The sequence below is a fragment of the Vibrio sp. J2-4 genome (genome assembly GCF_021728155.1).
In the GTDB taxonomy this organism is placed as follows: domain Bacteria; phylum Pseudomonadota; class Gammaproteobacteria; order Enterobacterales; family Vibrionaceae; genus Vibrio; species Vibrio diabolicus.
Window position 1 is genome coordinate 346028 of the sequence record NZ_JAKKCN010000001.1, and the last position, 57671, is coordinate 403698.

Consider the following 57671-nt stretch of genomic DNA (forward strand, 5'->3'; position numbering starts at 1 on the left):
TGCATCACCGATGATGGTTGAACGCAGGTGACCTACGTGCATTTCTTTTGCTACGTTTGGTGCAGAGTAGTCGGCAACGATGGTTTGCGCTTCTTCTTTAGCTACGCCAAGACGTTCGTCTACTAGCGCCGCGTCGGCTTGTTTCGCAAGGAACTCTTCGCTTAGGAAAATGTTGATGAAACCAGGTCCAGCGATTTCTGTTTTGCTCGCAATACCATCTAGGTCTAGAACATCCAGTACTTTCTGTGCAAATTCTCGTGGGTTAGTACCCAGTTTTTTAGCAACGCCCATTACGCCGTTTGCTTGGTAATCACCAAATTGTGGCTTTGCTGATTGGCGAACGGCTGCAGGACTGCCTGCAGGTGCGCCAGCGGCTTCTAGAGCCTGAGATACTTTGTCATTAATAAGTGCTTGGATATTCACACGCGTTTCCTTCAATTCAAGGACAAAGAACTCGGCAATATGTACGCCGAGCTCTGTTAGAGTTCACAAAAATGGGGCTAATCATAACAACTTTATTGCTTTTCATACAGAGATGAATAGGCGAAATTTTTACTTTTTCGATTGAATGGAAATGTGGCTTAGTTTGCGTTTACTATTGCGCTCAAAGTAATGAGATAAATCGCCCCATAAGAGAGCCACAATGACGACTCAACTAGTTGAAAAGCGCCTAACGCCTGAATTGATGATCCAAGATCTGGACGCATTTATGGCGAAGATTGAAGAACTTGCAACCCTGTTAAAACTGGATCTGAGCTTTGCTCAAGCTGACCATATTGCGCTGCGTATTAATGATACTGAAACAGCGAAAGCCGCGCATGAAGCATGGAATCAATACGGTAAGGTGATTTCACAAGCGAAAATAAACGGTCGCCCAATCATCGTTATCGAATTCGACAAAGCGTTGGAAAGCCGTGGCTGGAAGATTGAGTGTCTGGAGCTGCCATACCCTGCGGAAGGCAAAATCTACCCAAATGAAAGCTGGGAACATGTGGAGTTTGTGATTCCGTCTCATGCCGAAACCGCAGATAAGTTTCTTGCTGATTTGAAACACACTTACCCAGCGTTTGGCGCGCGTTTTAATGAGTTGGAAGAGCTGGGTGTAAAGAGCAAATTGTCGAGCCCGAAAGGGGAAGGCGAACGCTTGAACAACCCAACCGTGGCGTTTAAGTACCAAGGCATTTGTATCAAGCTGCACCCGCATTCACTTAAGCGTATTGTGGAGTCTGAGCAGGCGTAAAACGCTAGAGTGAAATTTCTGAGTTGCGAGAGGCAAAAAGGGAGCCGAGGCTCCCTTTCGTAAGCGAATCACTATTTAGCCGGTGACTTGCTTTTTGGGTTGGTAATGGAAAGCTTTTTGCCTTTCAACTCTTCGTCTAGAGTTAGTGTGAAAGTCTTTGGAAACGGCATTCGTTTACAATGATCCACTTTGTTCCTGACGATTGTAAGCAGGGCTTCCGTTGAAGAGTTTTGCTCTATTTTTAAGCTAAAGTCATCGTTCTTACTGCAGCCATTAGACTCGGCGATAAATGAAATTTGACTATCGCTAGTTCGGTACGCTTCAACCATGACGGCTTGATGTTCAGACTCTAGACCTTGCTGCGTTTCTGTATTTGCCGAGCAAGCGACTAAACTGATGGAGCTCAAGCCAAGCAGCATTGTTTTGAGTACATATTGCATCTTATTGTCCTTTTTTGCGACGCAGGAAAGGACCTGCGGCTAGCAACATTAGTAGGCTAATTGAGAAGCTGCCGCCTGAACTCGATGTTGTTGTTACGCTGCTCTCGCTAGTGTTATCTGAACTAACTGACATCTTGATATTGCGAATATACGCTTGCGCATTGTAACCACCGCTAAACTCGTAGTTTTTCAGATAAGCAAAAGTAACCGTGTTTGACTTCCGGTAAAGATCGATAGAAAGTTCATTGTACTCAAGAAGCTGGCGAGTGTAGTCATACTCTTGGCCATTGACGTAAACGACAAAAACATCGAAACCATCTGACAAGACTTTAAAGTCCATTGATAGTTTGCCTTTTGGAAGATCGGTTAAATACAAGATGGATGCGCCAGCAGACGTTCCCATGTCTGCTGATTGAAGTTCACCATTTTCAGCGGTCCAAGCGTGTTCATTGGTGTACACGTTTGCGCCAGCTAGCGTAACGGCACTGCTCAATGAGCTGCTTGCTTTATCAATACCACTATATATTAAGGTAGTCGAAAGTTTAGATAGTTTCGGATGATCAGTAGAGACTTCAATCGTTTCAACTGAGTGCGAGTAGCTTGGGTAGTAGCCTACCGTAATTTGACAGCTCTGAGATGGTGCCAGTGTCGCAGTACAGGTATTTTTGGCGAGACTGATTCCGCTTGTTAGGGTAACGCCCGTGATGTTGATTGGCGTATTCACCTCGTCATTACGAATAGTAAAGGTCTCTTGCTGCGCTTTTCGCTCAACGAAATGAAGATCTCGATACTGAGTGTAGCTGATAGTATTACGATGACTATCTATCCAGCCGTTATGCTGAAAATGAGCGACGTTTGCATAAACACCATAAGCATTTGGTTGAGCACATCCATCCCCCCAACTGACTACGCCTAGTAATTTGTTGATGCCGTTATCATCAACGATGAGCGGACCGCCGCTATCTCCTTGGCAGCTATCTTTACCTCCCCAATAGTATCCGGCGCAAATGCCGTCATCTGATACATTAGAGTAATTTCCCGATAGGTTTTGGCAGGTTGCTCGATCTACGTATTCCAAATCAACTTGTTGTAAAACGGTTGGGTATACTCGGTCTGTCGTGGACGTATTTCCCCATCCAGCCACGTGCAACTTATCTCCTACGCGTACACTATCCAAAAGCTCTGGCGTTGCCAAATCGATCGTCGCGCTATCGACATTACGTTCTAATTCGATAAGAGCGATGTCATTGTTCGTTGTATTACTGTTATATGCAGTATGCGAGTAGATATTGTTAACCGCGATGCGCTGCGCGTGAGACTCGTTGTTTTGATCATAAAGACCAAGAGCGATATCAATATCGTCCGCATTAAGACCTTCCACACAGTGCGCAGCAGTTAATACGTATTTTCCACCAAGGAAACTACCGCCACAGAAGTGACCAATAGATGTTGGCTGTCCTTTACGGACCAGTGAAGCAATAAACTTCCAGTCGGAAGTATTAGCTGGCTCGCCGCCAATAATGCGAGTGGATACATCATTCTGAACAGGCTTAAGAGTATCTGCGATTGTGGTTGCTGGCAAAGTCAGCCCAATCAGAAAAGCCACTAACGTTTTTTTCATTTTAATTCCGTAATATTAACGTGGTTTATTATAAGGGGACCAAATGATAAACGGAATCATTCTCTCAGTAAATAGTTGTAGTGAAATGAAAAATTATAATATATCGGTTTAATTTTGATGGTTAGAGTCGGGGGGATATCCCTGAAAAGATGAAACCCGCCAAGTTGGACGGGTTTCATTCTCGTTGTAACTAGTGCGGAGGGATTACAGGATCACTGTTTTATTTCCATAAACAAAGACGTGGTCGTTAATGACTTTATTCAACGCTTTGCTCAACACATTCTTTTCTACATCGCGTCCCGCTTGTGCCATATCTTGGGCATTGAATGTATGGTCGACAGGAATTACGTCTTGCTTGATGATCGGCCCTTCATCTAAATCATTGGTCACGAAGTGTGCCGTTGCACCGATGATTTTCACACCGCGATCGTAAGCTTGTTGATATGGCTTCGCGCCAATAAAAGCAGGTAAGAAGCTGTGATGAATATTAATGATTTTGTGGTGGTATTTCTCAACAAATGTAGGCGTCAATACGCGCATGTATTTAGCTAACACCAAAAAATCAGCATCGTATTGGTCGATCACTTCTAGCATCTTCTGCTCGTGTTCTTCACGGCTAAGGTTTTCATGGGTCACGTGGTGGTAAGGAATGTCGAAGCGCTCAGTGAGAGTTTGCAGTTTGTCGTAATTCCCCACCACAGCAGCGATCTCAACATCTAGGCTTCCATCGTAGGTTTTCATCAGAATATCGCCTAAACAATGCGCTTCTTTTGTGACGAGAATGACGATGCGCTTACGGCGAGAGCCAACCAATTTACGCTTAGCGCCTTGCGGGAGTGCTTGGTCCAAATCGGCAAGAAACGTTTGATCGTTGAAGTATCCCTCCAACTCCGTTCTCATGAAAAAGTGGCCACTGGTATTATCAACAAATTCGTTATTGTGAACGATGTTGAGTTGGTGCTTGTAACAGATATTAGTGATTTTCGAGATGAGACCCGGGGCGTCAGAACAGTGGGTCAACAGTGTTTTCTTTTCCATAAATCAGGTACTTCCATGCATTAATATTTTAGCGTACGAATTTGTTATTATTCCCTGGCGGGTGTAACTGTACTGCCATGTTTCACCATAAATAATCTATTCTTACGTTGGTTTCAACAAAATATCCGTGTGTCGCCGCAAGCTGGTCAGATTGTGGGCTGATGTCACTCCTATTCCTCTGATATACTCTCGATAATTTTTCAAACTCAATACCAAGCATGATCGCAAAAACTTTTTCCTCTGATGGCGCATTAGGTAAGGCCATTCCGGGCTTTCAAGCTCGTCAGCCACAAATCGATATGGCGGAAGCCGTCAGCAGTGCGATCAAAGATCAAACCCAGTTGGTGGTGGAGGCAGGAACCGGAACCGGTAAGACCTTCGCATACCTAGTCCCTGCGCTGTTGAGCGGTAAAAAAGTGATCATCAGTACAGGCTCGAAAAACTTGCAAGAGCAGTTGTACCATCGTGACTTACCGCTCATGGTCAATGCGCTTGGTTTTTATGGTCAAGTGGCGTTATTAAAAGGGCGTTCTAACTATCTGTGTTTGGATCGTTTGAGCCGCCAAATGGTCGAAAGCCACACTAATGAATCTGACCCGACGTTATTAACTCAACTGGTTAAAGTGCGTGCTTGGTCATCAGAAACCAAAACAGGTGACCTTGGTGATTGTGATGATCTGCCAGAAGACAGCATGATCATTCCGACCATCACTTCAACCAATGATAACTGTTTAGGTAAAGAGTGTCCGAGCTACACCGATTGCTTTGTATTGAAAGCGCGTAAGCGAGCCATGGATTCCGACATTGTTGTGGTGAACCATCACTTATTTCTTGCTGACTTAGCGATCAAAGAAACAGGATTTGGTGAACTGATCCCAGAAGCCGATGTGTTTATTTTTGATGAAGCTCATCAGTTGCCAGATATTGCGAGCGAATATTTCGGCCAGTCAGTTTCAAGCCGCCAAATTCACGATCTTGCCAAAGACATTGAAATAGCCTACCGCACCGAAGCCAAAGATATGCGTCAATTGCAAAAAGTGGGCGACAAACTCATGCAAAGCGCAATGGACATGCGGATTGTACTGGGTGAGCCAGGCTTTCGTGGCAACTGGCGTGAGGCGTTGCAATCAGGCTCTATTAAGCGAGAATTATTGCGCTTAACTGATAGCCTCGAATTGGCGATTGATGTTCTCAAAATAGCCTTAGGGCGCAGTCAATTACTGGATACCGCCTTTGAACGAGCCAATTTGATCAAAGGCCGCATCGACCGGGTATGTGATGTCGATATTACTGGTTACTCATACTGGTACGATACCTCGCCTCGTCATTTCGCTCTGCACATTACGCCTCTTTCTGTCGCGGACAAGTTCCATGAGCAAATAGAGATTAAACAAGGCGCGTGGATTTTCACGTCAGCAACTCTAGCCGTATCGGGCGACTTCAAGCACTTTACTGAGCGCCTTGGCCTCAAGCCTACAAAGCAATTTTCTCTGCCGTCCCCCTTTGATTATCAAAAACAAGCGCGCCTTTGTGTGCCAAGGTATTTGCCAGAGCCAAACAGTAACGGCTTAGCGGATAAGTTAGTCCGAATGCTTGCTCCGGTGATTGAAGAAAATGATGGTCGCTGCTTCTTTTTATGTACCTCGCACAGCATGATGCGTGAACTAGGTGAGAAGTTCCGAGAAGTACTTGAGCTGCCTGTGTTAATGCAAGGGGAGATGAGTAAGCAGAAAACCTTGGCGGAGTTTATGGAACTGGGTAACGCTTTACTCGTGGCGACAGGCGCTTTCTGGGAAGGGATTGATGTTAGAGGTGATGCGCTGAGCTGTGTTATTATCGACAAATTACCGTTTACCGCCCCTGACGATCCGCTACTCAAAGCCCGTATCGAGGATTGTCGATTACGTGGCGGTGAACCATTTGCTGAAGTACAAATCCCGGATGCAGTGATTACGTTAAAGCAGGGAGTAGGGCGATTAATTCGAGATCAGAAGGATCACGGTGCGTTGATCATTTGTGATAATCGCCTTGTCACGCGAGACTACGGTGGTATTTTCCTCGGAAGCCTACCACCTATCCCAAGAACGCGAGACTTAGATGGAATCAAAGCATTCCTGAAAGTAGAACAATCTGTCACAGACGCAAGTGCTGAGGCATAACCCAATAAATGAGAGTTGTAGAGAGTTAAATGAGCGCAAAAATTCTTGCTATCGATACAGCGACTGAAAACTGTTCAGTTGCGTTGTTGGCTAATGATCAAGTGATTTCACGTAGCGCGGTTGCACCACGCGATCACACCAAAAAAGTACTGCCAATGGTTGATGAAGTACTAAAAGAAGCTGGCCTGACTCTACAAGAGCTAGATGCGTTAGCGTTTGGACGTGGTCCAGGTAGCTTTACTGGCGTTCGTATCGGTATTGGTATCGCACAAGGTTTGGCGTTCGGTGCTGACTTACCTATGATCGGCGTTTCAACCCTGTCTGCGATGGCTCAAGGTAGCCATCGTTTACATGGTGTGACCAATGTCGCTGTTGCCATTGATGCACGTATGAGTGAAGTTTATTGGGCGCGCTATTCTCGTCAAGACAATGGTGAATGGGTTGGTATTGATGAAGAGTGTGTTATTCCACCAGCACGTCTAACTGAAGAAGCACAAGCAGACGACAAAACGTGGACGACAGCAGGTACTGGTTGGGATGCCTACCAAGAAGTATTAGCAGACCTACCGTTTAATTTGACGCATGGTGACGTTCTGTACCCTGATTCACAAGACATAGTGATTCTTGCTGAACAAGAATTTAAAAAGGGTAATACCGTGCCGGTCGAAGATTCGAGCCCTGTTTATTTACGTGATAATGTGACATGGAAAAAACTTCCTGGTCGCGAATAGTCCGTTTTTCATTAACCTGACAAAAAGCAGGGCGTTTGCCCTGTATTTTTATGGAGTGCTATGGCGTCGATTAATGGCTTGCCTCCTTCTTTGATTCCCGGTGCAAATCGCACTAATAAAGCCAGTCAAAAGAAGCAGGTAAATAAATCACAAACAAAGCAGCCTGTAGGTCAGCCTTCAAAGGTTGCTAACGCCGTGGCGCACTCCATAAAACACGTGGATGAGTCCCAAATTCACCGAGCTCAAGTGCAATATGACCTTCCTGAAGGGAGCACACGTAAAGCAATGGAGCAGTACATGGATGTCATGAATCGAGCTAAAAAAGAGGAACTGGCTCAATTACTTGGTGTCGATATTTACGTGTGAGATCTCCCCTGCTTGGGGTTACTAATATTGAAAGGTGGTTTATGAAGGTTTTTGGACGGTTTTTTCTCGCATTATTTGCTACGGTTGGTTTGTCTGCGTGTAGCTCGTTGCCAGAGGAGCTAAATGCAAGCACAGAATTGGTCGTTACAGACTATAAAGCTTTTGCTGAGTCTCAGGGGCAAGTGAGTGAAGATGTTCGCCTTGGTGGAATCATCGCTAAAGTGGATAACTTTAAAGATAAAACGCGTCTAGAGATTGTAAATCTTCCAATCAGTAAGTCTGGTAAACCTGATATTGATGAAGAGCCTACGGGACGTTTTGTCGCCTATTTTGATGGCTATTTAGAGCCTGTCGCCTTTAGTGAAGGCCGTTTGGTGACGGTTGTAGGCAAAGGAGCAGGGGAAGAAGAAGGAAAGATCGGTGAGCACGGTTACATCTTCCCGATTATTAAGGGGGAAGGGTATCGTTTATGGAAAATTGAAGAACGTGTACGCATGTATGACTCGCCAACCTACTTTTACCCATGTTACTCGATTAACTGCCGCATGTGGCGTAATGATTTCCCACAAGATGGCAAAGTGATAAAACAGGTCAAATAATCTGCGATGCATGAGCGTCAATTCGAGCTTCCTGCCGGCAAAATGGCAGCCCTGGAGATAGGGAACGAAAAAACGGCTGACTTGTCAGTCGTTTTTCTTCATGGATGGTTAGATAATGCAGGTAGCTTTAAAGCGCTCATGGAGCAGTTGAATCAACTTAATCCTCACTTACACCTCCTTGCTATCGACCATTTTGGTCACGGTTTATCGAGTCATAAATCTCACGATAATTATTATCCCTTTCACGACTATATTGCCGATTTATATCAGCTGCTGGACGAATTATCACCAAACAGACTGATATTAGTAGGGCATTCACTTGGTGCTTTAATCGCAAGTTGCTATAGTGCTGCGTTTCCAGAGCAGGTCGAAGCTCTTGTGCAAATAGAGGGAGCAGGACCTCTTACTGAAGATCCTACTAACAGTTTGCCTCGTCTTCGCGATGGCGTTTTAAGTCGAATAAGACAGCAAAACAAGCCAGAGCGAAGCATTACCTCCTTCGATCTGGCGTTAAAATTACGCATGCAAGCCAACCAATTAACCGCTGAGCAGCTTCTGCCGATAGTCGAGCGAGGAACGGAGCCGCGAGGAGATAAATGGTATTGGCGGCATGATGCCAAGTTAAAATGTGCGTCGCTTTACCGAATGGCGCAAGCGCATGCTAACTCGATTACCAGCCAAATACGTTGTCCTCATTTGATCGTATTAGGCGATCAAGGATTTCAGAATTTACCATCTAACCAAGCTGATTGGGGAGAGAACCCGCCGCAAGTGGTTTCTGTCAAGGGTGGTCATCACTGTCATTTAGAGCAAATACTCGAGGTCGCAACGCGAATTCTTGGTGTAGTTAACAAAATTTAAACAAGTGTTTGAGAGTTGCGTGCTCAAGCACGTTCGCTGTGCTGTAATAGCTTTCAAAATAAAAAGGACGCTATTTTTTAGCCAGTTATAAACGAGGAGTAACATCGTGGATAAACCATGGCTTTCACGTTATCCAAGTGACGTACCTGAAACCATTAATCCAGAGCAATATGAGTCTTTGGTAGAAATGTTTGAGCAGTCTGTACAAAAATATGCAGACCAACCAGCATTCATGAACATGGGCTCGGTTATGACCTTCCGTAAATTGGAAGAGCGTAGTCGCGCATTCGCAGCGTATCTGCAAAACGAGTTAAAACTGCAAAAGGGTGACCGTGTTGCTCTGATGATGCCAAACCTACTGCAATACCCAGTGGCGTTGTTTGGTATTTTGCGTGCAGGTTGTATCGCCGTAAACGTTAACCCACTTTACACTCCTCGTGAACTTGAACACCAATTGAATGACTCAGGTGCGACGACGATTGTGATTGTATCTAACTTTGCGAACACGCTAGAACAAATCGTCGATAAAACACCAGTTAAACACGTGGTGTTAACCAGCCTTGGTCAAATGCTGCCACGAGCGAAAGGTACGATTGTCGATTTTGTCGTGAAGTACGTTAAGGGCATGGTGCCTAAGTACGATTTACCTGGTGCAATCTCAATGCGTCAGGCTCTACGTAAAGGTCGTCGTCTACAATACGTTAAACCGTTTATGTCTGGGGATGACATCGCATTCCTGCAATACACGGGCGGTACGACAGGCGTCGCGAAAGGTGCGATTCTGACTCACCGTAATATGATTGCGAACGTTTTACAGGCGAAAGGCGCGTACGGGCCGGTTTTATCTCCAGGCCGTGAATTGGTCGTGACAGCGCTACCGCTGTATCACGTATTTGCTCTTACCGTAAACTGTCTGCTGTTTGTCGAAATGGGTGGCCGTAACCTACTTATTACCAACCCTAGAGATATTCCAGGGTTCGTGAAAGAGCTACAAAAGCATCCGTTTACTGCGATCACGGGCGTGAACACCTTATTTAATGCTTTGATCAACAACGAAGACTTCCACGAGTTGGATTTCAGTAACCTACGTTTAGCCGTTGGCGGCGGCATGGCAGTGCAGCGCTCAGTGGCAGAAAGATGGCAGAAGACCACGGGTTGTTACCTACTAGAAGGCTACGGCCTGACCGAGTGTTCTCCATTGGTTGCGGCATACCCGCATGACCTTGTTGAATACAATGGATCGATTGGTCTGCCTGTGCCATCAACAGAAGTTCGTATTGTGGACGAAGAAGGCAATGCGCTTCCGAATACTGAAACTGGTGAACTTCAAGTTCGTGGTCCTCAGGTTATGCAAGGCTACTGGCAACGACCTGAAGCAACGAAAGATACGATCAACGAAGACGGTTGGTTATCAACGGGCGACATTGTTAAGTTCGATGACGAAGGCTTCCTGCATATCGTTGACCGTAAGAAAGACATGATCTTAGTATCAGGCTTTAATGTTTACCCGAACGAAATCGAAGACGTTGTAGCGCTACACGGCAAAGTCCTTGAAGTGGCTGCTATTGGTCAACCGCACGAAGTCTCTGGTGAATTAGTGAAGATCTACGTCGTGAAGCGCGACCCGAGCTTGACCAAAGATGAAGTGATTACGCATTGTCGTCAGCACTTAACTGGCTACAAAGTGCCTAAGTTGGTAGAGTTCCGTGAAGACCTCCCTAAAACCAATGTCGGTAAGATCTTGCGTCGTGTTCTGCGTGAAGAGAACGACGCTGAACTCGCGAAGAAAAGCGCATAAGCCGATTTCGTCGAGTCGAGAGATTTAAAAAATGATAGAATGCCAGCGTTTTGCTGGCATTTTTTATAGCGAGAAGTATGTGAATTATCAAATTATTACCAAAAACAAAGACCTAGAAGAAGTTTGCATTCACGCCCGAGAGGCAGATGTAGTGATGCTGGATACCGAATTCGTCCGTATTCGCACTTTCTACCCGCAGTTAGGTCTGATTCAGCTTTTCGATGGTAATCGCCTCTCGCTGATTGATCCGACCGAATTAACGGATATGACGCCGTTCGTAGCGCTATTAAAAGATACTTCCGTGTTAAAAGTGCTGCATGCCTGCGGTGAAGATTTAGAAGTTTTCCAAAATGCATTTGGTTGTACGCCGTTCCCTATGGTAGATACTCAGTTGATGGCGGCCTTTCTTGGCCACGGTCTATCAACAGGCTTTGCAACGCTGGTGGAAGAATATTTAGGTGTTGAGCTAGACAAAAGTGAATCACGTACTGACTGGATGGCTCGTCCACTGACACAAAAGCAATTAGATTATGCTGCCGCAGATGTTCATTACTTGTTACCGTTATACGAAAAGCTGCTCGATAAGGTGACGCAAGCAGGTTGGTGGGAAGCCGTACAACAAGAAAGTGATTTGTTGGTTTCAAAACGCATTCGCGTCACTAATGAGGAGAATGCCTACCTTGATATTAAAGGTGCTTGGCAGTTAAAACCTTCTGAACTGGCGATTTTAAAGCCTCTAGCGACGTGGCGTTACCGTGAAGCAATCAAACGAGATTTAGCGCTGAACTTTATCTTCAAAGAAGGTGACCTGTTAACAGTCGCTCGTCTTGGCTTAACGAACTTTAAGAAGATGGAAGCGGAAGATATTGATATCCGAGCGATTAACCGCCATGGCGCGAAGATTGCCGCGATTGTTAAACAAGCAAAGCAAACACCTTCTGAAGAGTATCCGGCGAAAATTGAACGCTTAATGGATTATCCAGGTTACAAACAAGTCTTCAAAAATATGAAAGACATAGTGAAATTGGCGTCGCAGAAGTCTGGCTTAGCAACGGAGTTCCTTGCTTCTAAAAAGCAGATTAATCAGCTGATCAGTTGGGTGTGGAAAAAAGATCGCGATCCAGAAGTGTTGCCTGATTTGATGCAAGGGTGGCGTTTGGATCTACTCGGCGACAAGATGAACAAAGCATTAAAGTAATAAAAGATTAAAAGATTAAAAGATTAAAAGATTAAAAGGTTGGCCTCGGTGCCAACCTTTTTCATTCAAATCTGAGCATTCGGTCTCGCGAGGAAAAGTGGTTTACTTCTCGTCGTCTGGTAGCTTCACATTGAGCTCAAGAACTGAGATATCGTCGTCTTTGTGCTCAAATGTTAAGTCAACCATATTTGGATCAATTGCCACGTACTTACTGATCACCTTCAAGATGTCTTCTTTCAATTGAGGCAAGTAAGAAGGCGCAGGATCATTTTGGCTGCGGCGCTCAGCAACAATGATTTGCAAACGCTCTTTAGCTAGATTCGCAGAAGTTTTCTTCTGTGGGCGGAAAAATTCTAATAATGACATGTCTAGCCTCCAAAGAGTCGTTTAAAGAGTCCTTTCTTCTCCTCAGTAAGGAAACGAAATTCAACCTGATTGCCTAATAAGCGATCAACGGTGTCAGAATAAGCCATGCCCGCATCGGTGTTATCGTCAAAAGTAACCGGTACACCTTTGTTTGACGCGTTAAGCACGGCTTGGCTTTCTGGAATCACGCCCAGTAGTGGAATATGTAAGATCTCCTCTACGTCCTCAACGCTTAGCATTTCGCCTTGAGTGACGCGAGATGGGTTGTAGCGAGTCAGTAGCAGGTGCTGTTTTACTGGCTCTAGCCCTTGTTCTGCGCGCAGGGACTTAGAATCTAAAATACCTAGAATGCGGTCAGAGTCACGCACAGAAGAGACTTCTGGGTTCGTTGTGACAATGGCTTCATCGGCGTAGTACAAGGCCATCAATGCGCCTTGCTCGATACCTGCTGGTGAATCACAAATAATGAAATCAAAGCCCATTTCATCAAGCTCGCCGAATACGCGCTGAACACCATCTTTTGTCAGTGCGTCTTTATCACGAGTTTGAGAAGCAGGAAGAATGAATAGGTTGTCCGTGCGCTTATCTTTGATCAGCGCTTGGTTTAATGTCGCTTCGCCGTTAATGACGTTTACAAAGTCATACACGACACGGCGCTCACAGCCCATGATTAGGTCGAGGTTACGCAAACCGATATCAAAATCGATCACCGCGGTCTTTTTTCCCTTCAGAGCTAGACCAGAGGCGATGGCTGCGCTTGAAGTGGTTTTACCAACGCCACCTTTACCAGACGTTACTACAATAATGCGTGCCATTTTTTTTCCTTTTTAGATTAAATCGCGAGAACTTCTAAATGTAATGATTCATCGGCTTTACTGATCATTACTTTCTTTTGCCAGTACTCGCTTTCAATTTGATCGCTTAACCAGTAGTCACCCGCAATGGATACCAGTTCTGCTTGTAAATCGTGGCAAATAATACGCGCTTCCTGCTGACCACTTGCGCCTGCAATCGCACGGCCTCGAAGTGTGCCATGGATATGAATAGAGCCGTCAGCGATGACTTCAGCACCAGCACTTACGTGCGCTAACACCACCAAATCACCATCTTTCGCGTAGATCTGTTGTCCTGATCGAACAGGCGTGCGAACTACTTTCGTTGGTGCTATTTTGGCTGGCGCCTGGCTTGGTGATTTGCTTGCCGACATAATGGCGAAGCCAGCTTCGGAAGCAAGATTTTGTACACGCTTGTCTTTACTGCCCGTTACACCGACCGGAATAAAACCAGCATCTGAGATGCCTTGTTTAAGCTTAGGGAAATCAATGTCGCCTTGTACTTTTGCTATATTGATTACCAAAGGCGCGGATGCAAAAAAAGAAGGTGCTTTAGAAACTTTTTCTTGCAAAAATTCGACAGTCTTTGCGATCTCATTGTCAGAAAGGTGTAAAACTGACAATGTAAAACTGCTACCTTTAAGGTCTGGTGAATGGGTCATCGTGGACTTCTTGCCTTTATTGAAAGAGCGTTGCCTTAAACTAGGTCTGTCATGTTATATTTCATCCTTTGACGCAGCAAGTTCTCTCGTGGGCAAATAGGTGAATTAATCTCAAATTTGCTATTAAGTTTGCGAGAATTTGACGTTTTCAACCTAATCCGCACTCAACGCGGCTAAATCAGCATAAAAGGCGTGTCATGCTTTGTTCTATTTATAAAAGCTCGAAAAAAGAAGGTACTTATCTCTATATTCCGAAAAAGGATGATTTTTCACAGGTTCCTGACACCTTAATGCAGATGTTCGGTAAGCCTATCGCTGTTATGACGATTAAACTTGATGGCCGTAAATTGGCACAAGTTGATATCGAAAAAGTGAAGGCTTCATTGCAAAATGATGGCTTCTTTTTGCAGGTTCCGCCTCCGCCGGAGAACCTACTAGAAAAGTACAAAGAACAAAAAGCCCAGCAGAAAGGCGAATAACGTCATCGTTTTTCATCTGGGATTTCTGCCTTGCTCAAGGAGGGCAATATGAAAAAAATACTGGCTACCATGCTTAGCGTTGGTGTGTGTACCTCGGCTTTTGCAAGTAGCGAGGGTTTCGATGAATACTTGAATAAGCTGCGTGCTGAAGCGCGTGATAAAGGTATCTCAGAGCAGGTCATTAGTGCTGCTTTTGCGAATGTTGAGTACAAGCCTCGAGCAGTAAAAGCGGACCGAAACCAGCCAGAGAAGAAACTGACGTTGGATGAATACATTCCTCGCGCGGTGCCTGAATGGAAGGTGAAGCAAGCAAGACAACTCTATAAAGAGCATTACACCGAGCTAAAGCGTATAGGCGATGAGTACGGTGTGCAGCCTCGCTTTATCGTGGCGCTGTGGGGTGTAGAAAGTAACTTTGGTAAATTTACGGGTAACTTCAAAGTGATTGACGCGTTGTCGACAATGGCATTTGAAGGTCGTCGTGAAGAGTTTTTCCGTAAAGAGACCATGTCGGCATTGCAGATCCTTGATCAAGGCCATATTGAACTAGAAAACTTCAAGGGGTCATGGGCTGGTGCGATGGGGCAATGTCAGTTTATGCCAAGCTCTTTTCTTCGTTTTGCCGCTGACGGCAACGGGGATGGTAAAAAAGACATTTGGCAATCTGAAGCCGACGTATTTGCATCAACTGCTAAATATTTGAGCAAGTCCGGCTGGGATGACAAATACACTTGGGGTCGCCAAGTGAAAGTCCCTAAAGGCATTGATCGTAGCTTAGAGGGGCGCACAGCTGAAAAAGGTAAATATCTTCAGGAGTGGAGCAAACTTGGCATCACAAAATACGACGGTAGTCCGTTGCCAAAACTGGATGAAGACATCAAAGCATGGTTGATCATGCCGGACGACGAAAATGGTCGTACGTATCTGGTTTACAATAACTACAACGTACTGATGAAGTGGAACCGCTCTTACTACTTCGCACTCGCCGTGAGTCACTTGGCTGACCGAATTAAATACTGAGCTGTGATAAAATAATCACTTGGCATCCAGTATTCAATATGAGGGCTCTTCGGAGTCCTTTGTTTTTCCTATAATCAAATCGAGGTAAAGCGTGTTATCTGAACGTGCCGCACAAATGGTGATCTTCTCCGCTCTTCTTAAACATAAAAGCTTCACAGCGGCTGCAAAGAGCTTAGGCGTGTCGGTGTCTCATGTGAGTAAACAGTTGAGTCAGCTAGAAGCGTCTCTTGGTATCAAGCTTGTTCAACGCACTACGCGAAGCTTTACGCCGACTGAGGCAGGGAAAACCTTTTTTCATCACTGTGAGCAAGTGGTACAAGCGGTGAGCAGCGCCACATTAGAGATGGAAACCCAGCGGGATGAAGTGGCAGGTTTGGTACGTCTTGGATTGTCGCAATCATTTGGTACCTTACACATTATCCCAGCGATTCAAGAGTTACGCGAACTGTATCCTCAACTTCAAGTGGAAGTACATCTGTTTGACTATAAGGTCGATATGTTAGCCGAAGGGCTCGATTTATGGGTAACCAACAACGAGCATTTACCTGAAGGCTACATTGCGCAGCGTTTGACGGATTGCCAGTTTGTTGTAGCGGCATCACCAGATTACTTATTGAAGCATGATACGCCAACAGAGCCGGATGACTTGTCTTCTCACAACTGTCTCATATACAGAAGCTGGGAGCGTGACTATACGGGGTGGGCGTTTACTAAAGATCAGCAGGAGTTGAACGTAAAAGTTTCGGGCAACTATTCAGTGGATCTGGCAGAAGCCGTTCGGGATGCAGCCATTGCAGGTTGGGGCATTGCCTACCTTGCCACTTACTTACTGGGTGATGAGTTTAGAACGGGTAAGTTAATACAGTTGTTACCGGACTGGAAAGCAAGCCAGTCGATGCCTTTTTATGCGGTGTATCCAAGCCGCCAACATATGCCCAAAAAAATATCCGCAGTGATTAACTTCATCAAACAGAAGATCGGTAACCCGTGTCATTGGGATCAACGTCTAGCGCCTTACATATCTATTCCTAAGTAACAGGATCAATGACGTTATTGAACGACACATAAGGTGATTCACTTCACAAAAATTTTTCCAGAACTAGAAACATCTTTTCTATATAGAAACAATAAAAATAAGCAAACGTTTATATTCTTATAATTCAATGCCTTATAATTAAGGTCAATTATTGGGCGCTTAAACTTTTCACACTGTTAACATCCTCAACTTGCAGCATTTTGAGTCCGCTATACAATCCGGTGCCTTCCATATCCCCCTTCTGTCGGATTCATTTTATGAACTCAATTATTGGTATCGTAGCCATACTATTCGTAGCATGGCTACTTTCTACAAATAGAAAAAATATAAAGCTGAGAACAGTGTCGTTTGCGTTTGCTTTGCAGGTACTGTTTGCGTTGTTGGTTTTATATGTACCAGCAGGACGAGATGCGCTGAATTCAGTGAGCAGCGTAGTGTCGAATTTGATCAACTATGGTCAAGAGGGCATTGCGTTTTTATTCGGTAATTTGGCGACAGGGGGCTTCACCTTTGCGATCAATGTTCTGGGTATCATCGTTTTCTTTTCCTCTCTTATCTCAGGTCTTTATCACATTGGTGTGATGCCAAAAATCATCAACTTTATCGGTGGCGGTATTCAAAAGCTGCTGGGTATCGGTCGTGCGGAGTCTTTGTCTGCTACGGCGAATATCTTTGTTGGTACCATTGAAGCGCCTTTGATGGTGAAGCCTTACCTAAAACACATGACTGACTCGCAGTTCTTTGCAGTTATGACAGGCGGTTTGGCTTCTGTTGCTGGTGGAACGTTGGTTGGTTACGCGTCACTGGGCGTTGACCTTAACTACCTAATCGCTGCTGCATTTATGTCGGCACCTGCGGGCTTGCTGATGGCAAAAATTTTAATGCCAGAAGATACGGATAAAGCAGCAGATATCGACATTAGCCAAGTTGAAATTCCACGTGCAACCAACGTAGTAGAAGCATTAGCAGATGGTGCAATGGCGGGTGTACGCATTGCTGTATCGGTAGGTGGTACGCTATTGGCTTTCATCAGTGTCATTGCAATGTTAAACGGCATGCTAGGTTGGATTGGTGATCTTGTTGGGACACCATTAAGTTTTGAGCTCATCCTAGGTTTTGTGTTTGCGCCAGTCGCTTGGTTGTTGGGTATACCATGGCAAGAAGCAACCACAGCAGGCTCGCTGATTGGTAACAAGATTGTGGTGAATGAGTTCGTCGCTTTCATCCAGCTTGCAGAAGTGAAATCTCAACTTAGTGAACACTCACAAGCAATCGTGACGTTTGCTTTGTGTGGCTTTGCAAACATCTCAAGCATGGCGATGCTGATTGGTGGGTTGGGCTCATTGGTACCAGAAAAGCGTGCATTTGTTTCTAAGCATGGCTTCCGTGCGATTATCGCTGGTGTCATGGCGAACTTAATGAGCGCTTCTATTGCGGGCGTGATTTTAAGTCTGTAATTGAAATAGATACCTAAAATTAGCAAAAAGGCTCCTTGCGGAGCCTTTTTCGTATCTGAAGTTTACGTTATTTGTCTGTGTGGAACTGCTCGCAAGCGAGCATCGTGTTCTCAATTAAGCTTGCGACGGTCATTGGGCCAACACCACCAGGGACAGGAGTAATAAAGCTCGCACTTTCACGTGCTTTATCGTATTCCACGTCGCCAACTAGCTTGCCTGAATCAAGACGGTTAATGCCGACATCGATAACCACTGCACCTTTCTTAATCCACTCTCCAGGGATGAAGTTTGGCTTACCAACCGCAACTACGACAACGTCAGCTTGACGCACATGACTCTCTAGGTCTTTGGTAAAACGGTGACATGTTGTCGTTGTACAGCCTGCAAGCAGCAGCTCAAGTGTCATAGGACGACCAACAATGTTTGATGCACCAACCACAACAGCATGTTTGCCACGAAGCTCTATGTTGTAACGGTCTAGTAGGGTAATGATGCCCTTTGGCGTGCAAGAGCGAAGCTTTGGAATACGTTGTGCAAGACGACCAACGTTGTAAGGGTGGAAGCCATCCACGTCTTTCTCTGGGTGAATGCGCTCTAAAACATGTGTTGTGTCGATGCCCGCAGGAAGGGGTAATTGCACTAGAATGCCGTCAATTTCATCATCGTTGTTTAATTCATCAATCAGCGCTAGTAACTCTTCTTCTGAGCTAGACGCAGGAAGGTCAAAAGACTTAGAAACAAACCCAACTTCTTCACATGCGCGGCGTTTGCTGCCGACATAAACCTGAGAAGCAGGATCTTCACCAACTAGAACCACTGCTAAACCAGGGGCACGTAGCCCAGCTTCAACACGAGCTTTAACACGTGCTGCCACTTCGGATCGAACAGTTTGGGAAATGAGAGTTCCGTCTATATTTTGAGCAGTCATGACTTTCCTTATAAATTAAGAAGGCAAATTATCTGCGGCGCATTGTCGCAGAATTTCTTATTAACATCCATACGCAAACGTTTGCTTTGTGGTGTTTTTGAACATTAAGCGTTTTGATGGACTTTTTTTAGGCATTCAGATCAGAATGTTATGAAAACCCGTTGATTTACCCGTTTGAACTCGTATAATCCTGTCCCTGTAGCGCGCCCTTAGCTCAGCTGGATAGAGCACGTCCCTTCTAAGGATGTGGTCATTGGTTCGAATCCAATAGGGCGTGCCATTTATTCAAAAGCCCCGATAACTCTTTGAGTTGTCGGGGCTTTGTCGTTTTTAGGTTTTTGGCTGTAATTACCACTCTATCTACAACTTTTGAATGGCATTCTAGCCATTGCAATTTCTAGCAATTAATATGGACGCATATTAATTATCTTTCGTTAGTCTTTATGCCTGCCACTTCTAATTTTTATGACCAACACGCCGACTCTTTCGCGAAGCAATACACATCGCTCCAGTTTGAGGATGTCCACGCGAGTTGGAGAGTTTTCTGGCCCCAGGCTGGAGATCGCGTGTTAGATGTTGGCGCGGGCTCTGGTCGAGACGCGAAATGGATGGCTGAACATGGGTGTGAAGTTGTTGCGATTGAGCCTGCTCAAGCACTTCTAAGGCTTGGTAAGTCTTACTGTGGCGATTCCGTTACTTGGCTTGAAGATGCATTACCTAAGCTTGAGAAAACCATTAATCTTGGCTTTCGCTTCGATTTAATTCTTGTCAGTGCGGTATGGATGCATCTTGCGCCTACGCACCGTGAACGTGCATTTCGCAAACTTGCAAATTTGTTAGCGCCTAATGGTCGATTGGTGATTAGCCTTCGTCACGGTGACTTTTCTGACGGTCGTAAAGCTTATCCGGTATCGGTTGAAGAGCTCGAAAAGTTTGCAAAGAATAGCGCTTTAATGGTGAGGAACGTATCTCTCGATGATGATCAGTTAAAGCGAACGGGTGTATCTTGGCAAACGGTAGTGATGTCTTTGCCTGATGATGGTTCTGGTGATTTGAATAAGGTTCGTCACATTATCGTCAATGATTCCAAATCGGCTACCTATAAACTCGCACTACTGCGTACTTTACTACGAATTGCAGATGCTCATTCTGGTGCAGTGGTTGATCGCAGCGAAGGTAAAGTTGCCATCCCATTAGGATTAGTTGGCTTATATTGGATTCGTCAATTTAAGCGTTTAATCGATAAAGAGAACATCCAGCAAAGCTCGAACTCGTCTAAAGGGCTAGGTTTTATAAAGCCCGATGGTTGGGGCAGACTTTCCCATTTAAGTCCTGATGATCTTGCTATAGGCGCGACATTTTTTGGCGAAGACGCAGTGGCGCTGGATAAAGCAATAAAAGATAGCTTAAAAACCATAAAAGATGGCCCCGTCGCCTTTACCTATCAGGGCGATAAATCAAACCCTTACTTTGAAATGATTCGTTCAGCTAAGAAGCCAAAAAGTTCAATTGTTGTGGATAGCGAGTTCCTCAAAAGTTATGGGCTGTTTGTGTTGGATGAAAGCCTTTGGGATTGTTTTCGATTGTATAACTCTTGGATTGAGCCGCTGGTGGTCAACCAGTGGATTATGGAAATGCAACGATTTCGGTCTAATCAAGAGCGGGGTATTCCACTGCAAACGTATCATGATTGTTTGGTCTGGATTGATAAAGACCATGATACGCGAGTCGTGCGAAAGAGAATCGAACAGTTGAAGCTCAGCCATTGCGACATTGTCAGTGTATGGAGTGGAAGCAAATTACGAAATGAGTATCACGTTGATCACTGTTTGCCTTTTGCTTATTGGCCCAACAATGATAAGTGGAACTTACTACCAACATCTAAAGTTGAAAACCTAAACAAGCGTGATCGTATTCCTGCTAGCTATCGATTAAACGCATCCAAGCCGCGAATTTTGGATTGGTGGCAGTTAGCGTGGGGAGAGACGGATACTTTGAGTCGGACATTTTTCACTGAGGCTTCAATGTCGTTGCCTAATGTACCTGCATTTTGTCAAGATTTTGAGCATGTCTTTGAAGCGATGGGTTTACAAATTCGTGGTGTTAAAAGTCGCCTTTGTATCGCGGAATGGTAATGTCTTGTTTGCCGTTACAGCGTGATATATGAGCCTGATAGGCAACCAACAAAAAAGCGCTGGTTAACCAGCGCTTTTGCATTTACTAAGGGCATTACATCTTTTTAAAGATGATGGAGGTGTTGATGCCGCCAAAGGCGAAGTTGTTACTCATCAAATATTTCACGTCCAGTTCTCGGCCTTGTCCGGCGATGTAGTCTAAATCGCCACATTGCTCGTCGAGGTTTTCTAGGTTGAGTGTTGGGTTGAACCAACCTGTGTGCATCATTTCTAAACCTAGCCACGCTTCAATTGCGCCACACGCGCCTAGTGTGTGGCCAAAGTAGCTCTTGAGTGAACTGATTGGCACTTTGCCCAGAGCATTCGCTGTTGCGTTGCTTTCTGCAATATCACCGCGGTCGGTGGCAGTGCCGTGAGCAGATACATAGTCGATCTTCTCAGCAGGAATGCCCGCGTTTTGCAAAGCCATTTCCATACAGATTTGCATGGTTTCCATCTGTGGTTGAGTGACGTGTGCGGCATCACAGTTGCTGGCAAAACCGATGATTTCTGCATAGATTTTTGCGCCACGAGCGACGGCGTGTTCGTACTCTTCCAGAACCAGCGTTCCCGCACCTTCACCAATCACCAAACCATCGCGATCGGAGTCATAAGGTCTTGGTGTGCTTTTCGGGTCTTCATTCTTCAGACTGGTGGCAAAAAGGGTATCGAAGACAGCGGATTCCGTTGGGCACAATTCTTCAGCGCCACCAGAAACCATGACCGTTTGGTAGCCGTGTTTGATCGCTTCGTAGGCGTAGCCGATTGCTTGGCTGCCAGAGGTACATGCACTGCTGGTTGGGATCACTCGGCCTTTCAAACCGAAAAATAGACCAACGTTCACCGCCGTGGTATGTGGCATCATCTGCACGTAAGTCGTTGCGGTGATCGCTTTAGTGGTTTTCTCATTCAGCATGACACCAAATGCGCCGATTGCGTCAGTACTGCCTGTTGATGAGCCGTATGCGATACCCGTTTGGCCATTGGTGAGTACGTCGTTACCAATCAAACCTGCTTGGCTTAGTGCGTTTTCTGTTGCGACGGTCGCCAATTTGGAAACACGCCCCATGCCGCGTACTTGCTTGCGCTTGTAGTGCTTTGGCAGATCAAAATCTAAAATGGGTGCCGCGAGCTTGGTGTTCAAGCCATCATACTGTTCGTAAGAAGGCATGTATTGCGTCGCGTTCTGGCAGTCACGCAGTTTTGGTTCGACAGATTGCCAATCGTTACCAAACGCAGTCACACCCGACATTCCGGTTACAACAACTCGACGGCTCATACTAGGCCTCCGTTTACCGAAATGACTTGGCGAGTTACATAGCCTGCGATGTCAGACATAAGGTAACTGACTAAACCAGCGACTTCTTCTGGTTCTCCCATGCGGCGCAAAGGAATTTGCGGCATCGCGTGTTCTTTTACGTGTTCGTCTACCATGCCTGTGTCGATAAGCCCCGGAGCAACGCAGTTAACGGTGATTTTGCGTTTTGCCAGTTCAAGTGCGAGTGATTTTGTTGCACCAATTACGCCCGCTTTTGCTGCGCTGTAGTTGGTTTGACCACGGTTACCCATCAGGCCAGATACTGATGCAAGGGTAACAATTCGACCGCCTTTGCGTTTTTGCACCATTGGCATAACACAAGGGTGAAGAACATTGTAAAAGCTATCTAGGTTGGTATGAATCACGCCATCCCATTCTTCTTCGGTCATTGCAGGGAAAGCGGTATCTTTTGTGATGCCAGCGTTGTTTACGACGCCATAGTAAGCGCCGTGTTCGGCGATATCGGCTTCGAGCTTCTCACGACAATCTGCACGGTCACTGATGTCGAATTGGATAAGGCGACCGCTACCACCATGCTGTTCGATGGTGTTTAGGGTGTCTTGCGCGCCTTGTTGATCGCCCATGTAATGGACAATGATTTGGAAACCATCTTTGGCTAATTGAACGGCAATGGCTTTACCGATGCCTTTGCTGGCACCTGTAACGAGGACTTGTCGGGTCATTGTTGACTCCTGATTTTCATTTCTTGTAATTTTTCTTCTGATGGAACGTAAACGTTCAATTGGCAAGTCGCTACAACAGTTCCTTGTAGCTCAATACGGGCTGAAAAAACCGCCATACCGTTATCTTCCATAACTTTTTCAGCATACACATCGAGCACCTGTCCGCGAGAAAACGTATCGCATTCAGACGTGTATCGACGGCTACCAAGCAAAAAGCCAATCGGTGGCGCTTGTTCTTTCATTAATGCGTGGTAACCAGACCACGCCGCGACAGATTGCGCCATAAACTCAATGCCAACGTAAGCTGGCACAGTTTGAGAGGCCGAGTCGAAGAACGGGTTGTGTTCTACGATATCAACCTGGCAGTGAATCGTATCTTGTTGAACATCCAAAGCACGATCAACCAAAATCATTGGTTTGTCGTGTGGCAAAAGTTGTTCGATGGGAGGAAGTTTAGTCATGAGCGTAACCAAAAATAAGACTAATATTGTTGCCACCAAAAGCAAAAGAGTTGCTGAGAATCGCTTTGTTATCCAGTTTGGTTGGCGTCTCAACTAACGATATATGGATATCGTCTGCTTTGGTTTCGCAGTGTTGTATTGGCAAATCAAGGTTGTACTTGAGAATATGCCAAGCGATCGCTGCTTCTGTTGCACTTGCTGCGCCTAATGTGTGTCCGGTAAGTGGCTTTGTCGAGCTTACGGGAACGGAGTCACCAAAGCAGCGATGAATGGCTTTGCTTTCCATCACATCGTTTAACGGCGTTGCTGTGCCATGCGCGTTGATGTAACCAATGTCTTGCGCTGTAAGTCCTGCATTGGCCAACGCTTTTTTCATCGCTTCTTCTGCGCCTAACCCTTCTGGATGTGGTGCGGAAATATGGTGTGCGTCTGAGCTGTCGCCAGCTCCGAGAAGAGCAACGGGCGCGGGTGTTTTGCTTAGCAACATTAATGCTGCGGCTTCGCCGATATTGATGCCGTTGCGATGTTGGTCAAACGGTTTGCAAAGAGTATCGGATAGGGCTTCTAAACCGTTAAAGCCGTTTAGCGTTAGGCGACAAATGGTATCCACGCCACCCACAATGACCGCATCAACAATGCCAGAGCGAATCAGGCGTTGCGCGGTTAAAAATACACGACCACTAGAAGAACAGGCGGTTGAAACTGAGTAATGTGGGCCGCTCAAATCAAAGTAGGCGGCAATAAAATCGCTGCAGTTGCCAAGCTCTTGTTTGGTGTAATGGTAGTCGGCAGGAAACTCGCCGTTTGCCAGCTTCTCTCCAAACGCGATTTCGCCATCTGAAATGCCAGATGTGCTGGTGCCGATCACCACCGCGATACGGTCACGGCCATATTCAGCAATGGCGTTATGCACGTCGCTTTCGATTTGCTGCAAAGCCGAAAGTGCGAGGCGGTTGTTTCTCGTATCAAACTGGCTGACAGCTGGTGGTAATTGCGGTAACGGCTGTGCAATTCGACCGATTACTGTTTGTCGGCCTGAATTCAAAATGTCTTGGTCAACCACCATGTTGGATGGTTTCGCTCCCGATAAACACTGGTGGATGATGGCGTCATCTTGTCCCATTGCGGAGTGGAAACCACAGGCCTGAATATACAAAGGTTGAGGAGAGCGATTAGGCATATTGTTATTCTAAATTGTTCTTAATTAATCTGATGTTGCAGTGTCTGAATAGAAATTGAAAACTGATGCTTGAGGTGGTGAAAATCAATCTTACCCTCTAATTTGTTAGAAGAACTGTATTGAATCTCAATGATCTTTTCACCGTCGCTATCAAAGATGGCGCGAGAATTATTTTTATCAATCATTTGCCACCTTACCTCATTTAACGATCCTTCCCAAGCGGAACTCGGCCAGAGCGTGATCATCAGGTTAAATAATACCTGTTCTGGCTGCGGTAGCGTACCTTGCAAACCGTTGAGTACTTCGGTTTGGATTTGTTCTCCATCGTAAGACAACGAGAGCACTCGCGTCCCCCAAGATGAGAAGCCTGCCAGTACCACTTCGTTGCTAGTCACTTGCAGTTGCACTGGAAGTTGCTCAGATGTGGGTTTGCCATCAATTACCCAAGAGGCCGTAATCAATTGGCTGGCCGTCAACTGATAGCCCAAGCTGGTTGGAGTCGGTAAGTTAACTTGGGTGTTCTCAGCAATATCGACTTGAGGCGTAGATTGATGAGGTACCAAGCTGCATGCACTTAAAAACAGACTCAGTACGATTAACGTCGCGCAGCGAAAAGCATGGTTAAAAATCATGACGTCGTTTCCTCTGTTTTAATCGCAATCGGAGAGAGCAGCCAAGCAACAAAAATACCACTTAACACCGTAATGCCGAAACTGTGAATCGCGTGAGTTTGGCTTAGTGACAGCAACCCAAATGACAGCATAGTGGTTATTGCCGAAAGGGTGATCGCCAATAGTGTGCTCACACTGCGCGCTTTCTCGGCAAAGAACAGAGTGTAATCGATCCCTATACCAAGAATGAGCACCAAGCCAAGCAAGTTGAACAGGTTTAATGTCGTTCCCATCGCGACAGCCGTTGCCAGACCGCAGGCGCAAGCAATCAATGATGGCAGTAAAACTCGCCAACTGTGTTGCAGACCGTACCGCTTGATTAATACCAGAAAGATCACAGCACTGGCGGCTACCAATAGCTCCATGATTTTGATTCGGTATTCACCAAATAGGGTGGATATTTCTTCTGCTTTATTTAGGTAGGCAACGTCAGGCTGCGATTTGGCAAATGACTTAACAACGGCGGAGTCTTGCAATTGGTTTAACACCACTACCGTTGCCGATTTTCCTTTGATCTTACCCAAATGAAGAAAACGCACAGGTGCCGATACCGGGTTTTGCAAGTACTGCTCAACCGTGACAGGGATAAAGTCGGCGTCCATTTTGGGCTTTTTATTTAAGCCCAGTCCGGATGCAAGTGGGCTGGATTGTGTCGCGTAAAGATCGTGAATCAATTGATAGTCTTGTTGCTGACGTTCCACTGAGCTCACGTAGCGGCTCAGGCTCTGATAGCTTTCGATGGTGCTGTCCGCTTTCCACGCTTCTAATGTTGGCGTCAAAGACTCCAGCTTTTTCATTAGGTTTTCGTCATCGTCGGCGGTAACGACCAACATTTGCTGCGAAGATTGCATGCCACTGAGCGTCGTAATCAAGGTTTCTTGCTGCTTGAGATCATTCGGCATCGTTTGCAGCAGACGAATGTCGTCATCGTAGTTCAATTGCAGCAAGAAAAAGCCACTCGCAACCACACATAACATCGGTAATCCGACTTTAATTCGAGTTTGATTCCAAAGCGTTAACCATTTCGCCAACAGTGATTGTCCCGGTAAATTCGAAATGGTGCGCGATGGGTTACGAGCCAGTATCGGATACCAAGCCACCACGGTGATGTAAGCGGCAATCAGACCAATGGATGAAAACAGCGCAAGCTGCTGCAAACCAGGAAACGGCGCCACTAACATGCCCAAATAGCCGATCAAACTGGTGATTAAGCCAAGTGTGATCGCTATGAAAATATGCTTTAACCCTTGCTCGCTATCCCATTCATTTCCCGCCGCAAGACGTTCGGTTAGGTAGTGGAATGCGTAGTCGATAGACACGCCGATTAAACTTGCGCCAAACACTAAGCTGAACAGATGGACTTTTCCAAAAATCCACGTCGTAACGGACAACGCAACGAGCAAACCAATGGTGATGGAAAGCAGTGCCAGAGACAGTGGCATCACACTACGAAAGACCAACACGAACAATGCAATGATACCGAGCAGAGAGAACACACCGATGGTACTGATCTCCGATTTGGCACTTTGCGTACCAAAGTCGGCGTAAAATAGAACGCCTGTATGTGAGACTTCAGCGCCATATTTCTGCGCGACGCTTTGTTCTAGCGCTTGAATATCAGGGACTGCAAGCTGCCCAGCTAGGCTATAAGGCGAGTCTTTAAGCTCAGCAGTAATAAGTAAGTATTGAGCACCGTCTTTTTCGACGGATAGATAGCCGTTATCCAACCGGAAAGAGGACGATTGCTGGGTAACTTGGCTTAAATAATCACGAAATAGCAAGAAAGGATCATTTTGTAACTCTTGCCCGGTCACTCCAGAAAACGGGTTGTACAGCGACTGAATCACATGCTGCACTTGCTGTTCTGGATTTTGGCTTAAACGCTCTCGTTGTTCAGGCGTCAGCAATTGGAAGCGGTGCTTAAAGTAGTAACTCGCCCAAGCTTGCTGTTCTTGAGGTGAGATTTTTCCTACCACATCGCGAAAATGATTACTTTGGCGTAACCCCTTATCAAATTCAGCGGCCGCTGCAAAAAGGGCATTTTTGTCCGGCGCTGTGATCACGAAAATGACTTTGTCGCTCATACTTGCCGAGACCGACTCAAAGGCTTGCTCAGCCACCGGGTTTTGTTGGTTCTTCGGCAGCAGTTTTAAAATGTTGGTCTCAATCGGAGATTCTGCACTCCAAACCCATTGTTTGAGTAGCAACGCGCCCGCTAAAACAACGAGATTGAGCCAAACCAGAGCAAAGGTATGAGTGCCGAGACTGAGTTTAGAAACGGAATTGAGCGACTTCGGCATCCGTGAGTTCCTGAGGTAGAGAGGTCTGGTTCGTAAACGTGATTTCGGTCTTATCGCCGCGCAGCTCTTGTAGGGTTAGGCGATCAATGTGCGTTTTACCGGAAAGAGTGATGGATTGAAATACTGCATTTAATGGTGACTGTTTTGGCACTAAAACGAGCTGCCACTGATTGTTCTCAACTGAAAAATCGAGTGTGAATTGTTCTTGCAGTGCAGAAGTATCCCCGTGGAACACGGATAAAAATACATGGCTAAAGTAGAACGCCATTGGGTTTTCTTCTGCAGAGATCGTTTTCGGAGCTTGGTCGGCAAAAGTCTGACGAAGTTTGTTTTCCGTCAATACCAAATTGACTGCGAAAGGTTCTGTTTGTTGCCACAACAAGCCATGTGTTTTGCTCAGTGTGAACTGACCTTTAGAGGTTAGAGGTTGAGTGAACATTTCCAGATGACGCTGCTGCGTAAAATCTCCGCGTACGATTTCATGCTGAGACAACTGCTGTTGAAGCGATGCCAAATCCGTTACATTTACTGTCGATGTTGCCAGTGCTGAAACAGAAAATATTAGCAAAAAAGAGAGTAACCACTTTTGCATTAGTTCAGGCTCCCATGGTTGTGCCATTGCTCTACTTTATCTAAAAAGACTGCTGGAGAAACAAAGCACATCTCTTGCTTTTCAATGGATACGGCGACTTGCGTTGTATGCGCTTTGCACATACGTTGATTCGTATCGGCGTCGTAAATCACGTAATCCACACGTAAGCGGTTTTCCCACTCAGTGAGTTGCGCGGTAATACGAATGGTGTGATTAAACGGAATCGCCTTGACGTATTTAACGCGCGTGTCGATGATCGGCCACATGTACCCAGAGTCTTGCATATCGCGATAGCTGTATTGGATCTTCTCCATCAGCACACGACGCGCTTCTTCAAAATATCGAAAGAAGTTGCCGTGATAAATCACGCCCATCGGGTCAGCATCTTGAAAAGAGGTGACCATAGTCACCTCCGCTTCTAATGGGTAGAGAACCTGCTCTTGCATTATACCTCCGCGTAGAGTGGCCAATGACGTTGCTGAATGCGTTCAATGAAATGGCGCAAATCTTGTTCTAATGGGCGATCTTCAATCACAAATTCAAACTCGCTCAGTACGGCGTCACGAATTACTCGCAAACTCTGACTCATGTGGTGTTCGTCCAATTCGTTATGACGACGACGAATCTCAACCGCTTGAACGCTTGCTAGGAGTGAAGCCGCAGCAACTTGCTCTGTTAACTCAAGTACGCGTAAGCAATCACGAGCCGCAATGGTGCCCATGCTCACTTTGTCTTGGTTGTGACACTCGGTTGAGCGAGAAAAAACGCTCGCTGGCATGGTGTTTTTCAACGCTTCTGCCGTCCAAGCTGAGATACCAATCTGAACCGCTTTAAAGCCGTGGTTGATCGGTTTACGTTCGCCTTCTGCACCGGTTAAGTTAAACGGCAGGCCGTTATTGAACTTGTAATCCATCAATTGCGCCATCTGACGATCCAGCAAATCAGCTAAGTTGGCAATGTTCACTTTCAACGTATCCATCGCCATTGCGATATGACCACCGTAGAAGTGACCGCCGTGCAGAACGCGCTCGTTGTCGCCATCGATAATTGGATTGTCGTTGGCACTATTTAGTTCATTCTCGATCAATTGACGTAGCCAAGGCAGTGAGTCTTGCACCATGCCAATTACGTGTGGCGCGCAACGCAGCGAGTAGCGATCTTGCAGTCGGTCGCTATTGCGTGGCGGACGTTCAGCATTAAGATCATCACGCAGCCAAGCCGCAACTTGCTGTTGACCAGGGTGAGGTTTTACCGCAAACAGCGCTTCATCAAAATGGAAGTCATTACCTTGCATACCCACAGAGACCATCGCGGTAATCTTGGTGCATAGCTGAGCTAGGTATTCTGCGCGTTTGTAGGCAAGACAGGCGAGGGCAGTCATCACGGATGTACCGTTCATTAACGCCAAACCTTCTTTTGGTTTTAGGCGAATTGGCTCAATGTCCAGCTCTGCAAACACTTCTTGTGTTGGTCGCACATCGCCTTTGTAAAGCACTTCACGCTCGCCAATCAAGGTCGCCGCTAGGTACGACAGAGGCGTTAAATCGCCGCTTGCGCCCACCGAGCCTTCTTGTGGAATACGCGGCGCAATGTCGTGATTGATAAGCGTAACGATTTGGTTCAACAGATCGTGAGATACGCCAGATACGCCTTGCGACAATGAACATAAACGGGTTGCCAACACCGCGCGAGCCTGTTCATGAGAAAGGATTTGACCCAAGCCACAGCCATGGAAGCGCGTAAGGTGCAACGGAAGTTCATCCACAAGCGCGGGTGGAATCGCCACTGTACATGAATCGCCGTAACCCGTGGTCACGCCGTAAATAACGCCTTCTTCTTTCAGTAATCGTTCCAGAAACGCCACGCCACGATCGATTTTCGCGGTAAATTCTGGCGAGGTGTTCATGCTTGCCTTTGCACCTTGAGCAATGGCAACGACATCTTCGATGGTTAAAGATTGGGCACCAAAAGTGATGTTGTGATTATTGTTGTTTGTCATGTGGCTGATTACTTAAAGTCCAGAAGTTAAAAAAGTTATACCACTGTAACGGCGCTTGCAGTGTGTGGTGTTCTAATCTTTGTGCGTACTGTTGAACAACGCGTTCTAGTGCCTGCCGACGCTCCTTGCGTGGTAGCGTGATTTGGTCACTAAAGTGTTCAAAGTACACATTAAAATGCGGAGTGTTTGCTTCGTCGTCGCGTAGGCCGAAGAGTAGGTAAACCGGTGCTTTTAATACCGAGGCCAGCATGAATGGGCCTTGCGGGAATGGCGCGGGTTTACCAAGAAAATCTGCCCAAACGACACGATTTTCTTTGCTGGTGGAAGTGCGATCGCCAACGATCACCACCCATTCGCCTTGCTCGATTTTTTGTTGAAGCAGAATCGCGGTGTCTGGCCCCATTGAGCTGACTTGAATCAGATTCAGTTCCGAATTTGGGTTTACCGCCTTCATTACCGCATTAAATTGTTCAGCGTGTTGGGTAAATACCAAGGCATTGATTTTGACATGAGAGTGTCGACGACCAAGCGCGCGGCAGAGTTCGATATTGCCAAGATGCGAGCCTAAAATGAGCACGCCTTGTTTTTTCTGCGCCATCTCTTCGAAATGATGCTGGCCGTGAATGGTTAGGTTATCGACGTTAAAGTCACCTTGCCATGCAGCCAGTTTGTCGAGCATGGTTCGCCCAAAAGAAAGCAGATGATGATAGCTGTCCAACTGTTTTGGTAGTGCGATGTTCTGCTGCGCTGCGTAGCGCTGCAAGTTTTGCAGGTAAATCTCAGACGCTTCGCGGGCAGATTTACCCGTGAAGTGGTAGTAGCGCATGACTAGTTTTAAAATCAGGTCGAACGCTTTTCTACCGAACAAGCGGTAAACCGCGAGCAAGGTTTTGATGCCTAAAATCGTGCCTTGTTCTTTTCGTTTCGACCAGTGGGCATTGCTGTCATCTGTGTGACGGCGCTTTCTGGCGAGTAGCGAAGGAATGCGCGGCAACATGCCAAAAAATAGGCGAGTGTGCATCCAGCTTATCTTGACGTTATCCCACAATGCGTCGAAGTGGGAAATGCCACCTTCAGGGTAGATCACGCGCGTTGGAACAAAATCAATATCGACGCCTTCCCAGTACATTCGCACCAGAATTTCGATGTCAAAATCCATGCGTTTGCCGATGTTGTATTTGTTCAACACGGCGACCGTTTTCGCCACTGGGTAGGCGCGGAAGCCGCACATGCTGTCTTTTATAGACAGTGACAAGGTTTCTATCCACACCCAAACGTGCGTAGCGTAGCGACCATACAAACGGGATTTAGGTACGCTCTCGTCGTATATCGGTTGGCCAGAAATCAGGTTATCTGGTTTTGTTTCGCTGGCGCTGAGCAATTTCGGCAATGCTTCTAGGTCGTGTTGACCGTCTGCGTCGATTTGAATGGTGTGCGTAAAACCAAGCTGGTGAGCTTGATGTAGGCCAGCCATCACCGCGCCACCTTTGCCTTGGTTTTCACTCAAACTAATCAGTTTTATCAGCCCTTGCTCACTCAACGCTGAAAGCGCTTGTTTGGTGTCTTCATTACTGCCGTCGTCCACGACCAGCACTGGCAAATCGAAAGAGGATAACGACGCAACCACGTCTGCAATTGTGCTGCCGTGGTTGTAGCAAGGAATTAAAAAGCAGGGACGGTAATCACTCACGTGACTCACCCAGTTTCATTTTGCCTGAAGAGTGAGTCACCAAGGTTTCACCGTTTTTCGATGTGTACTTAAAGGTCAATTTCTCGCGCTCATTGTCCCAAGAGAGTGAGAGACAAACGTCGGCGTTTGGCAGAATCGGCTCTTGAAATTTGATGACTTCCATTCCTTTAAATACCTTGGGGGTGTTCAAATATTGAACGGCGTAGAACAACGCCCAGTCAATTTGAGTGACGCCGGGTAAAAGAGGAAAGTGACTGAAATGACCTTGGAAATCTAAGATGTCAGCATCCACACGCAGCGACAGCTCCGCGGTGTGGTCACTAACTTCAATATTCTGAATAGTTGGTTTTCTTTTTTCCATGTTACTAGCTTTATTGGAATAATTTTTCAATTTCAGCAACTTGGCGTTTGCCTTGGCTGTTCAATGGAATTTCGTCGACCACTCGGAATTTTCTCGGGATAGCGATCGGTTCTAGCCAATTGCGCAGTGCCTTGCGAAGCTCAAGCCAAAATTTGCCTTTACCAAGTTCATTAAGCACATCGCTGCCTTTATCGTTAAGTACGATGATCGAGACTAACGTGAGGCGACCAGATTCTTCCATTGGGATCACCACGCTTTCTTGAACCCACGGCAATTGCTCTAAACGTTTTTCCACTTCGACAAGGGAAATACGCTTTTCTTCGACTTTGACGATTCGGTCAGTGCGTCCAAGCAATTCAAAAGAAATACTATCATGGAAATAGCATTCATCCGCAGTTTGGTACCAAGTGTTTTCATCAATGTGTGGCGAGCGGAGCTTTAAACAATTTTCATGGTTAAGCTCGGCTTCAACACCAGGGAATAACGTCCAAGGAGTGCTGGCTACGTGCTGCTGACGGTAAGCGATGCCGCCGGTTTCTGTGCTGCCAAAGACTTCAATAGGAAGTGACCCAAACAACAGCTGGCTGTGTTGCGCGGCTTGGTTTGGCAGGGGGCCACCAGAAGAAAATACGCACCGAATCGCGACCGGATTATGCTCTTCACTGAGTCGTTTTAGTAACGCAGGGCTGCTTACTAGCGTGGTGTCAGCATCGGCGTGATGGACAATTTGCTCTGGGAACTCAAGGTTGTGTGCTGAAAATGGACGTGCAGAGCACAAAGGCCACAATACGCGGAACAGCAAGCCGTAAATGTGTTGATGAGAGACGGTGCTTTCAACGCGTGTGTTGGCAACCGTGTCGCCCCACAGGTTGTCTAGAATAGCAACTTCGATATCGAGCTGTTTCAGCGTTTTTGCAATGGCTTTTGGTTTGCCGCTTGAACCCGAAGTGAATAGCGTCACTGGTATTTGTGCCAGATTCAATTCACGCCAAACATAAGGTTGGTCAACCTGTTGTTTGTTAGTCAATGTGGTTTCTAACAATGAACTAGCTTCGATTAAAAGCGAACTCACCTGTTCTGGAACCGAGACATCGGCATCATGCAGCAACAAATCGTAGTGATCACTGAGCTCTTTGAGTGCTTCTGGTTGGTAATTACCAGGTAATACAATGGATTTTCCTGCGTGGCAACAAGCGAAAAAGCCAACGGCAAACAGGTAGCTGTTGCCAAAACACAACGCAATGTTTTGCGTTGGTTGGGTTTCTAACTGCTGAGCAAGCGTTGCGACGTGCTGCTGGAAATCACCCCAAGTGATAACTGTGTCGCGATCGTAAGAGACAGGGGATTGCTCAGGCCTCTCTGCGACGAACAAGGTCGCTAGGGAGGTAAAGCTCGAATACGTTGTATTCATACGATTAGTGTTCCTTTCGAACAAATTGACGCACGATCCATTCTCCAGCGAACAAGCCACCAGCAAGTAAGTAGCTGATGAGGCCGTTATAAAGCGTCCATATTTTTACTGGTAGGAAACAGGTATAGAGCGCAAAAGCGGCATTCAGTACAAAAAAAACGCACCAAACCATCGTGACTTTGCGTGTGTAAGCCACGCCACTAGCCGGAAGGTCAGGCTCTTGCAAGCGAGCAAGCCTTTCAATGATTGATTGCGGCTGTTTTAAGCTCAGCCCAAAGACACACAGCATACATACATTGACAACCACAGGGTAAAACTGAAGCCACCCGTGTTGTTTAAACACCATGCCAAGTGTAATTAGAACAATGCCAACAGCGCCCGTAGCGAGCGCCAAGAATTTAAACTCTTTTAGTGGGGTCTTATTTGCGACGAAAACACGCAAAAGTAACGCAGCAATTAACAAGCCCCCGACTAAGTTCAAGCCAAATTTATCTATACCGAAATAGACGGCGAAGGGGTAGGCAAACAGTACAATTGCAGACAGACCAGTCAGCAATTGGCGCATTAACTTTCCTTCAATAACTCAGTGACGGCGTTAACCACATCGTCAACGGTTCTTACAGCACTAAACTCTGCTGGCTTGATTTTTTTGCCAGTGACATTCTGTAGGTGTACGACCAAATCAACGGCGTCAATGCTATCAAGGTCGAGATCTTGGTATAAGTGCGCATCTGACTGAATGTCGGCTGCGTCAATTTCGAACAGCTCAACAAGCGCATCTTTAACTTGTTCAAATACTTGATCTTTATTTACATCAGTCATGAATATACCTACAACTTATTCATTAGTTTGAGAAGAAACGTATTTCGCTAGGTTTGCTACAGAAGCAAAGTGTTCGCGCGTGTTTGAGTCGTCGGCATCAATAACGATGTTGTATTGTTTTTTAATTGCGAGTCCAAGCTCAAGTGCATCGATAGAATCTAAGCCAAGTCCATCACCAAAAAGTGGTGCATCCGTTTCAATATCATCTACGGTTAAATCTTCAAGGTTTAAAGCATCAATAATAAGTTGCTTAATGTCGTTGTGTAACTGTTCCACTGGGACCTGCTTATTAATAAAAGTTTTCTGGAAAAATGTTTTCAGCTAGGTGCTGTTGTAAGCGTCGCGCCGCTATTGTCGGCGACGTAGTTTGCTTTATAAAAGGGTCAATCTCAACTTTATCCTTAACTTCAACCCTGAAAAAAGGCTTTGTTGCCGGTACTTGATACCATTTTTTCTCTTTTGTGAGGAAACTTGGCGTTACCGTAATATGGACAACCCTTAAATCTCGTTCTGTTCTTACTGCAATTTGCGCTGCGCCGCGTTGTAATTTTGGTTCTACACCAGGTGTTGTTCTTGTCCCTTCAGGAAATATAAGCAACACGTTGCCTTTGTTAAATCGTTCATCACAAAGTGCTAATAAATCATCCGGCGCTTCATTGGGAATATATCCGGCTGCTTTTACGATGTGCTTCATAAAAGGATTCGACCATATTGCCGATTTTACTAAACAGTCGCAGCGATTTAATTGTGAAGCAATGAGAACGTAATCGATTAAACTAGGATGGTTGGCAACAATTAAACAATTACGATCTTGTTGAAGAATATCGGCACCAATAATTTCGTAATCGATTGCTCCACTTAACTTCATCAATTTACAAAAGGTGTTGAATGAATATCGAATCGCACCTTGAACTTTATATTCACGTTCCGTTTGGTCTGAAACGAAAATACGAATGGTCGGAATAACAATGAAGCTTAGTGCTAAACCACCTAACCCAAATACTGAAAAACAAAAGCCGGTTGCTAGCACACGCCAATACTGATTTAAGCGACTCATTGCTTGTGCCATTCCCAAATTTGTTGCGGAGCGTGAATAGTCCACTGATTTTCATCTAACAAGTAGTGTTGCAAAAACGCTAGGCCTTGTGGCAACGGATGGTTTGAGCATTTTGCACTGATGCCGCTTTGTACCGTGAAGCTATCTCCATGAGAAAGTATCAAGCCGAGTCCAAACCCTTGGTATTGTTGGTTTTCATATTCTAAATAAGAGTCAGGCATAGGCTCATCAAAATCAACAAGCAGGACTTTTTTGTCAGGATTGTCGGACAAAAACAGCCATGCTTCTAATATTGCACTTTGGAATGTGTTTTCTGCCGCAGCGATCGAAGTTAGGGGGATGGGCTGTTTGGTTGCAATAGTGGCAAGCCCTGCGGCGGTATTATGCACTGACTGAGAAAAAGCCATCGGAGACGCTTCTTCACCGTTAATAATATCTTTAACTAACGCAACACTGCGATGCAATTCGCCATGACGACTCGAAAATACGAGGTAATCAACCTGATGTTGATTAAGCAATTCGATTGCCGTTTGCACTGCCAGTTTGCTAAGTGGACTCATTCTTCTGCGCATCATCGCAGGAATATCTGCAACATTGATTTTGCCATCTTCTGGCCATTTTATCTCTGTTGCCCATTGTTTCCATTCATTGGATTCGGATAAACCGAATGAATTCGCTGTCCACGCATCAATATTGAACGAAATGTTGATCTTCGAGTTTGGCATATTGGGTTAAATTGTTTATTTTACAGCTCGATACAAATTGGGCTTTACCCAAAGTCATAATAAAAAAGGAAATTATCATGTCGCGTTTTAAGCTGTATGTCTCGTTATTATTAACTTTGCTTCTTGTCGGTTGTGGACGAGTACAACCTGTAATGAATGTGGAGGATACTCCAGTTGCTTATGATCTTCAAAATAAACAAGTAAAAATGGCCATTGTGCAATCGGCAACCAACCGAGGTTGGACGATTGAAGAAGTAAGCCCAGGCGTTCTTATTGCAAAAATTCACGTTCGTAAACACTTTGCAGAAGTAAAAATTCCATATAACAACAAATATTACTCAATTATTTATCTCAACTCAGTAAATCTAAAAGCCAGTGATGGCAAAATCCATCGCAATTACAATCGTTGGATAAACAACTTGAATGTTGATATTCAACGAGCTATTGCATTGTTAGGCTCTCAGTCTAAACAATAAAAATATTAATTGCAGTTAGGTTTTTCCGTGTTAAATCAAAATAATGACCCTTTTAATGCTTTTGAAGCAAAAACAGAAGCTCAGAAGTTATCTTTTGCACCAATCGTGTTCCAGACCGCCAGAACGCTCCGAGATTTAGGTATTTTAGCCGCGCTAGACAGCGCCGGTCCACAAGGCATGAGTGCCACGGACATTGCCGAGAAAACGGGCGTGTCAGAATATGGTGTCAAAGTATTGTTGGATATGGCGATTAGCGCACATATTGTTTTATGGGAAAGACCTAACTATTCGCTTGCGAACCTTGGTTTTTACCTTCTTCACGATGGTATGACGAACGCAAACATGGATTTTACGGCTGATGTCTGTTACGCCGCGATGATGCATCTGACGGAAGCGATTCAAGAAGGTAAGCCTTCAGGTTTGAAAGAGTTGGGCAATTGGGAGACGATTTATCAAGGTCTGTCGACGCTGCCAGACCAAGCCAAACAGAGTTGGTTTAAGTTCGATCACTTCTATTCGGATCGCTCGTTTCCATTACTGCTTAAAGAAGTGTTTGCAAGCAAGCCAAAGCACCTAGTGGATATTGGTGGAAATACCGGGAAATGGGCTATTCAGTGTTGTAAGCATGATCCTGATGTTGAAGTTACTATTGTCGATTTGCCGCAGCAATTAGAAGTGGCGATGTCAAATGTCTCAGAAAACCAGTTCGCCGAGCGTGTACGTCCATACCCTGCTAACATGCTTGATAAAGCACAAACATTGCCTGAGCATGCTGACGTATGGTGGATGAGCCAGTTCTTGGATTGCTTTTCACCAATTGAGATCCTAAATATCCTTAAAAAAGTCAAAGCCCAGTTAACGAAGGGAGATACTATTTACGTATTGGAGCTATTTTGGGATGCCCAAAAATACGCGGGTGCTTCCTATAGTCTTAATGCAACCTCTCTCTACTTTACCTGTTTAGCCAACGGCAATAGTCGTTTTTATCGCAGTGATGATTTCTTAGAAATTGTCGAAGCGGCAGGTTTATCTGTCGCCGAAAGAACCGACAACATTGGCCTTGGTCACACCTTATTAAAACTACAAGCAAACTAAATTCAGAATGAAAACAGAGCTCAAGCAAGTTGTCGTCGTAGGAGCGGGCCCATCTGGCTCCACCGTTTCTGCGTTATTAAAATCGCGTGGCATAGATGTCGTTGTCATAGAAAAAGCCACCTTTCCACGTTTCTCTATCGGAGAAAGCCTGCTTCCTGCATGTATGGAAGTTGTCGAGCAAGCCGGAATGACCAATGCGGTAAAGCAGTTTGGCTTCCAATATAAAGATGGCGCTGCATTTCGTCGCAATAGTGTTTACACCCAGTTCGATTTTACGGACAAATATACCCCAGGGCCGGGTACGACGTTTCAGGTGCAACGTGCCAGTTTTGATAAAGTGCTCGCCGACAGTGCCGCAGAGCAGGGCGTCGATATTCGTTATCAACATGAGCTAGTTAGCTTGGCGTTTGAAGGCAAAAAATCGCGCTTAGAAGTTGTTGGGCCGAATAAACAGACCTATCAAATCGAAGCTGATTTTGTTTTGGATGCGAGTGGTTTTGGCCGTGTTTTGCCACGCTTGTTGGATCTTGAAGAGCCTTCTTGTCTTCCTCCAAGAAAAGCGATATTTACTCACATTGAAGATCGTATCTCTCCACAAGAGCCAGAGTACGATCGTAATAAAATTCTGATTTCCGTGCATCCTGAAAATCACGATGTATGGTACTGGCTAATTCCATTCTCGAATGGTACATGTTCGTTTGGTGTGGTGGGTGAGCCTGAGTTTTTCGAGCAATACCCAGAAGATAAGCTTGCAGCTTTGCAGCAGTTGGCGAATGAAGAGCCGGGGTTGGCTTCTTTGTTGCGAAATGCGAATTACCCAAATCCAACAGGAGAGTTGGGTGGCTATTCAGCGAACGTCAAACGTTTAGCGACAGAAAACTACGCACTGCTTGGTAATGCCGGGGAGTTTCTTGATCCTGTGTTTTCATCTGGCGTTACTATTGCCATGAAGTCAGCGGAATTTGCGGCCGATTGCGTAGCTCGTCAATTAAATGGTGAAGTGGTTGACTGGCAAGAAGAGTATTCGGAACGCTTGATGGTGGGGGTGAACACATTCCGTACTTATGTGGAGGGGTGGTACAACGGCACATTGCAAGATGTGATTTTCTACCAAAACCCGAATCCACGTATTAAGCAGATGATTAGCGCGATTTTGGCTGGGTACGCTTGGGATACAAACAACCCTTACGTAAAACAAAGCGAACAACGTTTGTCGACGCTCGCTGAGCTGGTTCGAGAAGCGGAACTGTAAGAGTATAAATTCTCTTAGCTGAGGATGCGTAAACCTAGGTCTTACCGAGAAATTGGTAAGACCTTTTTTATTCTCGACAATACCTTTTTATTTGTACTTCGAGCTTACTGGAGACATCTTGACCACTTGTTTCGAGGTGTATCGAATTTGAGAAAATTTATAGTGATTATGATCACATACATACTCATTGTTGCTGATATTTATATTAAACGTGTAGGAAATGGATTACATTTTGGGAGTGTTCCCTAAATCCGGCTTCGTTGTGAAAACGGTTTATAAGCAACTGTATAAATTAGTAAAGTTCCAAAAACTGCACCAAAAAAAAGATAAGTTTCTTGCCAAATCAATTCGCTTGGTGAGTTCGAACCATCGACTGCGCCAAACACTTCCTTTACTTTCTCGAATTGTCAAAGAACACGACGCGTCAACAGTCTCTTCGGTTGTTGATCCCGAGAACGCGGTGGCGTGGGGAGGCAAAGTTTCTCCAGAGTTCAAATGCAAAGTCATTCGTATTAGTGAAGAGCTGGAGATCAACCCTAATCATCTGATGGCATGCATGGCATTTGAAACCGCTGAAACCTTCAGTCCAAGCATCAAAAATGGTTCAGGAAGTGGGGCGACAGGGTTAATTCAATTTATGCCCTCTACCGCTGAGTCATTAGGAGTGAGTACGAAAACTCTTGCGAGGATGAGCGCGGTCGAGCAACTTGACTATGTAAAAGCCTATTACTGGCCATATCGCCATAAAATCAATAGTCTGGAAGATGCGTATATGGCAATTCTCTATCCTGCTGCGATTGGCAAACCGTCTTCTTTCGTTTTGTTCAAGCAAGGCTCGATTGCATACCGACAAAATGCGGGTATCGATCGTCACAATACAGGAAAAATCACGCTTAATGATGTTTCCTATAAAGTACGGAAAAAACTAGAGAAAGGTTTACAGCCCAATTTGATGGGATAGGGCCGTGCTTTATTCCACTTCGCTATTGTTGGTTGGTGTATCGGTGTCTTTGGTGACTCTGACTTGCATAATGCGATGTTTTTTAACGAGGAGTATGTCAAATCGCCAACCTTGGTAGTGAATGTGCTCCCCAACATTTGGGACTCGACCGTAAAGCCATGTCAAAAGCCCATTTAATGTTTGAAAGCCTTCTCGCTCTTCGCCTTCTATGCTGCTCAGTTCGAGTTTATTCTTGAGCTCATTGAGCGGGATCAACGCGTCCATCAACCAACTGCCATCTTTTTGTTGCTTGGCCCACACTTGCTGTGGTGCCATGCCCAGTTCTCCAGCAATTGACTTTAACAAGTCGTAAAGGGTTACTAGGCCTTGTACATCACCATACTCATCGACAATAAAGACCATTTCCGCACTGGTTTGTTGCATGTAGTTAAGGAGAGGTAACCCTTTCATGGACTCGGGTACAAAACGCGGACGCTTGAGCTGTTTAGCCAGTTTACTGATAGACAATTCGTCATATTCATCGAGCAGGACTTTGGATGAAATGGTACCAATAATATTGTCCAAACTACCCTTACAGACTGGCCATACGGAGTGTTGGGTTTGGCGAAGGTCAGTAAGGATGACATCAATAGGTTGGTTGGCATCCAGGTAATGGATATCGCACCGTGGTGTCATTAACGATAATGCTAAACGATCGTTAAGGTGGAGTAAGTTGCGAATCATCAATTGCTCTTGTGGCTCAATCGCACCGGACTCAGAGCCTTCGCTAACAATAGCAAAAATATCCTCCTCGGTAACAATCTCACCGTTGCTGTCGTTTTGGCGCAATAATCGGAGAAAAGTATCGGTTGAAAACGTCAATAAGAAGACAAAAGGAGTGGTGAGCTTGGCGAGCCAGTGGATCGGATAAGCTACGATAATAGCGATGGTTTCTGCGTTGTTTTGTGCGAAGCGCTTGGGAACAAGTTCTCCCACCACAATCGCGAAGTAGGTGATCATGAGCACGACGCTCGTCGTTGAAAGTACCGTTGCTATCTCTCTTTCTAGCCCTTGGGTTACTAACCAATTTTCGAATGGTACTGAAAGCGTTGCTTCACCAAAAATACCACTTAATAGCCCGATGACGGTAATGCCTATTTGGATCGTGGAAAGAAACTGAGTCGGATTGTTTTTAAGTTCGAGCGCTAAAGCGGCAGAGGCGTTGTGTTCTGCAATTAATTTTAGCCTTCCGCTTTTGGCTGCGACTAGAGCGATCTCTGACATAGCAAACGCGCCATTGAGTGCGATTAATCCAACCAGCAGTAATACGTCCATAACGTTTCCCAGTAATGTACACGTTAGCAGCATAACTAGATTCACGCGCAAGAAATGTGATGTTGCGAGTAAATCATGCAGCGCTCTATTATCGGGCTCTACGTGCATGAATCCTTCTGTTACTTCACTGGGATTCTGATACACTACGCGCCCATTTCCTCTGTTGAGACGTTTCTATGCCATTTTCTAAGCTTGGTTTAAGCGCATCGATTACTGATGCAGTAAAAGCGCTAGGTTATGAAAAACCGACCTCTATCCAACAAAAAGCCATTCCAATCGTACTGCGTGGTAGTAACTTAATTGCCGCAGCACAAACGGGGACAGGTAAAACGGCCAGTTTTGTTCTACCAATCTTAGACAAGCTTAGTCAAGGCGAAACGCAACGTAAAAAACGCGCTCGCGCTATTATTCTTACGCCCACACGCGAACTTGCGCTTCAGGTTCATCAGAGCATTGAAGCTTATGGTAAAAACTTACCGCTGCGCTCAATGGCGATGTTTGGTGGTGTGGATTATGCGCCACAAAAACAAGCCTTGATCGAGGGTGTCGATATTGTGGTAAGTACGCCGGGACGTTTGATTGACCTGTACGGTCAACGCGCTATTCACTTTGATGAAGTGGAAATGCTAGTGCTTGATGAAGCGGACAAAATGTTGGACATGGGATTCATCGATGCGATCGATAAGATCGTTGATTGCATGCCAGAACATGTTCAAAGTCTGCTGTTCTCGGCAACGCTATCTAACCCTGTTCGTGATTTGGCGAAAAACGCGATTATTGATCCTGAAGAGATCACGATTGCAAAACACAGTGCATCTAAGTCGAACATCAAGCAGTGGATCACCACCGTCGATAAGGACATGAAGTCGTCGCTGTTAAGTCACATGCTCAAAGAAAACGACTGGTCACAAGTACTGGTATTTATTGAAACCAAACACGGTGCTGCCAAGCTTGTTAGCCAACTTGAAAAGCGCGGCATTGTGGCTGAAGCGTTTCACAGCGGCCGTAATCAGCGTGTTCGCCAAGAATTAATAGAAAAGTTCAAAGCCGGTGAAATCCAGTACCTAGTCGCAACTGGTGTTGCAGCGCGCGGTATTGATATCGATAACTTGCCCGTTGTTATTAACTACGACTTACCGTATCCAGCAGATGAATATGTACACCGTATTGGTCGTACTGGTCGTGCTGGCGCACAAGGTGAAGCGATCTCATTAGTCTCAAAAGATGACTTTAAAAACCTTTGTATGATCGAGAGCCGTTTAGGGCACTTGCTAGAGCGAGTGGAAATTGACGGCTTTGCACCAAGAAAGCCAGTGCCGATTTCTATTTTAAATTACGTACCTAAGAACAAGCGTAAACTGCACGATAAGCGCGAATCAAAATAGCGTGTTTTGTCTCTACGATCCAAAAGCCGCATTGTTGCGGCTTTTTGCGTTTTAGGGAGATTCACTCATGGGTTGACAGTGTTGGCTTTTATGCCGTAATGAGGAAAAAAGTTAATTTATGTCATACGCTTAACACTCAAAGTGAGTCAGCTTTCGTAAAGCTTTTGTCAATTCTCTGTCCTCAGGTTTGCACAAGGTTAGGAATGGGCGCAGACTTTTTCGCTTGCTAGTGAATGCATAAGATGAGGCATAAATGAAAACAGGTGATAAGCAATTCGCCGTTATTGGTCTTGGCCGATTTGGTTTGGCAGTGTGTAAAGAGCTACAAGATTCAGGAGCTCAAGTTTTAGCGGTTGATATCAACGAAGACAGAGTTAAAGAAGCTGCCAGTTTTGTTAGTCAGGCAATTGTGGCTAATTGCACTCACGAAGAGACGGTTGCTGAGCTTAAGCTTGATGATTACGACATGGTGATGATTGCTATCGGAGCGGACGTTAACGCCAGTATTCTCGCCACACTGATCGCCAAAGAAGCGGGAGTGAAGTCAGTATGGGTTAAAGCCAACGATCGATTTCAAGCGCGTGTCCTGCAAAAGATTGGTGCGGACCACATTATCATGCCTGAACGTGACATGGGGATACGTGTCGCGCGTAAAATGCTCGATAAACGGGTTCTTGAGTTCCACCCTTTAGGTAGTGGCTTAGCCATGACGGAGTTTGTGATTGGATCTCGTTGGATGGGTAAGACATTAAGTGACCTCGCACTGTGCAAAGTCGACGGTGTGCAAGTACTCGGGTTTAAACGGGGCCCAGAAATAACCAAGGCGCCAGACCTTAATACCAAGCTGGAAATTGGCGATCTCATTATTGTGGTTGGCCCGCAAGATGCGCTGGCAAATAAATTAAAATCACTATGACGCAGTTTCATCAAAAAGGCGTTTTTTACGCGCCAGATGGTAAACGAGAAAAAGGTAAGGGTAACGAGCCGCGGATTATATTGCTGAGTTTTCTCGGTGTGTTGCTGCCTTCTGCCGTGCTGTTAACCTTGCCAGTTTTTTCTGTTACAGGCCTTTCGATAACGGACGCTTTGTTTACCGCAACATCCGCCATCAGTGTGACAGGGCTTGGTGTTGTCGATACCGGGCAACACTTTACGTTAGCCGGGAAGATCTTGCTGATGTTTTTAATGCAAATCGGTGGGTTGGGACAGATGACGTTGTCGGCGGTTTTACTCTATATGTTTGGTGTGCGTTTAAGCTTACGCCAGCAGGCGTTAGCGAAAGAAGCGCTAGGGCAAGACCGACAGGTCAATTTAAACCGACTGGTGAAGCGGATTGTGATTTTTGCGCTTGTCGCGGAATCTATTGGGTTTATTTTCCTTTCCTTTCGTTGGGTTCCTGAAATGGGCTGGCAAACTGGCATGTTTTACGCGTTATTTCATGCGATTTCTGCGTTTAACAACGCAGGGTTTGCTCTGTTTTCAGACAGTATGATGAGCTTTGTGAATGACCCGCTGGTTATCTTTACCCTGGCCGGGTTATTCATTTTTGGTGGGCTTGGTTTTACTGTTGTCGGAGACATCTGGCTGAACTGGCGTAAAGGTTTCCACTTTTTGCATCTTCATACCAAAATCATGCTTATCGCGACACCGATATTGCTCTTTGTTGGGACGGTGATGTTTTGGTTACTCGAGCGGAGTAATCCAAACACAATTGAATCGTTACCTTTGGCGGGTCAATGGTTGGCGGCATTCTTCCAATCCGCTAGTGCTCGAACGGCCGGATTCAACAGTGTCGACTTGGCGCAGTTTACCCAGCCAGCGTTATTGATCATGATTGTTTTGATGTTGATTGGTGCTGGGTCCACCTCAACGGGGGGCGGCATTAAGGTTTCCACATTTGCCGTTGCGTTCATGGCTACGTGGACCTTTTTGCGCCAAAAGAAACACGTGGTTATGTTTAAACGAACCGTAAACTGGCAAACCGTGACTAAGTCACTCGCCATTATCGTTGTGAGCGGCGCCATTCTGACAAGCGCGATGTTTTTATTGATGCTCACAGAGAAGGCAAGCTTTGATAAGGTCATGTTTGAAACCATTTCCGCATTTGCGACGGTAGGACTTACCGCTGGTTTGACGGCAGAGCTTTCTGAACCTGGCAAGTACATTATGATCGTGGTGATGATCATTGGTCGTATCGGGCCTCTCACGCTTGCCTACATGTTGGCCCGCCCTGAGCCTACCTTAATCAAATACCCAGAAGACGCCGTTCTTACAGGTTAAAGTAGCGTTTATCTGCACCCCACCGACCATAACGAGCACTGATTAATAGCAGTGCTCGTACATTTATAAAATATGTGGGACGTTGCCCAATTTTATCTACAAAGTCGCAGAAGTTTATTTCTTCTTCCTTTTGTTTCGATACTATTCATTCACTCAATTTATACCCTCGGAAGCCACACTTACAAAAGTATTTGGGCATCCGACGCTTTTGTAACGTGATGCTAAATAATATTGTGTTATCTGAGCGAATTGATACCAGCCTTAGTCGTTAGCCACTCAACCTCATTCTATGTTTATGGGTTACTGTGTACTGGCTGTGCTTGGTATTAAACGAATCGAAAAGATGGAGCCGTACTTTGAAATTCAACACACTCGCCTTGACTATGCTAACTGCGCTTCTTGCAGGTAAGAGCATGGCAACTACTCCGCCATCACCAGTTTGGCATACTATTGCGTTGAGCGATGGTACCTCTAGTGAGGCAATTTTACGCGGCACTGCCGATTTCCACTGGTTTGAAGATAAACAAGGTAATGCCTTGGTTCATGAAGATGGTATTTGGTTTTTTGCACAGATTCAGCGCGAGTCAGACATCCCAACGTTGCGCTCGACGGGTGTTGCTAAAACTCAATCGAGTGATGCGCCTGAATCGGCGAAGTTTCGCCCGGATCTACAAGTTAAGCCGCAGTTATCTTCTCTAAAAAACATTGAACCGATGGCGCGCCAAAATCTATTGCGTTCGGCGCAAGGTTATCAGGCGATGAGTAGCTCATCGGTGAAGCAACAACCACTGTTGGTTGTGCAAGTCTCCTTTGATGACCAAGTAATGGTGCATGACTTCGAACAACGTGTGTTTAATACAGATGGCCAAAGCGTTGTCGATTATTTTGATAAAAACTCTCAAGGGAAATTCAAAGTTGTCCCTGCGATTGAGAGTTATGGTACCGCGAATGATGGTGTGATCAATGTGACCGTGGCGCAAAGCCACCCAAATTGCCACTCTAGTTCAACAGACAAGACTTGCACTGCCAAGTTGAATGCGGTCTTCACCGAAGCGTATCAAAAACTGGATCCGTACTTTAATCTTTCGGCTTACGACAGCAATCAAAATGGTACCGTAGAACCGTCAGAACTCTCAGTTATGTTTATTTTTGCGGGTGGCGACCGTTCAACCGGATTCCTTGATCGTCCTTCTATTTGGCCGCATAAATTCTCTCACGACGATGTGACACTAGATGGCAAAAAAATTGCCGATTATTGTGTGTTTGCTGACTACCAAGTTGATCATCAAGCGACGTTAGGCGTGATCGTACATGAGCTTGGCCATTTAATGCTTGGCTTGCCGGATTTGTACGCAAGGAACAGTGATGCCTCGATCGGTTCTTGGGGCGTGATGGGCGGTGGTTCATGGGCACAGAAACCGGGAGACTCATACGCAGGAGACACGCCAGTGAACATGAGTGCGTGGAGCAAACACGCCGCTGGTTTCGTAGTACCAACGATCACTCATGAAAGCCCGATGCCTATTTCCGTGAACAACGACGATTTCAAACTGGTGTATCTCGACCCGTACTTGAAAGAGTTTGGCCCACGCGTTTATTTGGAAAACCGTACCTTTAGCGGTTACGACCGAGCATTGGCGGCAGAAGGCATACTAGCGACGTCGGTTAATGTCCAGAATCGCTTTAACGATGTTGGCGCGATGCAGGTTCAAATCATGCAGTCCGATGGTCTGAATGAGTTAGAACATGATGGAAGCAGTGATGCCGGCGATTTGTATCCTAATGGTGGCAATGTCATTTCAGATACATCGACCCCAAGTCTGAGAGCGATCGCCGGGTTTGATACTGGGGTTCGTATTTCCAACATTGCCAGCAATACCAACGGCGGCAGTTTTTCTCTTGAGCATATAAACGAGCCAAATAAATCGGCATGGTTGAACTCTCTTCACCAAGGTTATGTGTACGCAAGTGGCAGTAACACTCTGGCGGTATCATTGGATTTGAATGCTGAGACAAAGCTTGATGGTCTTCAACTTTACGCGCAAAGCAATAGTGCTCAAAGTGACATGACTTATCGAGTATGGCGATTCCCATTCTCAGGTAACGTGGGCTACCGATTAATATTGGATCAGAACAATGCTGAACTTTTACAGCAAGGTAGCTTCCAAAAGCCATCCCGAATTTTATTCCCTCAACCGAGCCAATTAAGTGCGGGTCAGCACCTGTTAGTAGTGGAATTAGAAGGCGGTGAATTTGAATCGAACTTTGACTTTGGCCGCTTACTAAAAACTGAAAAATCATCCCTGCCTGTAATGTGGACTGGTAATTACAACGAGATAGGTACGTTTGGTTTAGAGCAAGCCGGGTTCTCTTATGTTCCGTTCGCAGCACTGTTGAATGTGGAGGCGAACAACATTGTTGAAGCGAAAGCTGATTCACTGCAAACCGATAAGAATACGCCAGTCGATCTGAACCTGATGGACAATGATTTCATGGCCATAGGGTATCAGTTCAATGTGGACATTGTGCAGAGGCCTGAGCACGGCACCATTTCTGGCAACCAATACCAACCTGAAGCTAACTTTGTTGGTTTGGACAGCTTCCAATATCGTTTGCTGTCTACGGACGGCGTGTATTCGTCTTCGGTTGTGAGCGTGCAGGTCGAAGTACTTGGTAGTAATGAAGCACCAAAAGCGCTCATCGATGTGGATAGCCAAAAGATTACTGCTGGACAGAAAGTAACATTGTCGGCGGCAAACAGCACAGATGCGGATGGCGATGTGTTGAACTACCGATGGGAGCAATTGGCTGGTACTTCAGTTTCTATCGGAAATTCGGCCAGTGCTACGGCAAGCTTTACAGTGCCTCAAGGTATAAAAGCGGGTGAGGTTCTGACATTCCGTCTAACTGTTACTGATCCAAGTAATGAAACCTCCAGTGCTACCGTCAATTTAACCATGCAAAACGCAGCGCCAGTCACGTTAGCAGATACGGCGACCGTTGCCGTTGGTGAAAGCATTGTGATTGATGCTGCTGGCAATGATTCGGATGTGAATGGCGATAAACTGGTTGTAGAAAGCGTACAGAACCTAACGGGCGTGGGAAGTGCGAGTGTAGAGAATGGTAAAATTCGTTTTCAAGCTCCGGATAGTGCGGTTGATAACATCAAGCTGCAATACACGGTCTCAGATGGCAACGGTGCTACCGCAATAGGTGAAGTGACCGTTACGGTTGTCGCTTCCTTGAAAACAACGACATTCAAGAACTCTGAAGGTAGCGGCAGTGTTTCTTATTGGGCTCTGATGTTACTCGTTGCATTGGGCTGGCGACGCCGCATCTAAAACGATATCGAATTACGGTATAAGCCACTCACATTGAGTGGCTTATTTTTGTACCCGTTTTGCTTCCTAGTACCTCTAATTATCTTATGAGATGTGTTTCTCATTATTTTTAAAGCGATTTTTCTATTCAGCGGTTACCCTATGGGCAGATTTTTATAAATTAAGGATGTTGTATGTCAACCGAGGACTTTTCTGTTTCGGCAATATGCCGAGAAGCAGCAGTGATGGTTAGAAGGAACCTACTCGCAATTGTCATTGCTTGTATTCCATTGATCATCGTGCACTCAATTTTTGTGTTTATGTATCCTGAAATGACGGGGCAAGATCAAGCGAACGCTCAAGAAGGAAACATCGCGGGATTTTATTTCGTCACAATCATTTTATACCCACTTGTTGCCGCGATGGCGGCTGTGCGTGTACACCGAATTTATTTGGTTGGCGATTACATGCACTCAGCGTTGGATGTATTTCGCTTGTCAGCCAGAGAATTCCGTTTCATTGGCTGGTGGATATTATTTGGGTTGATGATGATGCTCGTCATTGGTATCCCAATCTTTGTGTTGTCGTTTCTCTATATTGCAGAAAGTGGTGAACCTGATTTTGTCGCCATGGCGTTTATCACAACGGTTGCAAGCATTCCGGGCTATTGGGTGATGGCGCGCTGGTCGTTCGTGTTGCCAGCGACCGCAATGGATCATCAGCCGCGCAGCTTGCGTCGTTCGTGGAACCAAAGCAGACCATACAACAAACAAATATTCATTTTGATGGGCTTAATTCCATTGGGCGCGGGATTGCTCAGTCAGCTTATCTTTAGTCACTTTACTAACCTCTTCATGCTGAGTCTTGTGGGTGTTGCCTATGGTATTTTCGGTGCGTACCAGTTGGCTTTGTTATCGTTGAGCTATAAAACGGTCGTGGACATTGAACGCGCTCGTTTTGATACACCATCAGAGCCACCAAAAACGGGTGAAGAGTTTTCCGCTTAATCATTTGATCGCTTTTACATACCACTTCCGTTTGTGAGGTGGTATGCAGCGGGTTAATACCTTCCTACCGCCTTCGCGTTATTCACGCAAAATACCCATGCCCATTTCATGGCTGAATGACAGTGACGTTCACACGTATACTGACAGCAGTACTTCTTTTTATTAAGGAACCCCACATGTCCATTTGGCAACGGGTCAGTTTCACCCATCGCTTTAGTCAATTATCGTCAGCTTTCTATACTTTGGTCGAGCCGCAACCCTTGGATAACACTCGTTGGGTCGCTTGGAATGGTGAGTTTGCACAGCAGTTTGGTTTACCAGCAGAGCAAAGCGATGAGCTATTGGCGGTTTTTTCTGGGCAAAGCGAATTCGAACCGTTTCGCCCTCTGGCGATGAAATACGCAGGACATCAGTTTGGCGTTTACAACCCAGACTTGGGCGATGGACGTGGATTGCTGTTGGCGGAAATTGAGCATCAAGATGGCACTTGGTTTGATCTTCACCTTAAAGGCGCGGGGCTAACCCCCTACTCGCGAATGGGGGACGGCAGGGCGGTGTTGCGCTCAACCATTCGTGAGTATCTATGTAGTGAAGCCATGGCAGGGCTTGGGATCCCGACGACTCGTGCTCTTGGCATGATGGTCGGTGACACGCCGGTTTATCGCGAGAAAACAGAATTCGGCGCAATGTTGATTCGTATGGCGGAGACCCACGTGCGTTTTGGCCATTTCGAGCATTTTTTCTATACCAATCAATTGGCAGAGCAGAAGTTGCTGGCGGACAAAGTGATCGAGTGGCACTTTGCTGATTGTGCATCGGCAGAGAAGCCATACGCTGCAATGTTTGGTGAAATTGTTCAGAAAACAGCGGACATGATTGCTTATTGGCAAGCGTATGGGTTTGCTCATGGGGTAATGAACACCGACAACATGTCGATCCTTGGTCAAACGTTTGATTACGGCCCGTTTGGTTTTCTTGATGATTATGAGCCGGGATATATTTGTAATCATTCCGACTACCAAGGCCGTTATGCATTTGACCAACAGCCAAGAATTGCGCTTTGGAACCTATCAGCACTCGCGCATGCGCTATCGCCACTCGTTGAGCGAGAAGATTTAGAAGCGTCGTTGAGTCAATTTGAAGTCCGGTTGAGTCAGCAGTTCAGCCGCCTAATGCGTGAGAAGTTGGGTTTAAAAACCAAGATCGCGGAAGATGGACGTTTATTTGAAGCAATGTTTGAGCTCCTTCACCAAAATAACACGGATTACACTCGCTTCTTTAGAACGCTTTCAAATCTTGATACTGATTCTTCTCAAGCCGTAATCGACTTGTTTCTTGACCGAGAAGCTGCGCGAGCTTGGCTTGATCTGTACTTAGCTCGATGTGAACTAGAGGTTGATGAACTAGGGGATCTGATTTCAGCCGAACAACGTTGCGAACAGATGCGTCAAGCCAATCCCAAATACATCTTGCGTAACTACTTGGCTCAGTTGGCGATTGATAAAGCGGAAGAAGGGGACTTTAGCGAATTACACCGATTGGCCGAACTGTTAAAGCGCCCATTTGATGAGCAGCCCGAGTTTGATGATTACGCGAAATTGCCACCAGAATGGGGGAAGAAAATGGAGATAAGCTGTTCTTCATAAATGGGTCATTTCCCACCCATTTGAATCTTTTTCTTGGGTGGAATTCACTCGTTATACTCTGTATTCATGTTAATGGGCTTTGTTAATTTATTGAAATACATATGAATTTTAACATGGTCCATTAATTGCTCTTTGTTGAACATCCGTACCCATCGCCTAACACTTAGTTATTCATGGACGGGATGGGATGTGATTCAACAAGGAGAATAATAATGTTTAAGCCTCTAACTCTACTATCTGTCTCTGCGCTTGCTGTAACGAGCTTTAACGCTGCCGCGAATTGTGACCCAGGTGAAACGGTCATCAAGTTCAGCCATGTAACGAACGCGGACAAACACCCAAAAGGTATTGCGGCTTCGTTGCTTGAAAAACGTGTCAACGAAGAAATGAACGGTAAAGTCTGTATGCAGGTGTTTCCGAACTCAACGCTTTACGATGATGATAAGGTGTTGGAAGCACTACTAAATGGTGATGTTCAACTCGCTGCACCTTCTCTTTCTAAGTTTGAGAAATTCACCAAAAAGTACCGCCTTTTCGATCTGCCTTTCTTATTCGACGATGTCGACGCTGTTGACCGCTTCCAAAACTCTGAAGCCGGTGAAAAGCTGAAAAACTCAATGAAACGACGTGGCCTACAAGGTATTGCGTTTTGGCATAATGGCATGAAGCAAATGTCAGCCAACAAGCCGCTCATTTCTCCAGCCGATGCTGAAGGGCTTAAGTTCCGTGTTCAAGCTTCGGACGTTCTCGTTGCTCAGTTTGAACAGCTAGGCGCAAACCCGCAAAAAATGTCATTCAAAGAAGTGTACGGTGGCCTGCAAACTAAGGTTATTGATGGTCAAGAAAATACTTGGTCAAACATCTACGGCAAAAAGTTCTTCGAAGTTCAAGATGGCATTACGGAAACGAACCACGGGATTCTGGATTACCTAGTGGTGACGTCAAACGACTTCTGGAAAAACTTACCAGGCGATCAGCGCGAGCAGCTAAACACAATCATCCAAGAGGTGACAGCGCAGCGTAATGCTGAGTCGACCAAAGTGAACCTGGCGAACAAAAACAACATCATCGAAGCTGGTGGTGTGGTTCGCACGTTAACGCCAGAGCAGCGCCAAGAATGGGTCACTGCACTTCAGCCAGTATGGAAGAAGTTTGAAAAAGACATTGGTTCTGACCTAATTGAAGCCGCTTTGGCTTCTAACCAAAAATAATAACGCCTAGCACGCTTAGCCCTCTCGATTAGAGGGGGCTCTTTTCCCCTACAGACGACGTGATGTAATTATGGAACAGACTTTTTTTGCCAAGGCTGGACGAATCACCGATGCCATTGAAGAGACTTTGATTGCTTTCTTCTTAGGTGCCATGACCTTGTTAACCTTTGCCAATGTCATCTTTCGTTATGTCTTTAACGACAATATTCTTTGGGCGCTTGAGCTCACCGTCTTTATGTTCGCATGGATGGTGTTGGTCGGCGCTTCTTACGGTGTGAAAAAACACTTTCATATTGGTGTTGATGTGATCATCAACATAGTGCCAGAGGGCAAACGAAAAGCCTTGGCGTTATTTGCTGCAATATGCTGTTTAGCCTTCTCTATTTTGCTTTTAATTGGCTCTTGGAACTACTGGTATCCGTTCGCCACAGACCGAGCGTGGTATGAAACGGATGATATTCCAATGCCGGAAATGCTTCAGTTTATGGCGGATTGGTTAAACGAGGGAGAGCGTTACGAAAAGCTGCCACGTTTTATTCCTTATTTCGCTTTGCCGCTTGGTATGGCGTTGCTAACGCTGAGATTTGCTCAGGCAACATGGCAAATTGCTACCGGAAAGCTCGACCGACTGATTGCAGGGCATGAAGCAGAAGAAGAGCTAGAGGCGCTTCAAGAAGAGATGAGTGATGCCGGTGATCTTATGGCTCCAAAGGCCTCAGACAATTCTAAGAGCAAGGAGCAATAAGCCATGGATATCTTATTTCTATTTTTGATGGTGATTGGCTTCATGCTCGTCGGCGTGCCAATCGCAGTTTCTCTGGGGCTTTCCAGTATTCTTTTCCTTTTGATTCATTCGGATGCGTCTTTGGCGTCTGTTGCTCAAACGTTGTTTAATGCATTTGCTGGACACTACACTCTATTAGCAATTCCATTCTTCATTTTAGCTTCAAGCTTTATGTCGACAGGTGGTGTAGCAAAACGGATCATTCGTTTCGCGATTGCGATTGTAGGCTGGTTCCGTGGTGGTTTAGCGATGGCTTCGGTTGTCGCGTGTATGATGTTTGCCGCGCTATCAGGTTCATCTCCAGCAACGGTTGTTGCCATAGGTAGCATCGTTATCGCAGGTATGATCAAAAACGGTTACTCAAAAGAGTTTGCGGCCGGCGTAATTTGTAACGCAGGTACGCTAGGGATTTTGATTCCGCCGTCTATCGTTATGGTAGTTTACGCTGCCGCGACCGATGTGTCAGTTGGACGCATGTTTCTCGGTGGTGTGATACCGGGTTTGTTGGCTGGCGTCATGCTGATGATAGCGATCTATATTGCTGCCCGTATTAAGAACCTGCCAAAACAACCATTTGTCGGTTGGAAAGAGACGTTTGATGCAGCTAAGGATGCAAGCTGGGGCTTGTTGCTGGTGGTGATCATTCTCGGTGGTATTTATGGCGGTATTTTCACCCCAACAGAAGCCGCTGCAGTTGCTGCTGTGTACTCGTTCTTTATTGCCAACTTTGTATACAAAGACATGGGGCCATTTGCAGACAATAAAAACACTAAACCTGCGCTCGTTAAAATCTTCCAAACCTTCGTTCATAAAGACACCAAACACACGCTGTATGAAGCGGGTAAACTCACCATCATGCTGCTTTTCATTATTGCCAATGCGTTAATTTTGAAGCACGTTCTCACGGAAGAGCGCATCCCGCAAATGATCACAGAGTCAATGATGTCAGCTGGTTTAGGACCAATCACCTTCTTGATTGTGGTGAACGTATTGCTGTTGATTGGTGGTCAATTTATGGAGCCATCAGGCTTATTGATCATTGTTGCACCACTGGTGTTCCCAATTGCGATAGCACTGGGGATCGACCCAATTCACTTAGGTATTATGATGGTGGTGAATATGGAGATAGGTATGATAACACCACCTGTTGGGCTTAACTTGTTTGTTACTGCAGGTGTCGCCAAAATGTCGATGATGAATGTAGTAAAAGCCGCACTGCCATGGGTGGCGGTGATGTTCCTATTCCTCATTATTGTAACGTACGTGCCATGGGTGTCGACTTGGTTACCAACGACCTTGATGGGGCCAGAAATCATTACTAAGTAATGGCACCAGATATTTGAAGAAAAACAAAAGAGGTGTGATGATTCACACCTCTTCGTCTATGGGTTTGTAGCTAGGCCTACGAGGGTCTGGGTGGACTCGCCGCTCGTAGCTTCGCCACTTCTTTTTATTCTTGCGCCGCTCCTCGCCTGAACGTCTCTCTTCTTGATATTGCCCGTCTACCATCACGGTATCTGTAATGATCGGTATTCTCACTTTCTCGTTCATATCCGTAACAACCATGATGAATCAGTTATTAAAAATTATGATTCAAGTTGGATATAATACCAATCCTTGAGAATCGTTTTATTTATAGAGCTCTTTATCTATTTGATAGCGTTGCATTTTGTCATACAGAGTTTTTCGAGGCACATTCAATTGCGCCATTGTCTGTTTAATGCTGCCGTTATTTTCCAGTAATGCGCCTTCAATGGCTGCTCTCTCGAACTCTGCAACTTGTTCTGCAAGACTTGAAGAAGGCTTGGCAACCGGAGTCGATTCTCCTAACTGAATTAATTTACCCAATAGCACGAAACGCTCTGCTGCATTTCTTAGCTCGCGAACATTGCCTGGCCAGTCATGGTTCATCAGTTGGACGAGGTCGTGGGATGACAAACTGGGAGAGCTTTTACCGTAACGTGAAGCCGCTACCAATAGGAAATGATGGAAGAGGGCAGGGATGTCTTCTTTCCGTTCACGCAGTGGCGGGAGATCTAAGGTAACCACATTCAGTCGATAGTAAAGATCTTGGCGAAAGATTCCCTCTTCAGCAGCGCGTTTCAAATCGACTTTGGTGGCGGCAATCACTCGAATATCTAAGGGCAAGAGTTCATTCGAGCCGACACGCTCAATCACACGCTCTTGCAGTACTCTCAGTAAACGGATTTGGGCTTGGATTGGCATTGACTCTATTTCATCCAAGAAAAGTGTACCGCCTTGAGCAAATTCAAACTTACCGATACGGCGGCTTTCTGCGCCAGTAAATGCGCCTTTTTCATGCCCGTAGAGTTCGCTCTCAATCAAATTCTCTGGTACTGCACCACAATTTACTGCGACAAAGTTTTGGTTCCGTCGAGAGCTTTGCTCATGCAAAGAGCGGGCGATTAACTCTTTACCTGTACCAGTTTCGCCAAACAATAAGATATCTGCATCAGTATCGGCGATGTGAGCAATGGTTTCGCGTAACATTTGAATGCTAGACGTTTCTCCGATAACACGAGGTCCGAGCGTTTTACTTGCCTTGAGAGACAGGCGTAACTTCTCGTTTTCAACCGTTAATTGGCGCTTCTCAATGGCGCGCTTGACGGTTTCAACTAGGTGCTCAGGTGGGAATGGCTTTTCGATAAAATCATACGCTCCTTGGTGTAACGCATTAACTGCCATTGAGATATCGCCATGACCAGTAATCATAATCACGGGAAGATGGGTGTCTTTTCGTACAAGGGTATTCAGTAAATCCATCCCTGAAATACCGGGTAAGCAAATATCGGTAATCACCACACCTGGCTCGGCTCCCTGCTTAATGGCGAGTAAGGCAGATTCAGCGTCTGGAAAGAATGTGGCATCGATATCTGCCAATTCAAACGTTTGTTCTATTGCCAGTCTAAGATCGGCTTCATCATCAATAAAAAACACCTGACACATGATCTCATCCTTTTGATTGTTCTGTGTTGTTAGGAGCGATAGGTAAACACAATGAAAATCGAGCTCCGCCTTGTTCTCGATTTTGGGCACATAATCTTCCGTTCATACTGGCTAAGATTTGTTGCGAGATAGAGAGTCCTAAACCTAACCCATTTTGTTTGGTAGTTAGGAAAGGCTCACATAAGTCCGAAAGTGAGAAATCTCCAAGCCCTGGACCATTGTCATCTACATGAATCCAAACCAAACCGGCATGTTCGTCTTGCTCTACGGATAACTGTACTTGTTTGTCTTGTTGCTCTTTGAGAGCCTCTATCGCATTGGTCAGCAAATTAACCAACACTTGTTCAAGTTGAATGATATTGATCTGAACTTCAACATCGTGCTCTGGTACCTGCGTTTCTAGCGTGACACGTGCAGATTTAAGTGCGGGTTTCATCAGCTCTTTGACTGAGGCAATTACTGGAAACAAACGAGATTGAGCCAGCTCGTTTCCACTGGTTTTTTTAGCGAAAGAACGAAGCTGCTGACTGATGTTTGCCATACGATCAGTGAGGGCTGAGATGCGAGTTAGATTATCTTCCACTCGCTCATATTTTTCTTTTTGGAGGAACAGCTTGCCGTTTTCAGCAAAGCTGCGAATGGCCGCAAGTGGATTATTCAGTTCATGACTGATACTGGCTGACATTTGCCCCAATACTGCTAGTTTCGCAGCTTGAACGAGTTCGTCTTGCGTTAGGCGAAGTGTTTGTTCGGTTTCAATTCTCTGGGCGATTTCTGCTTGCAATTCTGCGGTGCGAGCCATGACTTGATATTCAAGTTTTTGATTGGCCTCTTGCTGAATTCTCTCAAGTTGTAAGTGGCGCTGTTGACGGTGATAGATGAGCTGGCCAATTAAAAACAACACGGTGAATGCAAGAGTAAGTACAAAAATGTAACCCATAGTGAGCCAGACGATAGACTGCTTAGGAGATAGTACACGGATAGTCAGCTTGAGCTCTGGTAGGGGCAACGAAGAGACCACCAAAGTCCCTTTGTTATATGGGTAACCTTGTTTTAGCTCAGAATGCGTTTCCTCCACATTGCCCACCAATCCTAGAGTTTCAATTGGCTCATCAAGGTATTGTCGGCTTGCCCAAACTTGTTTTCTTTCATTCTCAGTCAGTGGTTGTAAGCTTTTGAGTAGCCAATCACTTCGGCTACTCATGAAAACAATCCCGTGCGGATCGCTCGCGACAAACACACTATTTGGCTGCTGCCAGTTGTCTTCTATTTTACTCAAGTCCATCTTAACCACGACCACACCAAGGACGCCGCCCGCGTATATGATCGGATAAGAATAGTAGTAGCCACGCTTACCCGAAGTCGAACCCAGCGCGTAGTATTGGCTTCGTTCCCCAACGATTGCTTGTTTGAAATAAGGGCGGAACGCAAAATTTCGTCCAATAAAAGATCGCTCTTTACGCCAGTTGCTGGCCGCGACCGTCGTACCCCATTGATCGATTAAATAGGTATCTGCCGCTTCAATCACGTCATTAACGGATTCTAAATACCGATTGGTGAGTTCCAGTTGGGCACTGTTATTTGGATGCAGTAACGCTTGATGGAGAGGGTCATCTTTGGCCAGAAGATTAGGGATATGGGCGTATTTATCGAGTTTGTTTTTAATATGACTAGAAAATTGCTCAAGTTGGGACTGG

55 protein-coding genes and 1 tRNA gene (2 of these 56 running past the window's edge) are annotated in these 57671 nt (G+C 45.7%); 27 read left to right on the forward strand and 29 right to left on the reverse strand.

Going from position 1 to position 57671, the window contains the following annotated elements:
* Positions 1-423 carry the beginning of an arginine--tRNA ligase gene (argS, locus tag L3V32_RS01585; protein WP_237283693.1) on the reverse strand. It extends 1311 nt beyond the left edge of the window, so only the first 423 of its 1734 coding nucleotides appear in the window; its start codon is at positions 421-423; the stop codon falls past the left edge of the window.
* A 220-nt stretch (positions 424-643) separates the two neighbouring features.
* On the opposite strand from argS, the gene L3V32_RS01590 reads away from it, so the two are divergent.
* Positions 644-1240, forward strand: a complete 597-nt coding sequence (locus L3V32_RS01590) for a VOC family protein (protein ID WP_237283694.1) — start codon at positions 644-646, stop codon at positions 1238-1240.
* A gap of 71 nt (positions 1241-1311) precedes the next feature.
* Here L3V32_RS01590 and L3V32_RS01595 read toward each other — a convergent pair whose 3' ends face one another.
* The 3 genes from L3V32_RS01595 to purU all read right to left on the reverse strand — a co-directional run bounded on the left by L3V32_RS01595 (position 1312) and on the right by purU (position 4339).
* Positions 1312-1680 (reverse strand): hypothetical protein, encoded by a 369-nt coding sequence (locus tag L3V32_RS01595; protein WP_150918300.1) that lies wholly within the window; start codon positions 1678-1680, stop codon positions 1312-1314.
* A 1-nt stretch (position 1681) separates the two neighbouring features.
* Positions 1682-3301, reverse strand: coding sequence for a serine protease (locus L3V32_RS01600; RefSeq protein WP_237283695.1), 1620 nt, complete (start codon positions 3299-3301; stop codon positions 1682-1684).
* A gap of 204 nt (positions 3302-3505) precedes the next feature.
* Positions 3506-4339 carry a formyltetrahydrofolate deformylase gene (gene purU / locus L3V32_RS01605; RefSeq protein WP_005382206.1) on the reverse strand — a complete coding sequence of 278 codons (834 nt, stop codon included), beginning with the start codon at positions 4337-4339 and terminating at the stop codon, positions 3506-3508.
* A 218-nt stretch (positions 4340-4557) separates the two neighbouring features.
* Between purU and L3V32_RS01610 the strand changes: the two genes are divergently transcribed.
* The 7 genes from L3V32_RS01610 (at position 4558) to rnd (ending at position 12051) form a co-directional block, all read left to right on the forward strand.
* On the forward strand, positions 4558-6498 hold the full coding sequence (locus L3V32_RS01610; protein WP_104971401.1) for an ATP-dependent DNA helicase: 1941 nt from the start codon (positions 4558-4560) through the stop codon (positions 6496-6498).
* Positions 6499-6527: 29 nt separating this feature from the next.
* Positions 6528-7229: a tRNA (adenosine(37)-N6)-threonylcarbamoyltransferase complex dimerization subunit type 1 TsaB gene (gene tsaB / locus L3V32_RS01615; protein WP_237283696.1), complete on the forward strand. Its 702-nt coding sequence runs from the start codon at positions 6528-6530 to the stop codon at positions 7227-7229.
* A gap of 60 nt (positions 7230-7289) precedes the next feature.
* A complete protein-coding gene (locus L3V32_RS01620; protein WP_237283697.1) occupies positions 7290-7595 on the forward strand; it encodes a chromosome partitioning protein ParA in 306 nt (101 codons plus the stop codon).
* Positions 7596-7636: 41 nt separating this feature from the next.
* Positions 7637-8194, forward strand: a complete 558-nt coding sequence (locus L3V32_RS01625; RefSeq protein WP_237283698.1) for a Slp family lipoprotein — start codon at positions 7637-7639, stop codon at positions 8192-8194.
* A 6-nt stretch (positions 8195-8200) separates the two neighbouring features.
* Entirely contained in the window at positions 8201-9055 is an 855-nt protein-coding gene (locus L3V32_RS01630) for an alpha/beta fold hydrolase (protein WP_237283699.1), read from the forward strand.
* 106 nt (positions 9056-9161) lie between these two features.
* Complete coding sequence (gene fadD / locus L3V32_RS01635) at positions 9162-10853, forward strand: long-chain-fatty-acid--CoA ligase FadD (RefSeq protein ID WP_006743343.1); 1692 nt, start codon at positions 9162-9164, stop codon at positions 10851-10853.
* A gap of 79 nt (positions 10854-10932) precedes the next feature.
* Positions 10933-12051, forward strand: coding sequence for a ribonuclease D (gene rnd, locus L3V32_RS01640; RefSeq protein WP_237283700.1), 1119 nt, complete (start codon positions 10933-10935; stop codon positions 12049-12051).
* A gap of 102 nt (positions 12052-12153) precedes the next feature.
* Here the strand turns inward: rnd and minE are convergent, their stop codons facing one another.
* The 3 genes from minE to minC are packed head-to-tail and all read right to left on the reverse strand — an operon-like array spanning position 12154 to position 13912.
* Entirely contained in the window at positions 12154-12417 is a 264-nt protein-coding gene (gene minE / locus L3V32_RS01645) for a cell division topological specificity factor MinE (protein ID WP_005396037.1), read from the reverse strand.
* A gap of 2 nt (positions 12418-12419) precedes the next feature.
* Positions 12420-13232, reverse strand: coding sequence for a septum site-determining protein MinD (gene minD / locus L3V32_RS01650; protein ID WP_005388331.1), 813 nt, complete (start codon positions 13230-13232; stop codon positions 12420-12422).
* Positions 13233-13249: 17 nt separating this feature from the next.
* Positions 13250-13912: a septum site-determining protein MinC gene (minC, locus tag L3V32_RS01655; RefSeq protein WP_237283701.1), complete on the reverse strand. Its 663-nt coding sequence runs from the start codon at positions 13910-13912 to the stop codon at positions 13250-13252.
* Positions 13913-14109: 197 nt separating this feature from the next.
* On the opposite strand from minC, the gene L3V32_RS01660 reads away from it, so the two are divergent.
* The 4 genes from L3V32_RS01660 (at position 14110) to L3V32_RS01675 (ending at position 17904) form a co-directional block, all read left to right on the forward strand.
* Positions 14110-14391: a YcgL domain-containing protein gene (locus L3V32_RS01660; RefSeq protein ID WP_005382303.1), complete on the forward strand. Its 282-nt coding sequence runs from the start codon at positions 14110-14112 to the stop codon at positions 14389-14391.
* Positions 14392-14439: 48 nt separating this feature from the next.
* The gene (locus L3V32_RS01665) at positions 14440-15411 is read left to right on the forward strand and encodes a lytic transglycosylase domain-containing protein (RefSeq protein WP_237283702.1); all 972 of its coding nucleotides are present in this window, start codon (positions 14440-14442) and stop codon (positions 15409-15411) included.
* A 91-nt stretch (positions 15412-15502) separates the two neighbouring features.
* Positions 15503-16447, forward strand: a complete 945-nt coding sequence (locus L3V32_RS01670) for a LysR family transcriptional regulator (RefSeq protein WP_005396032.1) — start codon at positions 15503-15505, stop codon at positions 16445-16447.
* 257 nt (positions 16448-16704) lie between these two features.
* On the forward strand, positions 16705-17904 hold the full coding sequence (locus L3V32_RS01675; RefSeq protein ID WP_065645448.1) for a NupC/NupG family nucleoside CNT transporter: 1200 nt from the start codon (positions 16705-16707) through the stop codon (positions 17902-17904).
* A 67-nt stretch (positions 17905-17971) separates the two neighbouring features.
* On the opposite strand, the gene folD is transcribed toward L3V32_RS01675, so the two are convergent.
* Complete coding sequence (folD, locus tag L3V32_RS01680) at positions 17972-18832, reverse strand: bifunctional methylenetetrahydrofolate dehydrogenase/methenyltetrahydrofolate cyclohydrolase FolD (RefSeq protein WP_005396027.1); 861 nt, start codon at positions 18830-18832, stop codon at positions 17972-17974.
* 203 nt (positions 18833-19035) lie between these two features.
* Between folD and L3V32_RS01685 the strand changes: the two genes are divergently transcribed.
* Both L3V32_RS01685 and L3V32_RS01690 read left to right on the forward strand, forming a co-directional pair.
* Positions 19036-19112 (forward strand) — tRNA-Arg (locus L3V32_RS01685).
* A 163-nt stretch (positions 19113-19275) separates the two neighbouring features.
* On the forward strand, positions 19276-20967 hold the full coding sequence (locus tag L3V32_RS01690) for a class I SAM-dependent methyltransferase (RefSeq protein WP_237283703.1): 1692 nt from the start codon (positions 19276-19278) through the stop codon (positions 20965-20967).
* Positions 20968-21061: 94 nt separating this feature from the next.
* Here the strand turns inward: L3V32_RS01690 and L3V32_RS01695 are convergent, their stop codons facing one another.
* Genes L3V32_RS01695 through L3V32_RS01775 form a run of 17 tightly spaced genes read right to left on the reverse strand, consistent with a single transcriptional unit; the run spans position 21062 to position 36276 of the window.
* Positions 21062-22285: a beta-ketoacyl-ACP synthase gene (locus L3V32_RS01695; protein ID WP_237283704.1), complete on the reverse strand. Its 1224-nt coding sequence runs from the start codon at positions 22283-22285 to the stop codon at positions 21062-21064.
* On the reverse strand, positions 22282-23007 hold the full coding sequence (fabG, locus tag L3V32_RS01700) for a 3-oxoacyl-ACP reductase FabG (RefSeq protein WP_029837311.1): 726 nt from the start codon (positions 23005-23007) through the stop codon (positions 22282-22284). The genes L3V32_RS01695 and fabG overlap by 4 nt, the downstream gene beginning before the upstream one ends.
* Positions 23004-23468: a hotdog family protein gene (locus tag L3V32_RS01705; protein WP_237283705.1), complete on the reverse strand. Its 465-nt coding sequence runs from the start codon at positions 23466-23468 to the stop codon at positions 23004-23006. The genes fabG and L3V32_RS01705 overlap by 4 nt, the downstream gene beginning before the upstream one ends.
* Complete coding sequence (locus L3V32_RS01710; protein WP_237283706.1) at positions 23461-24648, reverse strand: beta-ketoacyl-[acyl-carrier-protein] synthase family protein; 1188 nt, start codon at positions 24646-24648, stop codon at positions 23461-23463. Before L3V32_RS01710 ends, L3V32_RS01705 begins: the two co-directional genes overlap by 8 nt.
* Before the next feature lie 20 nt (positions 24649-24668).
* Positions 24669-25280: a DUF3261 domain-containing protein gene (locus tag L3V32_RS01715; protein WP_025627142.1), complete on the reverse strand. Its 612-nt coding sequence runs from the start codon at positions 25278-25280 to the stop codon at positions 24669-24671.
* Positions 25277-27619, reverse strand: coding sequence for an MMPL family transporter (locus L3V32_RS01720; protein WP_237283707.1), 2343 nt, complete (start codon positions 27617-27619; stop codon positions 25277-25279). Before L3V32_RS01720 ends, L3V32_RS01715 begins: the two co-directional genes overlap by 4 nt.
* Positions 27591-28211, reverse strand: a complete 621-nt coding sequence (locus L3V32_RS01725; protein WP_237283937.1) for an outer membrane lipoprotein carrier protein LolA — start codon at positions 28209-28211, stop codon at positions 27591-27593. The genes L3V32_RS01720 and L3V32_RS01725 overlap by 29 nt, the downstream gene beginning before the upstream one ends.
* Complete coding sequence (locus L3V32_RS01730) at positions 28211-28657, reverse strand: thioesterase family protein (RefSeq protein ID WP_237283708.1); 447 nt, start codon at positions 28655-28657, stop codon at positions 28211-28213. Before L3V32_RS01730 ends, L3V32_RS01725 begins: the two co-directional genes overlap by 1 nt.
* The gene (gene hutH, locus L3V32_RS01735) at positions 28657-30210 is read right to left on the reverse strand and encodes a histidine ammonia-lyase (RefSeq protein ID WP_140114539.1); all 1554 of its coding nucleotides are present in this window, start codon (positions 30208-30210) and stop codon (positions 28657-28659) included. The genes L3V32_RS01730 and hutH overlap by 1 nt, the downstream gene beginning before the upstream one ends.
* A complete protein-coding gene (locus tag L3V32_RS01740) occupies positions 30194-31900 on the reverse strand; it encodes a glycosyltransferase (protein ID WP_237283709.1) in 1707 nt (568 codons plus the stop codon). The genes hutH and L3V32_RS01740 overlap by 17 nt, the downstream gene beginning before the upstream one ends.
* On the reverse strand, positions 31893-32261 hold the full coding sequence (locus L3V32_RS01745) for a 3-hydroxyacyl-ACP dehydratase (protein ID WP_005460551.1): 369 nt from the start codon (positions 32259-32261) through the stop codon (positions 31893-31895). The genes L3V32_RS01740 and L3V32_RS01745 overlap by 8 nt, the downstream gene beginning before the upstream one ends.
* A gap of 10 nt (positions 32262-32271) precedes the next feature.
* Entirely contained in the window at positions 32272-33672 is a 1401-nt protein-coding gene (locus L3V32_RS01750; RefSeq protein ID WP_237283710.1) for an AMP-binding protein, read from the reverse strand.
* Positions 33673-33676: 4 nt separating this feature from the next.
* Positions 33677-34237 (reverse strand): hypothetical protein, encoded by a 561-nt coding sequence (locus L3V32_RS01755; protein WP_145474319.1) that lies wholly within the window; start codon positions 34235-34237, stop codon positions 33677-33679.
* A complete protein-coding gene (locus L3V32_RS01760) occupies positions 34237-34494 on the reverse strand; it encodes an acyl carrier protein (RefSeq protein WP_005382279.1) in 258 nt (85 codons plus the stop codon). The genes L3V32_RS01755 and L3V32_RS01760 overlap by 1 nt, the downstream gene beginning before the upstream one ends.
* A 15-nt stretch (positions 34495-34509) precedes the next feature.
* Positions 34510-34770, reverse strand: coding sequence for a phosphopantetheine-binding protein (locus L3V32_RS01765; RefSeq protein ID WP_005382278.1), 261 nt, complete (start codon positions 34768-34770; stop codon positions 34510-34512).
* 13 nt (positions 34771-34783) lie between these two features.
* Complete coding sequence (locus L3V32_RS01770) at positions 34784-35551, reverse strand: 1-acyl-sn-glycerol-3-phosphate acyltransferase (RefSeq protein ID WP_006742871.1); 768 nt, start codon at positions 35549-35551, stop codon at positions 34784-34786.
* On the reverse strand, positions 35548-36276 hold the full coding sequence (locus tag L3V32_RS01775; protein WP_237283711.1) for a beta-ketoacyl synthase chain length factor: 729 nt from the start codon (positions 36274-36276) through the stop codon (positions 35548-35550). The genes L3V32_RS01770 and L3V32_RS01775 overlap by 4 nt, the downstream gene beginning before the upstream one ends.
* A gap of 77 nt (positions 36277-36353) precedes the next feature.
* Between L3V32_RS01775 and L3V32_RS01780 the strand changes: the two genes are divergently transcribed.
* The 4 genes from L3V32_RS01780 to L3V32_RS01795 all read left to right on the forward strand — a co-directional run bounded on the left by L3V32_RS01780 (position 36354) and on the right by L3V32_RS01795 (position 40060).
* A complete protein-coding gene (locus L3V32_RS01780; protein WP_005390458.1) occupies positions 36354-36752 on the forward strand; it encodes a hypothetical protein in 399 nt (132 codons plus the stop codon).
* A gap of 27 nt (positions 36753-36779) precedes the next feature.
* Complete coding sequence (locus tag L3V32_RS01785; protein WP_237283712.1) at positions 36780-37847, forward strand: methyltransferase; 1068 nt, start codon at positions 36780-36782, stop codon at positions 37845-37847.
* Between the two features lie 7 nt (positions 37848-37854).
* Entirely contained in the window at positions 37855-39099 is a 1245-nt protein-coding gene (locus tag L3V32_RS01790; protein ID WP_237283713.1) for an NAD(P)/FAD-dependent oxidoreductase, read from the forward strand.
* A gap of 220 nt (positions 39100-39319) precedes the next feature.
* The gene (locus L3V32_RS01795) at positions 39320-40060 is read left to right on the forward strand and encodes a transglycosylase SLT domain-containing protein (RefSeq protein WP_079855598.1); all 741 of its coding nucleotides are present in this window, start codon (positions 39320-39322) and stop codon (positions 40058-40060) included.
* Between the two features lie 9 nt (positions 40061-40069).
* On the opposite strand, the gene L3V32_RS01800 is transcribed toward L3V32_RS01795, so the two are convergent.
* Positions 40070-41374, reverse strand: coding sequence for a hemolysin family protein (locus tag L3V32_RS01800; RefSeq protein ID WP_164666897.1), 1305 nt, complete (start codon positions 41372-41374; stop codon positions 40070-40072).
* A gap of 176 nt (positions 41375-41550) precedes the next feature.
* On the opposite strand from L3V32_RS01800, the gene L3V32_RS01805 reads away from it, so the two are divergent.
* The 9 genes from L3V32_RS01805 (at position 41551) to L3V32_RS01845 (ending at position 54333) form a co-directional block, all read left to right on the forward strand.
* Positions 41551-42759, forward strand: coding sequence for a DEAD/DEAH box helicase (locus tag L3V32_RS01805; protein ID WP_237283714.1), 1209 nt, complete (start codon positions 41551-41553; stop codon positions 42757-42759).
* Positions 42760-43012: 253 nt separating this feature from the next.
* Positions 43013-43675, forward strand: coding sequence for a TrkA family potassium uptake protein (locus L3V32_RS01810; RefSeq protein WP_006742864.1), 663 nt, complete (start codon positions 43013-43015; stop codon positions 43673-43675).
* Positions 43672-45039, forward strand: coding sequence for a TrkH family potassium uptake protein (locus L3V32_RS01815; RefSeq protein WP_237283715.1), 1368 nt, complete (start codon positions 43672-43674; stop codon positions 45037-45039). The genes L3V32_RS01810 and L3V32_RS01815 overlap by 4 nt, the downstream gene beginning before the upstream one ends.
* A gap of 356 nt (positions 45040-45395) precedes the next feature.
* Positions 45396-48380 carry a M6 family metalloprotease domain-containing protein gene (locus L3V32_RS01820; protein ID WP_237283716.1) on the forward strand — a complete coding sequence of 995 codons (2985 nt, stop codon included), beginning with the start codon at positions 45396-45398 and terminating at the stop codon, positions 48378-48380.
* 173 nt (positions 48381-48553) lie between these two features.
* Positions 48554-49366 (forward strand): sugar transporter, encoded by an 813-nt coding sequence (locus tag L3V32_RS01825; RefSeq protein ID WP_237283717.1) that lies wholly within the window; start codon positions 48554-48556, stop codon positions 49364-49366.
* Positions 49367-49542: 176 nt separating this feature from the next.
* Positions 49543-51012 (forward strand): protein adenylyltransferase SelO, encoded by a 1470-nt coding sequence (locus tag L3V32_RS01830; RefSeq protein ID WP_237283718.1) that lies wholly within the window; start codon positions 49543-49545, stop codon positions 51010-51012.
* 212 nt (positions 51013-51224) lie between these two features.
* Positions 51225-52223 (forward strand): TRAP transporter substrate-binding protein, encoded by a 999-nt coding sequence (locus L3V32_RS01835; RefSeq protein WP_237283719.1) that lies wholly within the window; start codon positions 51225-51227, stop codon positions 52221-52223.
* A gap of 70 nt (positions 52224-52293) precedes the next feature.
* Positions 52294-52968: a TRAP transporter small permease gene (locus L3V32_RS01840; protein WP_005390505.1), complete on the forward strand. Its 675-nt coding sequence runs from the start codon at positions 52294-52296 to the stop codon at positions 52966-52968.
* Positions 52969-52971: 3 nt separating this feature from the next.
* Positions 52972-54333 carry a TRAP transporter large permease gene (locus L3V32_RS01845; protein WP_053807126.1) on the forward strand — a complete coding sequence of 454 codons (1362 nt, stop codon included), beginning with the start codon at positions 52972-52974 and terminating at the stop codon, positions 54331-54333.
* Between the two features lie 42 nt (positions 54334-54375).
* Here L3V32_RS01845 and L3V32_RS01850 read toward each other — a convergent pair whose 3' ends face one another.
* The 3 genes from L3V32_RS01850 to L3V32_RS01860 form a co-directional block, all read right to left on the reverse strand.
* Complete coding sequence (locus tag L3V32_RS01850) at positions 54376-54558, reverse strand: hypothetical protein (protein ID WP_041853050.1); 183 nt, start codon at positions 54556-54558, stop codon at positions 54376-54378.
* Positions 54559-54636: 78 nt separating this feature from the next.
* Complete coding sequence (locus L3V32_RS01855; RefSeq protein ID WP_237283720.1) at positions 54637-55974, reverse strand: sigma-54 dependent transcriptional regulator; 1338 nt, start codon at positions 55972-55974, stop codon at positions 54637-54639.
* Between the two features lie 4 nt (positions 55975-55978).
* Positions 55979-57671, reverse strand: partial view of an ATP-binding protein gene (locus L3V32_RS01860; protein WP_237283721.1) — the 3' portion only. Its footprint extends 113 nt past the window's final position; the window shows 1693 of its 1806 coding nt (coding positions 114-1806); its start codon lies beyond the right edge, outside the window; its stop codon occupies positions 55979-55981.

Excerpts from the sequence above, each read along its gene's own strand:
- L3V32_RS01590 (WP_237283694.1), top strand. The coding sequence starts at position 644 with ATGACGACTCAACTAGTTGAAAAGCGCCTAACGCCTGAATTGATGATC.
- L3V32_RS01595 (WP_150918300.1), bottom strand. The coding sequence starts at position 1,680 with ATGCAATATGTACTCAAAACAATGCTGCTTGGCTTGAGCTCCATCAGT.
- L3V32_RS01600 (WP_237283695.1), bottom strand. The coding sequence starts at position 3,301 with ATGAAAAAAACGTTAGTGGCTTTTCTGATTGGGCTGACTTTGCCAGCA.
- purU (WP_005382206.1), bottom strand. The coding sequence starts at position 4,339 with ATGGAAAAGAAAACACTGTTGACCCACTGTTCTGACGCCCCGGGTCTC.
- L3V32_RS01610 (WP_104971401.1), top strand. The coding sequence starts at position 4,558 with ATGATCGCAAAAACTTTTTCCTCTGATGGCGCATTAGGTAAGGCCATT.
- tsaB (WP_237283696.1), top strand. The coding sequence starts at position 6,528 with ATGAGCGCAAAAATTCTTGCTATCGATACAGCGACTGAAAACTGTTCA.
- L3V32_RS01620 (WP_237283697.1), top strand. The coding sequence starts at position 7,290 with ATGGCGTCGATTAATGGCTTGCCTCCTTCTTTGATTCCCGGTGCAAAT.
- L3V32_RS01625 (WP_237283698.1), top strand. The coding sequence starts at position 7,637 with ATGAAGGTTTTTGGACGGTTTTTTCTCGCATTATTTGCTACGGTTGGT.
- L3V32_RS01630 (WP_237283699.1), top strand. The coding sequence starts at position 8,201 with ATGCATGAGCGTCAATTCGAGCTTCCTGCCGGCAAAATGGCAGCCCTG.
- minE (WP_005396037.1), bottom strand. The coding sequence starts at position 12,417 with ATGTCATTATTAGAATTTTTCCGCCCACAGAAGAAAACTTCTGCGAAT.
- minD (WP_005388331.1), bottom strand. The coding sequence starts at position 13,232 with ATGGCACGCATTATTGTAGTAACGTCTGGTAAAGGTGGCGTTGGTAAA.
- minC (WP_237283701.1), bottom strand. The coding sequence starts at position 13,912 with ATGACCCATTCACCAGACCTTAAAGGTAGCAGTTTTACATTGTCAGTT.
- L3V32_RS01660 (WP_005382303.1), top strand. The coding sequence starts at position 14,110 with ATGCTTTGTTCTATTTATAAAAGCTCGAAAAAAGAAGGTACTTATCTC.
- L3V32_RS01665 (WP_237283702.1), top strand. The coding sequence starts at position 14,440 with ATGAAAAAAATACTGGCTACCATGCTTAGCGTTGGTGTGTGTACCTCG.
- L3V32_RS01675 (WP_065645448.1), top strand. The coding sequence starts at position 16,705 with ATGAACTCAATTATTGGTATCGTAGCCATACTATTCGTAGCATGGCTA.
- folD (WP_005396027.1), bottom strand. The coding sequence starts at position 18,832 with ATGACTGCTCAAAATATAGACGGAACTCTCATTTCCCAAACTGTTCGA.
- L3V32_RS01690 (WP_237283703.1), top strand. The coding sequence starts at position 19,276 with ATGCCTGCCACTTCTAATTTTTATGACCAACACGCCGACTCTTTCGCG.
- L3V32_RS01695 (WP_237283704.1), bottom strand. The coding sequence starts at position 22,285 with ATGAGCCGTCGAGTTGTTGTAACCGGAATGTCGGGTGTGACTGCGTTT.
- fabG (WP_029837311.1), bottom strand. The coding sequence starts at position 23,007 with ATGACCCGACAAGTCCTCGTTACAGGTGCCAGCAAAGGCATCGGTAAA.
- L3V32_RS01705 (WP_237283705.1), bottom strand. The coding sequence starts at position 23,468 with ATGACTAAACTTCCTCCCATCGAACAACTTTTGCCACACGACAAACCA.
- L3V32_RS01710 (WP_237283706.1), bottom strand. The coding sequence starts at position 24,648 with ATGCCTAATCGCTCTCCTCAACCTTTGTATATTCAGGCCTGTGGTTTC.
- L3V32_RS01715 (WP_025627142.1), bottom strand. The coding sequence starts at position 25,280 with ATGATTTTTAACCATGCTTTTCGCTGCGCGACGTTAATCGTACTGAGT.
- L3V32_RS01720 (WP_237283707.1), bottom strand. The coding sequence starts at position 27,619 with ATGCCGAAGTCGCTCAATTCCGTTTCTAAACTCAGTCTCGGCACTCAT.
- L3V32_RS01725 (WP_237283937.1), bottom strand. The coding sequence starts at position 28,211 with ATGCAAAAGTGGTTACTCTCTTTTTTGCTAATATTTTCTGTTTCAGCA.
- L3V32_RS01730 (WP_237283708.1), bottom strand. The coding sequence starts at position 28,657 with ATGCAAGAGCAGGTTCTCTACCCATTAGAAGCGGAGGTGACTATGGTC.
- hutH (WP_140114539.1), bottom strand. The coding sequence starts at position 30,210 with ATGACAAACAACAATAATCACAACATCACTTTTGGTGCCCAATCTTTA.
- L3V32_RS01745 (WP_005460551.1), bottom strand. The coding sequence starts at position 32,261 with ATGGAAAAAAGAAAACCAACTATTCAGAATATTGAAGTTAGTGACCAC.
- L3V32_RS01750 (WP_237283710.1), bottom strand. The coding sequence starts at position 33,672 with ATGAATACAACGTATTCGAGCTTTACCTCCCTAGCGACCTTGTTCGTC.
- L3V32_RS01755 (WP_145474319.1), bottom strand. The coding sequence starts at position 34,237 with ATGCGCCAATTGCTGACTGGTCTGTCTGCAATTGTACTGTTTGCCTAC.
- L3V32_RS01760 (WP_005382279.1), bottom strand. The coding sequence starts at position 34,494 with ATGACTGATGTAAATAAAGATCAAGTATTTGAACAAGTTAAAGATGCG.
- L3V32_RS01770 (WP_006742871.1), bottom strand. The coding sequence starts at position 35,551 with ATGAGTCGCTTAAATCAGTATTGGCGTGTGCTAGCAACCGGCTTTTGT.
- L3V32_RS01775 (WP_237283711.1), bottom strand. The coding sequence starts at position 36,276 with ATGCCAAACTCGAAGATCAACATTTCGTTCAATATTGATGCGTGGACA.
- L3V32_RS01780 (WP_005390458.1), top strand. The coding sequence starts at position 36,354 with ATGTCGCGTTTTAAGCTGTATGTCTCGTTATTATTAACTTTGCTTCTT.
- L3V32_RS01790 (WP_237283713.1), top strand. The coding sequence starts at position 37,855 with ATGAAAACAGAGCTCAAGCAAGTTGTCGTCGTAGGAGCGGGCCCATCT.
- L3V32_RS01795 (WP_079855598.1), top strand. The coding sequence starts at position 39,320 with ATGGATTACATTTTGGGAGTGTTCCCTAAATCCGGCTTCGTTGTGAAA.
- L3V32_RS01800 (WP_164666897.1), bottom strand. The coding sequence starts at position 41,374 with ATGGACGTATTACTGCTGGTTGGATTAATCGCACTCAATGGCGCGTTT.
- L3V32_RS01805 (WP_237283714.1), top strand. The coding sequence starts at position 41,551 with ATGCCATTTTCTAAGCTTGGTTTAAGCGCATCGATTACTGATGCAGTA.
- L3V32_RS01810 (WP_006742864.1), top strand. The coding sequence starts at position 43,013 with ATGAAAACAGGTGATAAGCAATTCGCCGTTATTGGTCTTGGCCGATTT.
- L3V32_RS01815 (WP_237283715.1), top strand. The coding sequence starts at position 43,672 with ATGACGCAGTTTCATCAAAAAGGCGTTTTTTACGCGCCAGATGGTAAA.
- L3V32_RS01825 (WP_237283717.1), top strand. The coding sequence starts at position 48,554 with ATGTCAACCGAGGACTTTTCTGTTTCGGCAATATGCCGAGAAGCAGCA.
- L3V32_RS01830 (WP_237283718.1), top strand. The coding sequence starts at position 49,543 with ATGTCCATTTGGCAACGGGTCAGTTTCACCCATCGCTTTAGTCAATTA.
- L3V32_RS01835 (WP_237283719.1), top strand. The coding sequence starts at position 51,225 with ATGTTTAAGCCTCTAACTCTACTATCTGTCTCTGCGCTTGCTGTAACG.
- L3V32_RS01840 (WP_005390505.1), top strand. The coding sequence starts at position 52,294 with ATGGAACAGACTTTTTTTGCCAAGGCTGGACGAATCACCGATGCCATT.
- L3V32_RS01845 (WP_053807126.1), top strand. The coding sequence starts at position 52,972 with ATGGATATCTTATTTCTATTTTTGATGGTGATTGGCTTCATGCTCGTC.
- L3V32_RS01850 (WP_041853050.1), bottom strand. The coding sequence starts at position 54,558 with ATGAACGAGAAAGTGAGAATACCGATCATTACAGATACCGTGATGGTA.
- L3V32_RS01855 (WP_237283720.1), bottom strand. The coding sequence starts at position 55,974 with ATGTGTCAGGTGTTTTTTATTGATGATGAAGCCGATCTTAGACTGGCA.